A 57,671-nucleotide genomic window follows, 5' to 3' on the forward strand; every position below is an offset into this window, starting at 1 on the left:
GACTGTTCTCCCGGTTCGCTGAACCCCCCACCCCGGGTGTTCGGGTCGTTCCACTCGAAACGAAGGGGTGGGGGAGGTCCACGCTGTCAACTTATCGCATGACTACTGCTCCGATCTCCACCGGGTTGCTCACCTTCGTCCCGAAGCTACTCCTGAGGCCGGTCCTGAGATCCGATTGACGATCTTTTCGACATCGCTTCTTCCGGACAACTCATTCACCAACCACTCTCTCCGAATCTCTCATGGTTGACCGGGTACAATCCGAACCGAAATTTTTAATAGCCTTTCACCCACCCCTTGTTGTGGTTCAACTGCACTGAAATCACCCTCTCGTATCCCGTCATTTCAGCGCTACAGGCCGTTTTCGGCCGGTATTTCGGATCTGCGGGCGAATCTCCACCTGAAAGAAGGGGGATAGAGTTCACATGCAAGACACAGAAGACGAATCCGACTCACAGGCTGCGGAGGACAGTACGGCCGTCGATGACTCCGAGTCGTCTCTCGCCGGTGACTCAACGCCGGCTGTCACCGACGAGGACGAATCCGGTTCGGTTGTCGAGGACAAAGACGTCCCTATCGACGAGGACTGGACAACGCGGTCGTCGGACGGGGCTCTCGGCACGTCCGTCGAAGACACACCCTCGAACACGACCGGCTCCATCGACGAGGATCTGCTCGACGAGATCGTCTTCGATGACGACGAGGACACTGACGAAGCCTCCCGTGGGTTGTTCGACGATCTGTTGAGCGGCGAACCGATCTTCGAGAACAAGGAAGTCCTCCGGCCCTCATACACGCCCCGGAAACTCCCCCATCGCGAGGAGCAGATCAACAACATGGCGACGATCCTCGTCGCTGCGCTTCGCGGGGACACGCCGTCGAACATCCTCATCTACGGCAAGACGGGGACGGGCAAGACCGCGAGCGCGAAGTTCGTCAGCGAGGAACTCGAACGCACCTCCGAGAAGTACGAGGTCCCCTGTGACGTCGAGTACATCAACTGCGAGGTGACCGACACGCAGTACCGCGTCCTCGCTCAGCTCGCAAACACCTTCATCGAGAACAACGAGACCCACATCCAGGACCGCCTCGCCGAACTCGAGGAACTGCAAGACCGTCTCGACTCCGAGTCCGACGCGAGCGCACTCCAAGGGACGGACTTCGGGTCTATCGAGGACGTCGACGCCGAGATCGAATCTCTCGAAGCCGATCTGGAGTCCTTCGAGACGGTCCCGATGACAGGGTGGCCGACCGACCGGGTCTACAGCACCTTTTTCGACGCCGTCGACTACACCGAACGCGTCGTCGTGATCATGCTCGACGAAATCGACAAACTCGTCGAGAAGAGCGGCGACGACACGCTCTACAATCTATCGCGGATGAACAACGAACTGCAGAACTCCCGGGTCTCGATCATGGGCATCTCGAACGACCTGAAATTCACCGACTTTCTGGACCCTCGTGTCAAGTCCAGCCTCGGCGAGGAGGAGATCGTCTTTCCGCCCTATGACGCGAACCAGCTGCGGGACATCCTGCAGGCTCGCGCGGACGTCGCGTTCAAGGACGATGCCCTCTCGGATGACGTCATCCCGCTGTGTGCGGCGTTTGCCGCTCAGGAACACGGCGACGCTCGCCGGGCGCTGGATCTGCTCCGAACCGCCGGCGAACTCGCCGAACGCGACCAGATCGACCTCGTCGCCGAGGATCACGTCCGGCAGGCCCAGGAGAAGATCGAACTCGATCGGGTCGTCGAGGTCGTCCGCACGCTGCCCACCCAGTCGAAACTCGTCCTGTTCTCGATCATCTTACTGGAGAAAAACGGCGTCCACAACATCAACACCGGCGAGGTCTACAACATCTACAAGCGACTCTGCGAGGAGATCGACGCCGACGTTCTCACCCAGCGCCGGGTCACGGACCTCATCTCGGAACTCGACATGCTCGGGATCGTCAACGCCGTGGTCGTTTCGAAGGGCCGGTACGGCCGCACCAAGGAGATCAGCCTCTCGGTTCCCCTAGACGAAACCGAAGCCGTCCTCCATTCGGACTCGCGACTCGGCGACATTGAAGATGTCCAGCCGTTCATCCAGGCCCGTTTCGACCAGCAGTAACTCCCCACGAGCAGTAGCTCTTTACGGCGCAATCGCGGGCATACCGACGCTCGTCACGTTCACGGCGCTTGTCGTCTCATTCGTCGATCGCACGTCCCCCGAAAGGAGTCGCACCTGTCCGAGTCCCGGCACCCTGTATTCGGCGGTTCCGATCACCCACTCGGGTTTGACGGGGCCGCTGAACTGGTTGCCGACCTGATCGTACCGCTGGTTGTTGTCGCCCTTGGTGATGAACCCGGCATTGGGGGCCGGACAGTTGGCGAGTTCCGCACAACTGTCGGCGTTCCCGATCGCCGTCGGGTCGGCCCGGTCGTACCAGCTTTCGTTGGCTTCGACCCAGAACATCGCCCGGTGGATGATCGGCGTCTCCGCACCGTTGCCATCCGGTTCGTAGATAATAACGTCGCCGTACCCGTTGAACATTCGGTAGCCGGTTTCCTCGCCGGCACGTGCCGGCACGACCCCGGACTCTTCGATGGCTCCCGGTCCGGGGAAGCGCTGTTCGTCCATCACGAAGACGAGATCGCCCGTATCGATGTTGGGTTCCATGCTGGGGCTTTCGATCGCGACCAGCGGCGGCCACACACCGCTTGTCGCAAACAGCAACGCGCCGATCAGGACGACGATCAGCACGCTGCTTGCGATGTCGAATGTATACTGCAAGAGGCGCGTCAGCCGCCCAGTATCGCTCCTTCCGGACCGCCCCTTTCGTGGCGGCTTCCGTTTCTCCGAGTCGAGCGGCCGTGTCGTCGACTCGACGCTCCCCACCTGTGTCGGTGACTCGGCTTGCTCCCGATTGGCCGCTCGGTGCTCTCGCTCCCGCTGCGGCGGCTGGACTCCGGACTGTCTATCTTCGGGTGCAGCGTGATTCCCGGGCTCCGGCTCTTCGGACGAAGAGATCGGTGATTCCCCCTCCCGATGACCGGATTCCGGCCGCTCCTGCGCCGATTGCTCGTCAGGAGCGACCGCCTCATCGTCCTCCCTGTCGGCGTCAGCGTCCCCGGATTTGGATGGAACGTCCGGGTCTGGCTCTCGCCGATCGCGCTCCCGATCCGCCGGGTCGCGATCGTCGCTCGAATCGCTCATCTGAGCCTCCGTTTGATCTGGATCGTTACAACTCTTCGCTTCTGGGGTCCGCTCACGTCGCTCATCGCTTCAGCCCCGGGCCAGGCGAAGTTGTCCGAGCCACGGGACGCCCACTTCTGCCGTCCCGACGATCCACTTCGGCTTGACCGGGTCACTGATACCGATCACCTGATCGTATCGGCTGTTCGTGACTGTGTTGTCGCCCTTGGTGATGAACCCGGCATGGGGGGCCGGGCAGTTGACGAGTTCCGCACAACTGTCGGCGTTCCCGATCGCCGTTGAATCGGCCCGATCGTACCAGTTTTCTTCGTTCTCAACCCAGAGCATCGCCCGGTGGATGATCGGCGTCGCCGTTTCGTTTCCATCAGGCTGATAGACGATCACGTCGCCATACCCACCGAACGTCCGGTAGCCCGTTTTCCGGCCGGTGTGGGCGGTTACGACCCCCGATTCCCCCTGTGATCCCGGACCGGGGAACCGTCCGTCTTCCATGACGAACACAGTGTCGCCGACATCCATGTGTGGTTGCATACTTCCACTCTCGACAGCGACGACCGGCGACCAGACACCACTCGTCGCGAACAGGAACCCACCGATCATCACGACGATCAGGACGCTACTCAGGGTATCGAACGCGAACAGGGCCAGGGAGGACTCCAGAACCCGATCGATGGCCGATTTCCTCTCGCGGTCGTTCCCCATTCGCCCCAGCTTTCGATCACACCGCTTACAGTTCTTTCGTTTCAGATAACTCTTTCGTCCCCAAGATGGACCGTTCCCGGGGACCGCCATCCTTTTGCTGGCGCACTTGCTGTAGACGTAGTGTGCCTCGCGAGACGCCAGCCCGGATCGTCAACGAACTCGCGAGTCGTGGCTACAACACCGACCGCGAGGCGGTCACCCTACTCGCGGAGGCTGCTGACACGGAGGCCGCCATCGAGCGTGCAATCGAAGCCGTCCCCGATGACACGATCAAACTCTCCGTCGATGACGTTCGCACCGTCCTCGAAACCGAGTCAGGGCGTGGCAATGAATCCCGTAGCTCGACGTCAGTGCCGTCGTCGGCCTCGTCGTCCGATGGAGACCCCTCTGTTTCAGGTGGAGATGAACCGCCTGAACCACCGAACGATGACGGCCGTTCTCCAGTCGAAACAAAGGGGGTTCACTCCGGCGAGAGTCCTCCCGATACGTCGTCCCGAACCGGGAGAGATCCGGACGAACCGTCGATTGCGGGCGACGTGACCGGTCGGTCGACCGGCACCGGCGAGTACGAGGATTTTCTGGCGGTCTTTCGGGACCGCTACGAGAAACTGTCAGGCCAACTCCGTGGGCGAGTCAACCATCGCCCGACGAATGCCGTCGAGTCGATGCCCGGCGGCAGCGAGGCCGCGATCGTCGGCATGGTCGCGGACATCCGTTCGACCGCCAACGGCCACTGGCTGATCGATCTGGAGGACACCACCGGCACGTTCCCGGCGCTGGTGATGAAAGATCGGGACATGGCTGACGTGGTCGAGGACCTGCTGTTCGACGAGGTGATCGCCGTCGAGGGGACGCTCGCCGACGACGGCGGGATCCTCTTCGCTGATTCGATCCACTTCCCGGACGTTCCCCGGACCTTCGAGCCCGCCACGGCGGATCGGGAAGTCAGCGCGGCGCTGATCAGCGACGTCCACGTCGGCAGCCAGGAGTTCGACGCCGACGCCTGGAACCGGTTTGCTGAGTGGCTTCATACACCCGAAGCCGACCGCGTCGAGTATCTCCTGCTCGCGGGCGACATGGTCGAGGGCGTTGGCGTCTATCCGGATCAGGACGAGGAACTCGACATCGTCGACATCTATGACCAGTACGAGGCCTTCGCGGAGTACCTCAAAGGTGTTCCCGGCGATATGGAGATCGTGATGATCCCCGGGAATCACGACGCCGTCCGGTTGGCCGAACCACAGCCGGCCTTCGACGAGGAGCTCCGGGAGATCATGTCGGCCCACGACGCGACGATCACGGGCAACCCCTCGACAGTCACGATCGAAGGCGTCGACGTGCTCATGTACCACGGCGTCAGCCTCGACGAGGTGATCGCCGAGTTGCCGGAGGAACACGCCAGCTACGACCACCCCGACCGGGCGATGGCCCAGTTACTCAAGAAGCGCCACATCGCGCCGCAGTTCGGCGGCCACACCCGGATCGCCCCTGAAGAGCGGGACTATCTCGTCATGGAAGATGTTCCCGACGTCTTCCACACCGGTCACGTCCACAAGCTCGGCTACGGTTCCTATCACAACGTCCTGACGATCAACTCCGCCTGCTGGCAGGAACAGACCAGTTTTCAAGAGAGCGTCAACATCGAGCCCGACGTCGGCTACGCGCCGATCGTTCACCTCGACAAACTCGATCAACGTGACGCCAGCGACTTCCTGACAATCCGGAGCTTCGGGTAGTCTGCCGACTCATCGCTTCGGGACTCTTTCGATACCGGCGAATGTCGACGCGTGTTTTCGACGCCGGTCAATCCGGGTGCAGGTACACCACTTATACAATGACGGGTGTCGTAGTCACAATCGCTATGAGCGACGACGATCGCGGATTCCACACTGACGCATTGCACGTCGGGCAGGAGGAGCCCGACCCGGCCACGGGCGCTCGCGCCCCGCCGCTCTATCAGACGACCAGCTATGTCTTCGAAGACAGCGAGGACGCCGCCGCCCAGTTCGCCCTGGAGAAGGAGGGCCACATCTACTCGCGGCTGATGAACCCGACCAACTCCATCCTCCAGCAGCGACTCGCCAAACTCGAAGGCGGTATCGGTGCCGTCGCCACGTCCTCGGGGATGGCCGCCCTCAACCTCGCGACGTTCCTGCTGGCGGACGTCGGCGACAACGTCGTCACTGCCTCGGCGCTGTATGGCGGGACCTACACCTACTACACGCACACGGCCCCGCGTCAGGGCGTCGAGGCGCGGTTCGTCGACACGCTTGACTACGACGCCTACGAGGAGGCTATCGACGAGGACACCGCTTATGTCCACTTCGAGACCATCGGCAACCCCGCGCTCGTCACGCCGGACATCGAGCGGATCGCCGATATCGCTCACGATCACGGCGTGCCGCTGTTCGTCGACAACACGTTCGCGACGCCCTATCTCTGCAATCCGATCGAACACGGCGCGGATCTGGTCTGGAACTCCACGACGAAGTGGATCCACGGCTCCGGGACCACGGTCGGCGGCATCCTCGTCGACGGGGGGAGTTTCCCGTGGAACGAGTACGCCGAAAAGTACCCCGAGATCGCCGGCGACAACCCCGCCTATCACGGTGTGAACTTCGAGGAACGGTTCGGCGACGCCGCCTTCACCTACGCCGCGATTGCCCGTGGACTCCGCGATCTGGGTAACCAGCAGGCCCCCTTCGACGCCTGGCAGACCATCCAGGGCCTGGAGACGCTGCCGATGCGCATGGAACGCCATTCGGAAAACGCGATGGCCGTCGCGGAGTTCCTCGAGGATCACGACGACGTCGCCTGGGTCAACTACCCCGGCCTCGAGAGCCACGAGACTCACGAGGAAGCCAGCAAGTACCTCGAGGGCGGGTACGGCGGCATGATCACCTTCGGTCTCGACGCCGGCTACGAGGCCGCCCGGGACACCGTCGAGTCGACGGAACTCGCCAGCCTGCTGGCGAACGTCGGCGACGCCAAGACGCTGATCATCCACCCCGCCTCGACGACCCACCAACAGCTTTCCGACGACGAGAAGGCCGCCGCCGGCGTCACCGACGACATGGTTCGGCTGTCGGTCGGCGTCGAGGATTCCGACGACATCATCGACGATCTCGACCAGGCGATCACCTGGGCGACCCGGTAACTTCGTTTTCGCCCATCCGATCCGATCAAAACCTCGATCAGCGGCCGGTTGCTCGAAAACGCCCCGCTCGATTATTATTTCTGAGACCAGTGAGTCCGGCTGTCGTCTACCGATTCTTGGACGTGACAGCGCTCGATCGAATCCAGGATGGGAAAACATTACCTTCCGGCCGTCCCAGTACTGTGGTGTGACAGAGACAGATTCCCCACCGTATCTGGACGAGACGCTGCCGGTCGATCGACGCGTCGAGGACCTCCTCTCCCGGATGACCCTCGAGGAGAAGGTCGCCCAGCTCCAGTCCGTGCCCCCGCGCTGGATGGACGTCGAGGACGAGAGCGAGATGACGGCCAAAGCACAGCTGCTCGACGAGGACGGCAATATCAACGAGGACAACGCCGCTGACCTCCTGGAAGACGGCATCGGTCACTTCACGCGCCTCGGCGGTGGCGGTAGCCTCCCGCCCCAGCAGGCTGCCGAGGTCACCGACGCGCTCCAGGAACTCCTGATCGAGGAGACCCGGCTGGGCATCCCCGCGATCCCCCACGAGGAATGTCTCTCGGGGTACATGGGGCCGAAGGGGACCACCTATCCCCAGGGGATGGGCATCGCCAGTACCTGGGACCCGGACGCCGTCGAGGAGATGTCCACCCAGATCCGCGAGCAGTTGCGCGCGATCGGTGCCCATCACGCGCTCTCGCCACTCTTTGACGTGGCCCGCGATCCGCGGTGGGGCCGCACCGAGGAAACCTTCGGCGAAGATCCCTATCTCGTCGCAAAGATGGGATCGGCGTTCGTCGATGGCCTCCAGGGCGACGATCCCGAGGAGGGCATCTCGGCGACGCTGAAACACTTCGCCGGTCACGCCATCAGCGAGGGTGGCAAGAACCGTTCGACCGTCCAGATCGGCGAGCGTGAACTCCGCGAGGTTCACCTCTTCCCGTTCGAGGCCGCTGTACAGGAGACCGACGCCGACTCGGTGATGAACGCCTATCACGACATCGACGGCGTGCCCTGTACGAGCGACGAGTGGCTGCTGACGGACGTCCTGCGCGGCGAGTGGGGCTTCGACGGCAACGTCGTCTCCGATTACTTCAGCGTCCGCCTGCTGAAAGACGAACACCAGGTCGCCCCGACGATCTACGACGCCGCGATCCAGGCCGTCGAGGCCGGTCTCGACGTCGAACTCCCCCAGATCAAGGCCTACCAACACCTCGTCGAGGCCGTCGAGAACGGCGACGTCACCGAGGAGACGATCGACACCGCGGCGCGGCGCGTCCTCAAACAGAAGATCGAGAAGGGCCTGCTCGACGACCCGGGCGTCGACCCCGATCGTGTCCAAGAAGCCTTCGGCCCGGAGAAGAACCGCGAGTACGCCCGCAAACTCGCCCGTGAGTCCGTGACGCTGCTGAAGAACGACGACGACCTCCTGCCCCTGGAGGGCGAGGAGTCCGTCGCCGTCCTCGGGCCGAAGGCCGACGCGCCCTCGGGCCAGCTCGGTGACTACGCCTACGCCGCTCACTACCCCGAGGCGGAGGTCAACCGCGAGATCGTCACGCCGCTTGACGCCATGCAGGACCGTCTCGGCGACGACGTCGAGTACGTCGAGGGCTGTACGACGACCGGCCCCGACACCGACGAGATCGATGCTGCAGTCGACGCTGCCGCCGAGGCTGACGTCGCGGTCGCGTTCGTCGGGACGCGGTCGGCGATCGCCCTTAGCGACGACGACGAGGGGATCGAGCAAGTCCCTGACCTCCCCACGAGCGGCGAGGGTGCGGACGTTACCGACCTCGAACTCCCGGGCGTCCAGCAGGAACTCGTCGAAGCCGTCAACGATACTGACACGCCGCTGGTGGTCGTGCAGGTCAGCGGCAAGGCCCATTCCATCGAGTGGATTGACCAGCACGTCCCCGCCGTGCTCCACGCCTGGCTGCCGGGCGAGGAGGGTGGCAATGGGATCGCGGACGTGCTGCTCGGCGAGCACAACCCGAGCGGTCGGCTGCCGATCTCCGTTCCGAAGGACGTGGGCCAGCTGCCCGTCTACTACTCGCGTCGACCTAACAGCCGCAACGAGCGCCACGTCTACGTCGATTCGGACCCGCTGTACTCCTTCGGTCACGGCCTCTCCTACACCGACTTCGAGTACGGCGACGTCACCCTCGAAAGCGACGAGATCGCCACGACTGGCACCGTCGAGGCCAGCGTCACCGTCGAGAACACCGGCGATGTCGCCGGTCACGAAGTTGTCCAGGTCTACTCCCACCAGCGCTGGCCCTCCCAGGCCCGCCCGGTCCAGGAACTCCGGGCGTTCGAGCGCGTCCACCTCGAACCCGGCGAGTCCGCGACCGTGACTGTCGAGATCTCGGCGACGCAACTCGCCTTCCACGACCGCGACATGAACCTGGTCGTCGAACCCGGCGAGTACGAACTCCGCGTCGGTTCCTCGGCCGAAGACATCGAGTCGACCGCCGACTTCGAGATCGTGGGCGACCCCCGTGAACTCGCCCGGAGCGCTCGCGCGTACTTCAGCGAGACCGACGTCGAGTAACGCCGTCTGTCGACGGGACTCCGTCCCGTCTCGATCGCCCCCTCGAGACGCTCTTTCTCGCAGCAATTATACCGATGCCGGACGAACGTCCGGATATGAGCGATCAGGAACGTACCGATCTCCGTATGCCCGACGAAGACGAGGTCTTCGCCGTCGTTACCAACATGCTTGGGGCCAATCGCGTGAAGGTACGGTGTATGGATGGCGTCGAGCGGACCGCCCGGATCCCGGGCAAGATGCAAAAGCGCATCTGGATCCGCGAGGACGACGTCGTGCTGATCGAGCCCTGGGACTGGCAGGACGAGAAGGCCGACATCACCTGGCGCTACGAGAAACAACAGGCTGACCAGCTACGCGAGGAGGGACACATCCAGGAACCGTGACGGACCAAACATGACGGTGGCATCCCCACCGACTGACGGCCGCAAATCGCTGTCCAGCACTGCTCGCATTGTTCTCGCGGGGCACCCATGACCGAGTTCGGCCTGATCGACGACGAGGGAGCCGAGCTGCCGGGTGACGAGTTCGAGGAAATCGACGTTGCGGACACCGAGGCCGATCGGATCGCCCGCCGGCGGGATCGGGAGTTCAGCGAGTTCCGCAAGCGTATCAAAAACACCGAGCAGTTCAAAGTCGAGGCGTCGGTCTTCGACGACGCGACTTTCGCCGCGCTGTACAAACTCGTCCAGGACGGCTACATCGAGGCCTTCGGGGCCCCGATTTCGACTGGCAAGGAGGCTAACGTCTACACGGCGCTGTCCGGAGCCCAGTCCCGGAGCGCCCCGGACGAGTCGAGTAGCCCGGATCGGCGGTCCGCCGAAAGTAAAGCGGCGGAACCACGTGACGACGGCGACGAGCCGGAGCCGCGAGACGACGGCGGCCGGGGAACGAAGGGCGGCCACGAGGTCGCCGTCAAGGTCTACCGGATCAACGCCAGCGACTTCAAGGACATGCGCGGGTATCTCGACGGCGACCCGCGCTTCGAGGGGATCGGCTCGGACAAGAAGAAGGTCGTCACCGCCTGGGTCCGCAAGGAGTTCGCCAACCTCAAACGGGCACAGCAGGCCGGCGTCCGCGTTCCTAACCCGATCGCCGTCGAGCGAAACGTCCTCGTGATGGAGTACATCGCCACGGACGCGGAGGGCCGGGCCAAGCGTCTCAACGAGGTCCACATCGAGAACCCCGAGACCGCCTTCGAGGTGCTCCGGGAGTACATGCGCCGGCTCCACGCCGCCGGGCTGGTTCACGGCGACCTCTCGGAGTACAACGTCGTCTTCCACGAGGGCGAACTCGTCGTGATCGACCTCGGCCAGGCCGTGACGGTCCACTCGCCCAACGCCGAGAACTTCCTCCGGCGGGACTGTCAGAACGTCGCCAACTTCTTCGCCGGGCAGGGCGTCGAGGTGACTGCTGATGGGTTGTACGACTACGTTACTGACGATGAGCAGCAAGATGCCGGTTCGTCCACAGCGTCCCAGGACATCTAGCGTTGGGATCCATTCTGGACCCATCCGAGGCGGGGCTACCTACGTTTCGTTCGCTGATGGCTGACACTGTCTCGGACGCAGCTTGCTGTCAGTGAAACAGAAGGTATTTACTGTCTATGAACCGAGCGGATCGCATGAGTAGATTCATTGCCGAAACTCGACCCGGGCGACGCTTCCAGGCCATTTCTTGGGTAATCCTCGGCGTCGCTGCCATTGATTACGTTGGCATTATGGACGTGACCTCGATCAATGTGTATCTTTTTCTCTCAGGGGCGGCTACTATCGTTGCAGGAATTATCGATGCCCGTCTCACAGACGAGCACCGGATTACTGACAGCGATGGGTAGCGTGTGACACGACGGGCAATGGTGGGGGACGCTCTTCATCCGCTGATCGCCCGGGGACGACTCGCCGAATCGTAGTACAAATAAATTTGTATAACGGCAATCGTAGTTGTTTAGTGAGGGGCCGGCGAAGCGAGTGTTCGCATGGTCCAGCAGGTCCAAAAGCGCGACGGGACTGTGGAACCGTTCGATCGCTCGAAGATCGCGACCGCCATCCGGCAGGCGTTCGCGGCAGCCGAAACTGACCCGGACACCGGGATCGACGCCCTGACAGACGGCGTGGTCGATCGCCTCGACTCGTCCGATGGGACGGTGGCCGTCGAGACGATCCAGGACTGCGTCGAGCGCACGCTCGTCGAGGCTGATGAGTACGCGGCCGCCAAGCGGTACATCCTCTATCGACACCGCCACGCCGAGTTGCGTGATCTGGAAGGGCTCGTTGCAGGCAACAGTGGCGACCCAGCGGGGAACGACCAGGGACCCGTCGACGCCTACGTCGAGCGCGAGGACTGGCGCGTCCGGGAGAACTCCAACATGGATTACTCCCTGCAGGGCCTGAACATTCACCTCACCGAGCGCACCATCGAGGACTACTGGCTCGAAAAGCTCTACAGCGCCGAGGTGGCCGAGGCCCACGACGCGGGCGCGATCCACATCCACGACCTGGGCGTGCTGGGTCCCTACTGCGTCGGCTGGGATATCGAGGATGTCCTCCGGGAGGGCCTGAAGGGCGTCCGCGGGAAGGTCGAGTCCGCGCCCGCCAACCACTTCGACGTGGCGCTGATGCAACTCGTCAACTTCCTCTACACCCTGCAGGGCGAGGCTGCCGGCGCGCAGGCCCTCTCGAACTTCGACACCTACCTCGCGCCGTTCGTCCGCGAAGACGACCTCGATTACGAGGAAGTCCGCCACCAGATCCAGCAGTTCGTGTTCAACCTCAACGTCCCGACGCGGGTCGGCTTCCAGGCTCCGTTCACCAACCTCTCGATGGACCTGACGGTGCCCGACCACCTCGCCGACAAACCGGTCGTGATCGGCGGCGAGGCCCAGGAGTCGACCTACGGCGACTATCAGGCGGAAGTGGACCTGATCAACCGCGCCTTCGCCGAGGTGATGCTGGAGGGCGACGCGAAAGGCCGGCCGTTCACGTTCCCGATTCCGACCTACTCGATCACCGAGGACTTCGAGTGGGACAACGAGACGCTCGATCCCGTCTGGGAGATGACTGCCAAGTACGGGACACCCTACTTCTCGAACTTCGTCAACAGCGAGATGGACACCGAGGACGCCCGCTCGATGTGCTGTCGACTCCGGCTTGACAACCGCGAACTCGAATCCCGCGGCGGCGGCCTGTTCGGCTCGAACCCGCTCACGGGGTCGATCGGTGTCGTCACGATCAACCTGCCCCAGCTTGGGTATCGGGCCGACGACGAGGCTGAGTTCTTCGACCGCCTCGAATCGCTGATGGACGTGGCAAAGCGGAGTCTGGAGACCAAACGCGACGTGCTGGAGCGCTACACCGAGCAGGGCCTGTATCCCTACGCGAAGTTCTATCTTCGGAACGTCAAGCAGGCCCAGGACAGCTACTGGGCGAATCACTTCTCGACGATCGGCCTCATCGGTACTCACGAGGCCATTCTCAATCTCCGTGGCCCGGAGTCGGGGATCGACACGGCCGAGGGGAAGGCCTTCGCCGAGGAGGTCCTCGAATTCATGCGCGATCGGCTCCGGGAGTACCAGGCCGAGACCGGCCACATGTACAATCTGGAAGCGACGCCCGCGGAGGGGTCGTCCTATCGGCTGGCGCGGCGCGACCGCGAGCAGTTTTCGGACCTGGCCGTCCACGCCACCGACGGTCTCGGCGGCGACGAGCCGATCTACACCAACTCGACGCAGCTGCCATTCGGCGCGGAACCGGACCTCTTCGACGCGCTGGACCACCAGGACGATCTCCAGACGAAATACACGGGTGGCACGGTCTTTCATGGCTGGCTGGGCGAGGCGATGCCCGACCCCGAGTCGACCAAGCAACTCGTCAAGACGATCGCCGAGAACTACGAGTTGCCCTACTACACGCTGACGCCGACGTTCTCGGTCTGTCCGACCCACGGCCATCACAGCGGCGAGCACGAGATCTGCCCGGACTGCGGGGAAGCCTGTGAGGTGTACTCCCGCGTCGTGGGGTATCTCCGGCCGACCGAGAACTGGAATCCCGGCAAGCAGGCCGAGTTCGACGAGCGCGCGGACTTCCGCCCGAGCGTTGCCGACTGACATGCGTCTCGGCGGGCTCCAGCGGACGACGCTGTCTGACTTCCCCGGGCGAGTCGCCTGTGCGGTTTTCACCGCGGGCTGCAATCTCCGGTGTCCGTACTGTCACAACCCGGAACTGATCGACGGCGATCCGAACTCGGCCGCGGCGTCGACGCTCTCCGAGGACGAGTTCTTCGCCTTTCTCGACGACCGGAAAGCCGTCCTCGACGGCGTCGTGATCACCGGCGGCGAGCCGACGCTGCACCGGGACTTGCCCCGATTCGTCAGCCGGATCGCCGACCGTGGGTTCGACGTGAAACTCGACACGAACGGCACGCGGCCGGCTGTCCTCCGCGAGACGCTCGACACCGGCGCGGTCGAGTACGTCGCGATGGATCTCAAGACGATACCCGATCGATACGACGAACTCGGGGCCGACGCGGGGGAGGCCGTCGAACGGAGCGTCGAACTGATCCGTGCCAGCGGGATCGACCACGAGTTCCGGACGACGTTCGATCCCGGCGTCGTCGCCCCGCGTGACTTCGAGACGCTGGATGAGCTGGTCGGGGACAGCCCGCTTGTCGTCCAGTCTGTCGACACCGAGGACGTGCTATGCCCGGACCGCGTCCGGGAGACGCCGGTCGATCCGCTCGCGACCATTGGCGACGCCGTGGGTGAACCGCTCCCGGGGATCGAACACCGCGAGTGACAGCCACCTAGAGCGAGCCGTTTCTGAGACCGCCACACATAACTGTCCGGTGACAGAAGGATGCCCCGATGAACTCACTCGAACTCACCATCCGACTACTGGCAGGTGTCTTCCTCATCCTGACCAACGGCTTTTTCGTCGCGATCGAGTTCGCCCTGACCCGTGCCCGCCAGTACACCGAGGAGGAGTTCGTCGGCGATGGATCGAACGCCGGTCTCCGGCGCGCCTGGGAGATGACCCAGGACCTCGAACTGTACCTGACGACCTGCCAGGTCGGGATCACCGCCTCCAGTATCGCGGTCGGGATCGTCGCCGAACCGGCGCTGGCGGCGATCTTCGAACCGATCTTCCACAACACCGTCCTGGCCTCGATCGGCTCCGGTGGGATCATCGCCTTCCTGATCATCAACCTGGTCCACCTGACCCACGGCGAGCAGACGCCGACGTACCTCGGCGTCGAGCGCTCCCGCTGGGTCTCGAAATACGGTGCCGTCCCGCTGTACTGGTTCCACTGGCTTATTTCGCCGATCATCTCGCTGGGCGACGGCATCGCCAAACTCACGCTGAAGCTCTTCGGTGTCGAGATGACCGGCGCGTGGCTCGAAACTGAGGAGGAGGTCATCGAAACCCGGGCTGACTTGCGGAATCGCGTCGGCTCGGCGCTCGAAGAAGGTGGTCTCAACGATGAGCGACGCGAGGAGGTCATGAACGCCCTCGCCATCGGCGAACAGCCGATCCGTGAGGTGATGGTCGACGCCGACGATATCGTCGCCCTCTCGACGGCGGTCGATCCGGCGGAGAACTTCCGCCTGATGGAGGAACACCCACACACTCGCTATCCACTGATCGGCGACGACCTCGCGGACTTCGAGGGGATCGTCTACCTCCCCGCACTGTCGCGCCACCGCGGGGAACTCGCCGACGGCGAGATGGACTTCGCCGAGCTTGCCGCCCCGCCCATGACGCTCTCCCCGGATGTCGACGTTAGCGACGCTGTCGACCAGTTCCAGGCCGAAAACCAGGAACTCGCCCTCGTCATCGAGGACGGCGAAGTGGTCGGGATGGTTACGGTGACTGATCTGCTTGAGTCCGTGATGGGCGACATCGAGGATCCGATCGACACGCGACAGGACTCGCTGTCAGAGGGCCAGTAGCCCGTCGATCAGGCGGGCGGGGGTCGGCGTGACGGTGCGCGGTGAGGCGCTGGGTCATCCTGGCGTGTCGGGTGCTCTCTATTCGGGACAATAGTGTGGCATAGCCCTCATAGCAGCCTATTTCATCCCGTCTCTCCGCTATCCACACGATAGCGTCTGAAAGTGATCACCCCGGCGGTGGCCGACGGGGCGTTCCATCGCATCCACTGGATTCCCAACCCATGCCAGAGATAGTCCAGCCGAAGATCGACCGTGCATACGACTGCATCGACGAGGAGCGTGCACTCCTCGAAGCCGAACGCGACGCGTTCCAGACACTCCGTCGGAGAGTCAGTACGATTCAGGTCGATCAGTCGGGCCCAACAGCCGTCGAGACGGGGAACACTGTCGCGGTAACAACCCCAAGCTTTCGCCCCCAGTCCGGGGGACTTCGGAAGATCCGTGACGCCTACCGGGAGACCGTGATGGCTGTCCCCCATTACGATTCGGAGTACGGCGAGTCACTCAGGGAAAATCTGGAAGTGGAATGTGGGGCCTCGCTTGCGCGACATCTCCTCGACGGAGACGTACTCACGCCAGCAATGTACAACGCGTTCGTCGACGCGTGTACCCAGGCCCAGGACACGCGTGAGCGGACACTCACCCGCATTGAGCACGAACAGCAAAGCCTGGAGCGGTTCGAGACCGCCCTCACCGACATCGAATCGACAGTCATCGACGTGAGTGAACAGCTCGAATCGGCGTCCCGGTCCCGCGCTCGCATCGACGAGACGTTGGAAACGGCACAGACACGATGTATGGACCACGCCAGCGAGCGCCAGGAGCAGTTACACGAACGCGCCGAGAAGGACATCCCCGGCGTGGAGCGACTTAGCCTCGTCGAGTACCTCTATGCCGACCTGGAAACGACGACGCCAGTCCTCTCGGATATCGCAGCCTGTCTGGAAACGATTCGCCACCAGCGACGTCGCTGTTTGCGGTGAGCGGCTCGATCCGCTGGGTTACGCCCGGTCCTCGACCGCGAGTGGCATCGACGCCAGCCGCGCTGCACCGATCGAGGTGAGCCCACGGGCCGTCGTCGAGTCACGCGCTCGTCGATCGTGGGCCAGTTCGAGTCCGTCCTGATCGGCAATCGGGACCAGTCTGACGTCGGTTCCTCTGGGCGTAATGTTCACAAGGAGGTACGACTGTGGGAACGAACAGGTCGTCGGCGTCGCGATCTCGCGCACACCGCGATCGACGCCGGTCAGCGGCAGGTGGAAGTGGCCGGTAAGGACAAGCGCCGCGTCGCCGTTGGCAAGCACGTCGACGAACGCCTCCGTCTCGCGCATCGTCGGCGGGATCGCCATGTCCTCGACGACGCGATCGCGGTGACGACGGAGCTGGTCGGTCACCGCGGCGAGGTTGTGATGGACGACGATCAGCGGGTCGTCGGTCCGCTGTAGCTTTCCCGCGAGCCACTCGCGCTGGTCGGCGTCGACGTGGCCGTCGTGGGTGTCGACGAGGTGATCGCCGTTCCCGGCGGAGTTCAACCCGAGCACGTCCAGCCCACCTACCTCCTCGTGGAAGGGGTAGGAGCCGGGGCCGAACCGGTCGGCGAAGGTGTCGACCGAGATCGCGTCGTGGTCGTCGCCATCTTTCGGGACGTCGTGGTTTCCAGGGACGGCGTAGACGGGCACGTCGAGCGCGTTGAGGGCGTCAGCGACGGTGTCGGCGTTCCAGACCTCGCCGTCCTTCGTGAGATCTCCCGGCGAGAGGACGGCGTCGACCTCCCGGCTCGCGATGTCGTCGATCGCCGCCTCGAAGTGATCGAGAGAGTGTTCGAACAGCTTCGACGTCCCTTCCGCACGCGTCGAGACGTGTGGATCGGCGATCACCGCCATTCGGACCCGCTCCGGTGCGGTCGGACGCTTGAGTCGTGCCATGAGTGTCCCCGGCTTCCCGTCAGTCGAACGGCTTCCGGAACCGGGTCCGTCGCCGGTCATCCGTCCTCCGGGAAGAAATGCGTCGGGTCCTCATGGCGAAACGTCGCCAGATAGGTTCCGTCGAGCAGGCGAACGTGAGTGTGGAGGTCACCTCGCTCGCGTGCCGCGTCGGCGAGCCCGCCAACCTGATCGAGGCCGACGGCCCCGGCGAGGACGACCCCCCGCTCGGTCTCCTCGTCCCGGAGTCGCGTGACGAGGTACAGGTCGCCCCTGGCGACGGTTCTGAACACCTCGTAGCGATCGAACGACCCGCCCTCGACGAGTGTCGGGAGCACCTCTTCGACACTGTCGGGGACAGTGTACACCAGCCCCGTGCGCGCCGTTGAGTCGCCCGATTCGATCGCTGCGACGTGATCCGCTCGCACCTGAACCACGTCCCATCCGTCCGCTCGCAACAGAGCTGCCAACGCTGTGGCCTCTTTACGGACCTGCTCCCAGACCGCCACCTCACCGCCTTTCGTTGCTGACATCGCCTCACTTTTCGATCATATATGTAAATATCTGCCGGAAGATCAGCTTCTATATTCCGCTATATAGTCTTATAGGCCCGAAAATCATGCTATTACGCGACTGTATCTCTATTACCAAATTCCTTATGCTTGGGGGGTAAAAGAGCGGTCGATGCCACGTGACACGACTCGGCGTCGATTTTTGCTCGCCGCAGGCGCAGGGGGACTGACCGCCGTCGCCGGTTGCGGCGGGGACAGTGAATCCACGAACCCGGATACTGCAACCCAGGACGATCCCGAGACGGGTTCGGGCGGGGGGTCCACGGACGAACCATCCGACGAGACGGACGACTCGACCGAGGAGACCCCCGTCGACTCGGATGGGGGCACCCTCCAGATGATGGCGACCGGCTCCATTCAGACGCTTGACCCTATCAACGCAAAGGGGTCTGGTGCGGGCTACAACCAGTACAACCAGCAGCTCATGTACTTCCCGGACGGCCACTATCCGCCCGAACCCGCGCTGGCGACCGGATACGAGGTGTCCGACGACGGGCTCACGTACACGTTCGATCTCCGTGAGGACGTCACGTTCCACGACGGCAGCGAGTTCACTGCCCACGACGTCGTCTACTCCTATCGCCGCCTCGCCGAATCCCCGAACTCACGTAACAAGGACGACATCATCGGCGAGACGCTGACGATCGACCACGAGAAGGACGCGACGCTTTCCGAGCCGACCGACGAGGAGACCCTCGAGGATGTCGTCCCCGGCAGCCTCGCCGTGGAAGCGGTCGACGATTACACCGTCGAGATAACGCTTGCCTCCCCCTTCGAGTACACACTCTTCCAGATCGCCGGCGGCGCGTTCGCGATCATCCCGGAGGGTTCGGTCGGCGACATCGAGGGCTACGACGGCGAGTACGACTACAACGAGTTCTTCAGCACCGAGGGTGACGGCCCGACGTTCGCCGGGGCCGGCCCCTTCCAGGTTGACTCCTGGCGGAAAGGCAGCCAGATCGCCCTCTCGGCCTTCGAGGACTACTACGGCGGCGAACCCGAACTCGACGGGATCACGTACACTGTCGTCGGCAGCGGGAACACACGCCTCCAGCGATTCACGAACGGAAACGCTGACATTCTGGAGGACATGCCGACGGCCTCGTTCAACCCCAACAACGTGTCGATCGAGCGTGAAGCGGGCAACCGTTCGCTCGGCACCTACGCGCTCGACGACGGAACCGACGTCAACTACGGCGAGATCCCGGCGCTCACGACGGAGTACATCGTCTTCAACACCCTGGAGGTCCCGCTTGCGGTCAGGCGTGCGTTCGCGTACGCGATGAACCAACACGACATCGCCGAGAACGTCTACAAGGGGACGGGTAAACCGGCCTATCACATCGTCCCACCCGCGGCCTACCCTACTTTCGAGGATAGCCAGTCCGGCGAGGCTTCCTATGACCGCCACGCCGAGACCGGCTACGAATCGAACACCGACTTCGCCGCCGACGGCTATCCCTACGGCTACGGCGAGACGCGACTTGCGGACGCTACCACGGTGATGGAGCAAGCGGGCTACGGCGAGGACAACCGGTATGAACTCACCGCGACGACCATCACCGGCGACAGCGGGTATCAGCAGGTGTTCACCCGTCTCCAGTCGAAACTCCGGTCGGTCTACATCGACATGGACATCGAGGAAGCGGAGTTCGGGACGATCATCAGTCGCGCCATCTCCGGCGACATGGAGGTGTTCGGACTCGGCGACGGCATGGAGTACCCCGGCCCGCAGAACTTCCTCCGGTTTCTCCACGGCCAGAACCCGTCGACGCAGTTCACGCGATGGGGGGCCGAGGGCAGCTACGCGACCGAGGAGTACCGCCAGACCGCACGGGAGGCCTGGGACGAACACTACGCCGCCGACGGGACGACCCGCGAGGACCACAACGAAGCCTTCCAGACCGTCGAGGAGATGAACTGGGCATCCGTTCAGGAACTCCCCTTCCTCCACCCCATCAGTCAACGGTTCTGGCACGATGCGGTCGACGTCGAGATGTACGGCGTCATGGAGAACCAGGCCTTCGACGACACCACGCTTCAGCGCTGATGGCGACAACTGCGAGGGATGCACCGCTAGAATTTATGGCTTGGAACTCCGTGTCGGCCGCGGACGATCGATCTCCGAGACACCAGCGGGGTGAGTGTCAATGAGCAGACTGGGCTATCTCGCCAAACGCCTCGCGATGGCGATCCCGGTCGTCTGGCTCGGGACGACGATCACGTGGTTCGCTATCTTCATGGGACCGATCGACCCGGCCAGCCGGCTACTCAGCGAGGGCCAGACCCGAAATCCGGCCGCCTACGAGGCCGCCCGGACGCAACTCGGCCTGAACCAGCCCCCGCTCCAGCACTACGTCGACTGGATGACGAACCTCATCACGTTCGACCTGGGCCAGACCTGGGTGCTGTACGAGGGCTCGAACGTCAACGCGCTCATCCTCGATTTCCTGCCCCGGACACTCTGGCTCGGGCTCTGGTCGGTCCTGATCGCCGTGGTGATCGGTGTCCCGCTCGGGTTCTACGCCGGATTGCACTCGAACTCGCTGTCGGATTATCTGGCCTCTTTCGGCGGGATCGTCTGGCGGGCGATGCCGAACTTCTGGCTTGCGATCATGCTGCTCGCCGTGTTGAGCCTCTCGCCGACGCTTCCCTGGATCCACCTGAGCTGGGACCCCCTCGCCGTCTCCCTCGACTCGTTCACCTTCGAGTGGGAGTCCGTTTTCGTCCCGATCGACGCGATATCGGGGAGTCCGGACATGTCCCGCATCGGGACGGTCGATGGCTTCCTGGCGGCGACCAAGAAGGTCCTGCCGGCGGCGCTGGTGCTGGGCTCGGCATCGATGGGCAACGAGATGCGGATCGGCCGGACGGCGATGCTCGAAGTCCGCAACGAGGACTACGTCGACTTCGCGAAGGCAAAGGGCGTCTCCGATCGCGTCCTCGTCTGGAAGCATATCTTCCGGAACGCGCTGGTCCCGCTGATCCCGATCATCACCAGCGAGGCGTTCCTGCTCATCGGCGGGTCGGTACTCGTCGAGACCGTCTTCGGCATCAACGGCATCGGCCAGCTGTTCTACGAGGCGGCCACTTCCGGCGAACTTCCGCTCGTCGGGACGCTAATGTACGTCTTCATACTCATGACTGTTGGTATCAACCTCATTCAGGATGTCCTGTACACGATCGTCGATCCCCGCGTCGGCGTGGAGGGTCCCTGACGTGTCCGACGCAACTCCCGTCGAGGATCGGCGATTGTTCGAAACAACCGGGTCCGATGCCGTGCTGTCCGCGTGGCTGCTTGTCGGCGTCGTCCTCTTCGCGCTGGAGGCGGGCGCAGTCGCGAACTTCCTGACCGGCCTGCTCGCCGATTTCGTCGGGGCACTCCCGACGGCCGGCAGCGACGGATCGCTGCTATCGAGCGTCACCGCAGTCTTCGACGCCGCTCAACAGCAGACGAACGCGATCCCGACCGTGCTCTCGCGGGACGTCGTTCCCAATGCCGGCCACTGGAACGGACAGCAGTGGGTCGGCACCTTCTTCGGGCTGTCGCCCGGCGTCTCCTGGGCGATCCGGACGGTACTCGTCTACGCCTATGCGTTCGCGTGGGTCGCCTGGGCCGCCGTCGGGTATCGCTACTACCGCCGGGAGATCAGAGCCGCCGACTGGACGCCCCGCGACGACGTTATCGATCGCTTTCGATCACACCGGTGGGGGCTGTTCGGCGCGCTGATCGTGTTCATGTTCGTCGTGATGGCGATCTTCGCGCCGACGCTCGGCCCCACCACCGTCGAACAGAACATGCGCAACTCCTACTCCTACGAGATCGACTACTGGAACGAGGAAACCGGCTCCGTCGAGTCGATCCTGGTCGGCGAGGCCAACCTCGATTCCCAGTCGACCGGCGACAGTTCGCGGGTGATGCCACTGACCTACGACGACTACGGCCGATTCCATCCCTTCGGGACGATGCCCAACGGCCGTGATCTGTTTACGTTCATCGCCGTCGGGTCACGGATATCGCTGGTCATCGGCGTCCTCTCGGTCGGGTTGAGTGCCCTGCTTGCGGTCTCGCTGGCCCTGATCGCCGCCTACTACAAGGGTCGGGTTGACCTCGGCACGGTCCTGGTTTCGGACGGCGTGATGGCGATGCCACAACTCCTGCTCATCATCATGCTCACGACTGTTCTGGGCGACACGTGGATCGGTGACGTTTACAGCGGCGGGTTCGTGCTCGCGCTCATCTTCGCCTTTACCGGATGGACGTACATGTGGCGGTCGATCCGTGGCCCCGCCCTGCAGATCGCCGAACGCGCCTGGATCGACGCCGCCCGGAGCTTCGGCCAGCGGCCACGGACGATCATGCGCAAACACATGCTGCCGTACGTGACCGGGTACGTCCTGATCTACGCCTCGATGACCCTTGGCGGGGCGATCATCTCGATCGCCGGCCTCTCGTATCTCGGCCTCGGCGTCGCGCCGCCGACCCCCGAGTGGGGCCGGGCGATCAAGCTCGGCCAGGACTACGTCACCACCGGCTCCTGGCACATCTCGCTCATCCCGGGCGTGCTCATTACGCTCGTCGTCACCGGGTTCAACGCGCTCGGCGACGGCGTCCGGGACGCGATCGATCCCCAGTCCGACAGCGCGATCGGCTCGGCGGCCGGCCGGGGTGGTGGCGCATGAGCCGCGCCGACGCCCCCGACCGGACCGAGATCGGGGCGCACCCCGGAGATCGCGACGGGGAGCCGCTGCTGTCCGTTTCGGACCTTCGGACAGTCTTTCACACCGAACGCGAGACCATCCACGCCGTCGACGGGATCTCCTTTGACGTCCATGCCGGCGAGACGGTCGGTCTCGTCGGCGAATCCGGGTCGGGGAAATCCGTCACGGCACGGTCGATCCTCGGTCTCGTCGACGAGCCGGGCGTCATCGAGGAGGGGGCAATCCGTTTCAAGGGCGAGAATCTGGTCGAAGCTGGCTTCGAGGCCCACCGCGGCGATATCGCGATCGTCTTCCAGGATCCCGCCAATGCGCTCAATCCGGTTTATACCGTCGGCAACCAGCTTCGGGAGGCTCTCTCGATCCACCAGGGGCTGAGCGGGAAGGCTGCAACCGAGCACGCGATCGAACTCCTCGAAGCTGTCGGGATTCCCGACGCCCCGCGCCGACTCGGGGAGTACCCCCACCAGTTCTCCGGCGGGATGGCCCAGCGGGCGGTCATCGCGATCGCGCTGGCGTGTGATCCTGACCTGCTGGTCTGTGACGAACCGACGACCGCTCTGGACGTGACGATCCAGGCTCAGATCCTCGACCTGCTGGCCGACCTCCAGCGTGAGGAAGACCTCGCGATCCTCTTTATCACCCACGACATGGGCGTCATCGAGGAGACCGCCGACCGGGTGAACGTGATCTACGCCGGCGAAATCGTCGAACGCGCGCCCACGCAGCGCCTCTTTGCCGAGCCGGAACACCCCTACACCGAAGCCTTGCTGGAGAGCATTCCCGGACGGACGCCGCCAGATCAGCGCCTGCCGGCGATCGAGGGCGAGGTCCCCACGCCGAACGGTCCCGCTGACGCCTGCCGGTTCGCGCCCCGCTGTCCGATGGCCGTCGAGGCGTGCCGGACGGCTGCCCCCGACCCCGTCGAGGTATCGGCTGCCGTCGACCACGCCGCCGCGTGCATATTTGCCGGCGACGACGGCGACCAGACTGGGGGTGACGACGAATGACCGCCTCAGTCCCCGACGGCAGCTCGATGTCCGCCTCGACGGACGACGATCGCGACACGTTTCTCGACATCCGCGATCTACAGACCCACTACACGGACGGGTCGCTGTTCGGTGCCGACCCGCCGGTCCGGGCGGTCGACGGCGTCTCGCTGTCGATCCAGTGCGGCGAGACCCTCGGCCTGGTCGGCGAGAGCGGGTGTGGGAAGACCACGCTCGGCCGGACGCTCGTCGGCCTGGAGGCCGCGACTGCCGGCTCCGTCGTCGTCGACGGGACCGACGTGACCGCGCTCTCGGGGAGCGACCTCCGGGCGTGGCAGCGTCGTGTCGGCATGGTGTTCCAGGATCCCCAGGAGAGCCTCAACGATCGCCTGACGGTCGGCGAGATTGTCGCCGAGCCACTGGAGGCTCACGACTGGGGAACCCCCGCCGAACGCGAGGACCGCGTCTTCACGCTGCTCGATCAGGTCGGGCTTCGTGAGGAGCACTTCTATCGCTACCCCCACCAGTTCTCGGGCGGCCAGCGCCAGCGCGTGGCGATCGCCCGCGCACTCGCCCTCGAACCCGAGTTTCTGATCCTCGACGAACCCGTCTCGGCGCTCGACGTCTCTGTCCAGGCGCGGGTCATCAACCTCCTCGAGGAACTCCAGGCCGAACTCGGACTGACCTCCCTCTTCATCGCCCACGACCTCTCGCTCGTCCGGCACATCGCCGACCGGGTCGCCGTGATGTACCTCGGGAACGTCCTCGAAGTCGGGCCGACGGAGCGCGTCTTCGCGGACCCGGCCAATCCCTATACTCGGTCGCTCCTGTCGGCGATTCCGGGCTCTTCGAGTCCGGCCCCCGAGGACCTCGATCGGATCACGCTCCGTGGGACGCCGCCGAACCCGCGGTACCCGCCCGAGGGGTGTCCGTTCGCGACCCGATGCCCGGCGAAGATCCCGCCCCCCGATCACGCCGCCCTCTCGGCCGACGCGCTCGGCGCGATCGAGACGTTCCGGGACGTGTTACGGGAGCGCGCCCGGGCCGAGACTGGCCTGTCCGCCCGCCTCAAGCGACGGCTCGGACTCGACACCGGTGGCCGTTCGGTCGAGGCGATCGTCGAGGAACTGTTCGCGGACGTCACGCTGTCGTCGGCTGCTCGCGACGTGATCGATCAGGCGACAGCGACCGCGAGCACGGCCCCGGGCGAGGCGCTCGCGGTACTCGACGACGCCTTCGGTTCGGTCTGTGATCGCGAGTCGCCGGCCGCACATGTCGTTGATGACACCGAGCGAACGAGTCGGTGTCTCCGGCACCGTCCCGAGCACGACGATCCCGGGGGTGAACGGCCGTGACCGACAAGGCGGGCGGTCCGGACGACGCGACTTCCGATCGACACGGAACGCGATACGGGAGTTCGATCCCGCGCTCGGATCGAGTCGCCGTCGCCCGCGAGGCGGCCAGGGCCGGCGGGGCCGTCGCCATGGCCGGGTTCAGGCGGGATCTCGACGTCGAAACCAAGGCGGGCAAGACCGACCTGGTGACGCGGGCCGATCGCGAGGCCCAGGCCCGGATCGCGGCCGTCATCGGCGAGCGCTTCCCCCAGGAACCGTTCGTCGGCGAGGAGGCCGACGCGATCGAGACCGTCCCCGAACGGGGGCCGGCCTGGATCGCCGATCCGATCGACGGCACCAACAACTACGTCCGGGGGATCCGCCAGTGGGCAACCAGCGTCGCGTCGGTCCGGGACGGCGATCCCGTCGCGGCGGCGACCGCCCTCCCGGCGTTGGGTGATATCTACGTCGGTGGGCCGGGTGGCGTGACGCGCAACGGCCGGCCCATCGGGGTGAACGACACCGCCGACACGGATCGGTTCACCGTCGTCCCGACGATCTGGTGGCCCCGGGACCGCCGCGAGGAGTACGCCCGGGCGGCCGAAGCCATCGTCACCCGGTTTGGCGACTTGCTCCGGTTGAAGTCCGTCCAGGTTGCCCTCGCCCTGCTGGCTGCCGGGTCGATCGAGGGTGTGATCACGAACGTCGAGACCAACCCCTGGGATACCGTCGCCGGCACGTATCTCGTCGAGCAGGCCGGCGGGACGGTCACCGACCTCGACGGCGAGCCCTGGCGACACGACTGCCGCGGACTCGTCGCCTCGAACGGCCAGGCCCACGAGCCGGTGCTTGGGGCCGCGAACGCGATCGATCCGCCGACTGACGGATCCGGATCGCTCTAGTGTTGTGGGGTAACTCGGTCGACCCTGGCCGCGCTTCTTTAAGTGTCTCTGGTCACAAGGTGGAGATATAGACGGGGTTTCTCGGAGATGTCTTCGACCGGCGAGCGGTAAGTCTCTCGGGTCGCACTTCGCTTAGTCTGCCAGTCCTCGCTCCCCGGAAGCCGATCGGGGGGTGGCGCGTGTCCGGACCAGTGAGTCACCCGATAGCTGGGGGATCTCCTGTCGGCCGTTGACGTTCATCGCGTACTCACGGACGTCCCGGCGGCGGATCGCGTTCTTCCTGACGTAGTCGGGTCCTTTCGCCGTCTCCAGTTGCTCGCTGAAGAGCTGGATCTCGGTTTCGGCGGGCGGCATGCCATCGAGGTACCGACTGATGAGGGCCGCGCCGACGTGATCCTCGATCGCGATCTCGCCCTGATAGCCCGCGCACACGAGATGGACGGGGTGGTCCGTTCGGCGGAGGAACCGGCCGATCGCTCGCGCGTTCAGCGGCGCGCCCATGAACACGTCGACGTCCTCGCCCCCACGCTCGCGCAGCGTCGCCACGGTCCGGCCGCCGTTGGTCGAGGTCATGCTCACCGGCCGACCCTCGACGTCGATGTCCTCGACGTAACTCGGCGAGTTGAAGAAGTCATAGCCGTCTTCGGGGTCGTACTCGGCCGTGCGCCCGCCGCCGATGAGCGCGTCGGGGTGGGCGGCCCGGTAGTCGAACTCCTCGCCGCGCTCCTCGGGGACGTGGACGTGTGCTGCCCCCCGTGCCAGCAGTTCGATCACGGTGTTCGAGAAGTGCATCGTGTCGATGACGACGTACGCGCCCGGTTCCGGGTCCTGGGGGATGTCCTCGCAGCGTTCGATGAGTCGCTCGTCGAGTCGGCTATGAGCTGTGCCATCACGTACCATGTGTTCTCTCTACCCATCTATTCGGGCCCACCCTCAAAGGCGTATATAAGAGTGCTACATAGCCCTCAGTAGCGATCCCGACGGCTATTCCCGCCGGCCCGCTACCCCACCGGCCACGACCGAGCGGCTGTCATTGCTGGTGGCGAGGATGGATCGTGGACTGGAGTCCGATCCGTTCGATCGCCCGGATGGCCGCATCGATTTGCTCCAGCTGATCGACCAGCCGGGCCAGGGAGGGATCGACGCCGTCGTCATGGCCTGAGTTGGATGCAATCTCCGTCCCGGTTTCGATCGGCGACAACTCGACAGCCTGTCCCGCTGTGGCGTCACCTTCGACAACGCGTTTCGTCGCCGCTTCGAGCGCGTCTCTGCGGGCTATCAATAGCTCGGCCACCGTCCGGGCCTGTTCGGCTTCGGGTTCAACCGCCTCGATCGCACGATCTAGCCGGATGATCCCCGTCGCGATCCGTTCGAGTCGGTCCGCAGTCCGGTGATACTGGGACAGCGCCACCCGATCGATCCCGAGTGCGTCGAGTTCGCCGAACGCGACGAGTGACCGATTGTAGTGGCGACGGATCAACGCGACCAGCCGCGTCACGTCCGCCATTCGATCACCGACCCGTCCGGACGTCTCCGTCTCGCCGGTCAGTGACTCGCGGACTGTTTCCTGCATCGTCGTGACGACCGACACTGTCTGCTCTATCGATTGGCGAACCGACACCGCGGAGGCATCGAGCATCGCCCGGACCACGATCTCGTCCGCATCGGCCGCAAGGACCTCAGTGCCAACGAGGCGTCGTGCGATGGTGCGAGCGGCCCGGCGTTGCTCGTCGGTGAAACCGTCATCGGCATGCAACGAGATCCGCTCGAACCCGGTCTCGTAGGCTCCCTGGATCGGTCGCTCGACGGCGTCGACGCTTGACTCCGTGATCGGTAGCGAGACCGACTCCAGCCCGTCTCCGTCCGTCTGTCGCCCGCGAACGATCAGCGAGCCGTCGCGGTGGGTGTACAGCCGGACAGCCTCGCCCGTCTCGAGACCCTCCCGCTTGGCCCACTCTTTGGGGACCGAGACCGTGAACGTCGAGCCGCCGACCTTCTGGATCTTGCGTGTCTCCATCAGTCGCTCACCTCCAGAGCGGGTTTCATCAGTAGATCAACTCCGGCTCGCCCTCGAGGGCGTACAGCGTCCTGGCGGCGATGTTGACGGCGTGATCGCCGACCCGTTCGATGTCGCGGATCGTCAACAGCACGCTCGCGACGTCGTCGATCAATCGTTCGAGCGCCCAGGCGTCGATCTCCGGATCGCGTTCCAGCAAGTCCCGGGCTACCCGTTCGCTCGCACGTTGACACATCGCATCCAGGTCGTCGTCTCGCCCGGCGACCGTTCGGCAGGCCGCCGCGTCCTCGGTCTCGTAGGCCGCCAGGGCGTCTTCGAGCATGTCGGCCGCCGCCCGACCGATCCCGGAGATGTCGAGTTCCGGGAACGGGTCCGGGCGACTCGACAGCGCGTACCGGGCGAGGTTGGTCGCCAGATCGCCGACGCGTTCGAGGTCGGTCGAGATCTTGAAGCTAGCCGCGACCAGCCGGAGGTCGCCAGCGACCGGCTGTTCCAGCGCGAAGAGGTCGATACAGTCGGCCTCGATGTCGAGGTATCGCCGGTTGACCGTCTCGTCACCCTCGATGACCGCCTCGGCACGGTCGTCGTCGCCCTCAGCCAGTGCCGAGAGGGCGGCTTTCAGGCGTTCGAGGACGAGTTCGCCCATCTCGACGACGGCCGTCCGGAGGTCGGCCAGTGCGTGACGGAACTCCTCTCGTGCCATCGGATCACCCGAACTTGCCGGTGACGTAGTCCTCGACGCGCTGACTCTCGGGGTTCTCGAAGATCTTCTCGGTGTCGTCGTACTCGACGAGTTCGCCACCGGTGAGGAAGACGGCCGTCTGGTCGGATATCCGGGCGGCCTGTTGCATGTTGTGGGTGACGACGACGACCGTGTAGTCCTCGGCCAGTTCCTCGATGAGGTCCTCGATCTTGGCGGTCGCGATCGGGTCCAAGGCGCTCGCGGGCTCGTCCATCAGGATGACCTCCGGATCGACCGCGAGACACCGTGCGATACAGAGGCGCTGTTGTTGGCCACCGGACAGCCCGAGGGCGTTGTCCGCCAGCCGGTCTTTCACCTCGTCCCACAGGGCTGCCTGCCGCAGTGTTCGCTCGACGAGTTCGTCCTCGGCGTCCTTCTCGTCGCGCCCGAGCAGCCGGGCCGCAAGCCCGCGGTTGATGTCCCCGTGCTTTCGGGGGCCGTACGCGACGTTCTCCCGGATCGACTTGGGGAACGGGTTCGGGGACTGAAACACCATCCCGATCCGCTTGCGGAGCTCGACCAGATCGACGCCCTCCTGATAGATGTCACTGCCGTCGAACTCGACGGTCCCTTCGACCCGGGCGCTCTTTATCCGGTCGTTCATCCGGTTGAGCGAGCGCAGGAACGTCGACTTCCCACACCCTGAGGGGCCGATCAGCGCCGTGACGCTCTCTTCGGGGATGTCCATCGAGACGTCCTTGATCGCCCGCTCGTCGCCGTAGTAGACGTTCAGGTCCTCGACTGACAGGACCGCCTCGCTCCCGAACTCGTAGTCGGTCCACGCCTCGCGCGTCCGCTCCGTGCTCTCGCCGGACGTTGTCTCGATTTCCGTGCCTGTGCTGCCTTCTGACGCCATCGTCGTCTCAGTCATGGTGTAGTTTCCTCCGGAAGTACCGCCGCGAGGCGACGGCCACGGCGAAAAACGACAGGACGACGCCGAGTAACACGAACGCCGTCGCCCAGCCGAACGCCATGTTCCCCGACACGCCGGCGGTGATGATCGCGTACAGCTGGTATGGAAGCGCACTCGCCGATTCGAGCAACGCGGAATTGGTCACCGACACGAACGGCGGCTGGGCCGTCAGGCCGACCTCGAAACTCGAGAGGACCGCCGGGGCCTTCCCCGGCTCGACCGGGCCGTTCAACACGAGCAACAGTGGGGCAGTCTCGCCGGCGATGCGGCCGACCCCGAGGATGACGCCAGTGATGATGCCCGGCATCGAGGCGGGGACGACGACCTCCCTTACCGTGGCCCACTTGCTGACGCCCAGCGCCGCGCTGGCGTCGCGATACTCGTCGGGGACGCTCTGCATCGCCTCCCGGCTCGTGACCAGCACGAGCGGGAGCAACATGAACCCGAGCACGAGCTGGGAGGCGAAGATCGACCCGCTGTTGCCGAATCGCGGGACGATGAATGCCAGCCCGAACAGCCCGAAGACGATGCTCGGCGTGCTCCAGAGGCCGTTCGTGGCCACGTCGACGCCCTTGGTGAAGAGGCTGTCCTCGGCGTATTCCGTGAGGAAGACGGCCGCGCCGACGGCGATCGGCACGGCGAAGGCGACTGCGCCGACGACGATCCAGACGGTCCCGATCAGCGCCGGCATGACCCCGCGCTGGATCCCGAGCCCCTGGGTCGGGTTCATCACGAACGGCCAGTCGACGGTCCCGCTCGCGACCAGTCCAGCAGTCTCCGTCCCGATCGAGTTGCCGGTGAGGAGCACGTGCAGCGACGCAGCCAGCACTCCCAGGAGCAACAGCTGCGTACTCGAAGCGAGCGGCGGGATCGAAGCGCGAGCGGGGCCGTCCCGGAACCGTCCCGGCAGACCCGCGGCGATGGACGCGCTACTCAGCGCGCAGACCACGACCGCGCCCGTGCCGACCAGCGAGACGCCGGCCACGGCCAGCGGCCCGACGAGGAGTTCGATGGTGACGCCCGCTGCGAGCGCGATTGCGAGGACAACCCCGGCGCGCTTGAGTCTTCGTGCCCGCCGATCGGATGGCCGCCACGGCGTCGCTTGCCTGGCGGCCAGCACCGCGAGGCCGCTGACGAAGGCGGCCGGCAGCGCGCCGACGGCCGCCGTCGGCTGGATCGTCGTGGTGGCCGTCGTGAGCCCGTTGCCGCTCACGATCGCGTACCCGAGCGCCGAACCGGCGAGCGCCAGCGCCCCCGCGAGCGCGAGCCATAGGTACACCGCGATGAGGGTGACCCCGGAGGCGGAGCCGAGACCGCGGCGTCCGCGCCGGACTGCGACGAAAAGTGGGAGCGCAAGCGCGACCACCAGGGTCCCGGCGCTGACGGTGAGGTTCTCGACCGTCGTCCCGACCCCGCGCTCGGCGACGTAGACGAGCAGGAACGCAAGCACGCCAACAACGAGGAAGACGACCAGCGAGACGAGCAGGAACGCGCCGTGTTGTCGCCCGCGTGCGCCGAAACCGCCGTAGGCTTTCCCGGCGGTCCAGCCCGCGAGGAGGCTACTCGACAGCGCCACCAGCGGCACGACGACGTCGGCGGGGAACGTCGCCCCGAACGCCGACGAGTCCCAGGCCCACCCGGGGCCGAGCACGCCGGCGGTGACGAGCGCGCCCGAAAGCAGGAGGAAGGCCCCGACGGGCAGCGTCGAGCCGATGTCCTCGGGCGCGGCGAGGGTGGCGTATCCGACCGCGCCGCCGACGACCACCCCGAGCGGCCAGCCGAGCGGCCCGAGCGCCCAGGTGGCCACCGAGCCCGCCGTCGCCAGCCAGAGCACGCCGAGGACGGTGCTGGCGATCAATCCGGGCGACTCGCTCGGCGTCGTCGCGACGTCGAAACGTCGGGAGGCGACTCCCAGCCCGACGACGAGGCCGCCGAGGCCGAGCAGGGCGACGCCGAAGTACGTCAGTCCCGGAACGGGGCCTCCCGTCTCGCCGGTCGGCACCCAGCCGAAGAACGTGCCGACGGCGGCGGCAAAGAGGAGAAAAGCGATCCCGACGGTTCCGGCGGCGATACGGTCGTATCCCGTCGAGCCTGTATCGACGAGTCGTCTCGAATATGCGTCACTCATTGGTTGCCCTGCAGTTTCCGTTCCATTCGCATCTCGACCAGTTGCGAGGCGATCCCGAGTCCGGTGACGATGACCAGGAGGACGACGCCGGCGGCGAACAGCGCGCTCCAGAACGTCTCGCCCGGCGTGACGTGGCCGTAGCTGCTGGCGATGAACGTCGTCAGCGTCTCCGTGCTGTCGAAGACGTTGTAGCCCGTCGGTTCGGGGAGCCGACGGCTGTGTGAGATCATCACCGTCGCGGCCATCGTCTCGCCCATCGCGCGGCCGATCCCCAGCAGGACGGCCGCGGATATCCCGGAGAACGCCGCCGGGACGGTCACGCTCTGCATCGTCTGCCAGTCGGTGGCACCGACAGCGAGCGACCCGTCTTTCATCGGCGACGGCACGGCCGCCAGGGCGTCCTCCGCGACCGAGATGACCGTCGGCAGCGCCATGAACCCGATGACGACGCCGATCGCGAACAGCGCGCCGGGGTTGACCGAGAGGCGACCCGTGACGTAGGGGTTGATGATCGTGAACCCGATGAACCCGTAGACGATCGACGGGATCCCCGCGAGGATCTCGACGGCGGGTTTGACGATATCCCGGAGCCATCCGGGCGCGATCTCGCTGATGAACAGCGCGCCCGCGATCCCGAGCGGTCCGGCGACCGCGACCGCGACGATCGTCGTGAGGACGGTCCCCCAGATCATCGGGACGAGCGAATACTTGCCCTGACCTGCGGCCCACTCGTTCCCACTGAAGGGGTTAATCAGGTCCAATCCGGCCGTCTGGAACGCGGGGATCGCCTCGAGGACGAGGAAGACGGCGATCAATCCCAGCGTGACCAGCGCGGACACCGTCATCAGGAACGTCGTGATCTTGGCCGTCAGTGCCTGTCGGAGGGTCCATCCCAGCCCGAACACGAGCAGAAACGAGACCACGAAAAGCGGTGTCCAGACCGACTGGACGAGAAACCCGACGAAGGCGGCCACGACCAGCGACAGCTGGCCGACGGCCAGCAGGCGACCGACCCACCCCAGTCGCTGGACTGACCGGCGGAGCGAGCGGCCACGCTCGCGCGCCCAACGGACGACGGCGGAAGCCCTCGCCGGTGACTGAAATTCGGCTGTCATGGGTGTGCCCTCGACGTGCGTCGTTCAGACTTCGAATCCTGCATGATCCCGGAGAACGGTCGTCTTAGACCTGGTCGGGGAGCTTCGCGCGTTCTTCTTCGCGGCGAGCTTCCGGGAGTTTGAAGTAGTTCTGTGGCTCGACGAAGTTGGTCTGGCCGAAGTCCGAGAGGATCATGTTGAGGAACGCGGCCTCCTTCTCGGAGGTCCCCCCGTAGGTGTACATGTGGAGGTCGCGGTTGAGCGGGTACTCCTTCGCACCGAGGTTCTTGCCGTACTCGTAGACGGTCCCCTCGAGTTCGAGGGCGATCGGCGGCGTCACGCCGTCGGGCTCGACGAACGCCAGCGCGATGTAGGCAATCGCGTTGTCGTTTTGCTCGATGAGGGTCTTGACCTGCTGGTTTTGGCCCTTCCGGGTGTCGGGCTCGATCGGCGCGTCGGGATCGCCATAGAGGTTCGCTCTGAACGCGGTGTCGGTCCCGGAGTCCTCCGCGCGGCCGACCGCGTAGATCTCCTTGTCCGGGCCGCCGAGTTCGCTCCAGTTGGTGATCTCCTTCATGTAGATGTCCCGGAGCTGATCACCGGTGATCTGGGTCACGCCCGCGTCGTAGATCTCCCGGCTGACGACGATCGGCTGGCCGTCGACGCCGACGACGTGATCGACGATGTTATCGAGTTCGTCGTTGTCCTCACCGAGGATCGACTCGGCGGTCGAACTGGCGTCGCCGATGTCGACGCGTTCGTTGATGACCGCTTCGACGCCGGTCCCGGAGTGACTGAGCGCGATCTGGGTGCCGAACGGCGGAACGGCCCGTGTCTCGGTCGGCTCGTACCCGTACTTGCTCGCCCAGTAATCGGCGAGGTGCATGTCCGTGTCGATGTCGTACTGGCCGGGGCCCCAGTACTCCTGGTCGTCGGCCGGCGGGTTGCCGTTCCACAGCCGGCTCGCGTCGTTCGCGATCGGGTACACCGTCGAGGACCCGTCGGCTGTCAGTGCACTCGTGTCCTGGGAACTCGATTCCTCCGTCGGCGTCGACGTGTCCTGATCGACAGTTTCCTGCTCGTCGTCGTCCACGTTCGCTTCCTGTTGCGGTTCCGTCGTTTCATTCCCACCGCCACTACACCCCGCCAGTGCGCCGACGCCGAGTGCGCCGGCCGAGAGGATGAATTTCCGCCGTGATGCCCTGTCCGGACGCGTCGAATCTCGCGTCATCAACTGAACGGGCGGGAGAGTTGACTAAAGGGGTTTATAATAGGGGTACAGCCTGCTATGGCGGGATCCTGATCGATATGAGCCTCCTTTATTCGTATGGGGGACTATCATGGTATACATAGACATAATATTCCTTGTAGCGCGTGGGCGCTTCCCGACTGGGGTACCGTTGTGCGTCGCCGATGCTGGTCGGGGCTCGTGATCTACCGTCACAATCGCCGTCTCAGTCGGCCTGGGCCGCGTCATCGACGATGTCTACCTCGTCGAAGACGATCCTGGCACCGCCGTCGCGGCCGTCCGCGATCTCGACACCCCAGCCGTGGGCGTTCGCGATCGCGTCGACGATCGCGAGTCCGAGACCCGTACCGGTCGCGTCGGTCGTGTAGCCGTATTCGAGGACGTCTTCACGATCGTCCTCCGGGATGCCGGGGCCGTCGTCCTCGACGTAGAAGCCGTGCTCGGTTCGGCCGAGCCTGACTGTCAGCGACGCGTCGCCGGCGTTCGAGTCACGTTCGGCCAGGCGTTCGCTCGTCGGCTCGGATTGGGGTTCGTCCGTGTTGCTATCACCGCCCCGCAACAACGGATCACCCGATTTCGATCCCGGGTCGACATCGCTCTCGGACTCCCGCTGGGTACTTCGGGGTTGTGTGTCCGCCCCCGTTCCGTCCGTGAACGCGGCCCGACGCGGTTGCGAGTCAGGGTTCGTGGAGCCATGTTCGACTGCATTCCGGAAGAGGTTCTCGAAGACCGTCCGCAGCCGTGAGTGGTCGGCGTAGACGGTGATGTCGCCAGCGGGCTCGACTTCGAGGGTAGCGCCGTCAGTGTCGACCGTCTCCCAGGCGGTGCGGGCAAGCGCCGCAAGTTCGATCGGCTCGCGGTCCTCGATGGCCTGGCCCTTCCGGGCGAGCGCTAGCGTGTCTTCGACGAGCTGGTCGATCCGTTCGAGTGCGGCCGCGGCGGTCTCCAGATGTGCCTCGTCGCCTGTCTCCTGTGCGAGATCGATCCGGCCCCGGGCGACGCTCAGCGGGTTGCGAAGGTCGTGGGAGAGCGTCCCGGCGAAGCGTTCGAGCTGGGCCGTTTGCTGTCTGAGGTGGCGGATCCGCTGGCGGCGGTCGGTGACGTCCCTGACGACGACGGCGAATCCACCGGGCGCGTCACCGACGGCGATAGGCGTCACGCTCACCGCGTACTCCCGTGGTTCGCCGTCGACGTGGCGCGTGAACGATTCGACGAACGGATTTTCAACGTCGTCATCATCGGTCCCGTCGCTCGTCCCGGTGGTCTTTCGGTCCCCGGTGTGGGACGGTGTCACCTTGGAACCACCATCGACGAGTGCCGGTAGGACGGTATCGATGGCGGTCCCCTCCGCAGTTGCGAGTTCGGGGAACGTCTCGCTTGCAGCGCCGTTGAAGTCCAGGATCCGCCGCTGGCTGTCGACGACGATGACGACTTCCTCGAGCCCTTCAAAAATGGTCTCTCTGGCCATCGGGACGATGTCCAACAGCTGGTGACGAAAGACAGCCCACGCGACGACCGCGAGCGTCCACGTTCCACCGATCACGGACGCACCGGCCAGTGGTCCGGGAATGATACCCGCCGACCAGACGGAGATGATAGCGAACGGCGGGAGAAACCCGACGAACAGCGCGGCGGTCTGTGTCCGCCGCGTTCCCGACCCAAAGAGGATGTTCGCGCCGAGCAATCCCATGCCCACGTAATAAAACGCCATCTGTGGGAGCATGAGGACGAGCGACAGGTTGGTCGGCTCGCCGACCACGTAGGCAAACGGCGAGTGTTCGATCGTGTATTCACTCCAGATGAGGGAGTGGGCGGGATTCGTGAGTTCTAAGACGCCCGTCACGACAAAGATGCCGAACACGACGATCACGACCGGTCGGGTCAGGTGGCGCCGGTATCCCAGCGACGCCAGGACGAACAGGAAAAAGGCAGGCGTCACCAAGGCCAGCAGCATGTTTTGCCCCCCATAGAGGAGCACTGAGAGCGATCGACTGTCAGCGAACAACTCGGCGGCGACGAGCGCCCCACCGACTGCCTGGAAGACGGCGATGCCGAGAAATAGGTTCGTCGAAAAATCCCGCTCGCGTTCCCACAGCCAGGCTGCGACAGCGGCTGCGAACCCACTCGCAGCGAGCACCAGCGCGATGTACAGCGTCTGGCTGACCACGCTATTCGCAGTTCAGCCCCTTATTGTAAATCATTTTCCAAAACCGTCTCCGGGAAAACACATACGTTCGGTCGTTTCACTCGACACTACCGCTGTCTCGGTGACTCGCCCGCGTTCGAGACGCTGGCCTCAGTATCGAGCGGTATCGCGCCGAGGCGGCGACGGGTTCAGGTGAGGGAGTCGAGCATCGAGTGTGCCGACCCGAGCACTGACTCCTCGAACTCCGTGTTCCCACAGACCTCACACTCCTCGGGCGGCCCCTCCCGAAGGTGATTCACGATCGACAGCGTCTGGATGTTTCCACACTGTGTGCACTTCCATTCTTTCGTCATATATAACCTTTTATCATGCAGTACTATTAGTCTTTCTTCACACATCCGTCATTATTCCGGCGGTTGATGACTGATCGGGCAAGTACTACCCGCACGCGGCGACTGATCGACGGGTTCGAGCGCTATTCGCCGCTGTTGGCGTACGCCGCTCCCCAGCGCTTTTCGTTGTACGAGTGCTGGCGCTCGCTGTCGAACTCCCGGCCGATCCGCTCGCGGAGTTGATCCTTGGCCGTGGCGTCGATGCGTGCGAGCTCGTCGGCCTTTGCGACGGCGACCGGTGGCCCGCGTTCGGCAGCAACGTCGGCGACGATCTGCATCGTCAGCCGCTCGCGGCGGTCGGCGTCCCGTGTCACGGCGTAGGGAGCTTCGATCCGATAGACCAACTCGTCACGGGGATCGTACAGTGCGAAAAAGGTGACCTCGTAGGCCTCGGGATCGAGTTGGCGGTCGACGCCGAGTGCGTTCCCGGCCGACGAGAGGACGCGGTCGGTCCCGATCCGCGACCTGAACCAGTTCGTGAACGTGAGCGCGTCAGTGCGAAGCTCACCGCCGTCGTACCGCGAGAGGACGTGTTCGAAGAAGGCGTTGTCGTCCGCCCACGGCGCGGCCGTCTTCGTCCGGAGTGCCCGTGTCAGGCCGTTTGCGGCGCTGTTCTTGACGAAGCCGACGATCGGAATCTCTGCTTCGAGGCAGGTCTCGACCAGCCTGACGTAGTTCTCGACGACGTCACGGGGCTGTTCGTCGGATTCCAACAGGTCCGCGAGTTCGGGATGGCGATCGGCCCAATTGAGCAGCCCGGTCGGGTAGATCGGCCCGTCCAGTATGAGGAGATCCGAGACGTCCTCGATGTTGGCCCGAGCGTGATGGCTTTCGGCGAGGTACAACGCGAGCGCGTGGACGACAGTCTGGGCGTAGCGGTCGACTCGCGGGACCTGAAGCAACCGCTCGTGGGTGTAGCCCTCGTCGTTTCGCCGCCACTCGTCGTCGCCGAGGTCGACCGTCATGTCGTTGGTGTGGGCGCTGACGACGACCGTCCGCGAACGGTGGAGGTCCAGCTCCGAGGGCACGCCGGCCATCGCCGCCTGGGCGACGTCGAGCACCAGCCCGTTCTTGAACGTCGTCGGGTTGATCGTCCCCGAGTCAAGCCCGTGCTGGGTGTCGAAGGGGCGCTCCTCCAGGGCGATGTCGGGCAGCGGGGCCGCTCGTCGCCGTTGCTCGCCGAGCGGTTCGAGGATCACCCGATCCTCGTAATACAGGGGATCGAGAAACTCGTCCCAGGCTGTCGCGGCGAGGTCGTCGTGGTCGGTGTCCTCAACTCGCCCGCCGAGGCGACCGGCCAGCCGGGCGATGCCGTCGACGTGCACCGGATCGAGTGTCATGCCCCGCCTTTCGCGGGACGTGCTAAAAACGGTCGGGGTCACGCCTGACGGACGATCACGGCCCGCCTCCGCTCACGTCCGGCGTCCGATCGCACTCCGGAGCCGGGTGACGTGAAACCGGAGGCTGACGACCGTCGCGATCGCGGCCGCGGCCGCCAGAAACAGGTACAGCGACTGGACGCCGACCGTGTCCACCAGCCATCCTGATCCGAGTTGGCTCGATGCCCGTCCGACGCCCATCCCGATCGAGGACAGGAGGGTCTGGGCGGTCGCCGCGAGGGCGACCGGCGCATACTTGTGGGCCATGTTGACCGCGGCGTAGATGAAGAAGGCCACGCCCGATCCGGAGACGATCATGACCCCGACGGCGATCGGTGCCGCCTGGGTGAGCCCCAACACGAGATACGCGGCCATTGTCACCACGCCGCCGACTGTCAACAACGTCCGGTTGTCGAAGCTGTGCCGGGATAACCACACGAAGACGACGGCCTCGGTGAACGTCTTGACCAGCCACGCGACGCCCGTAATGCTATCTCCACCGGTGAGTTCCCGGAGGTACACCGACAGGAAGGCGTCGGCCCCGGCGAAGGCACCGGGGATCACCACCGCGATGAACAGCAGCAGGATGAACCGCTGGTTGCCCAAAAGCGTGATGGCGTCGCGCTTCAGATCCGGTGAGATGTCCGCGCGAGGCTTCTCAAGACCCTTGACGAGCACGGCGAGAAACGCCATGCCGGCCGCATAGAGGTAGAAGATCACCGAAAGCCCGAAGAACGTCGCGACCCACCCGATGAAGAGACTGCCGAGGCCGAACGCGAGGCTCCCGGCCGCCCGGATCTGGCCGTAGCTCAGCCCCTTCGAGAGCACCATCGAGTTCGCGATCGGCAGGATCGGCGCGCGGAAACTCGAGACGAACAACGTCGCGACGATCATGAGACTGAACTCCCAGGGGGTGTGGGCCGCAAGCGGAAACAGCAGAATGCTGATCCCCGAGACGATCGCCCCAGTCAGCATGATCCCCCGCGTCGCGCCCGTTTTGTCGGCGAGGACACCCCACGCCGGCTGGGCGACCAGCCCGCCGGCGACCAGCAGCGCCCCGATCAGCCCCATCTGTGACCCCGTGAGGCCGATCTCGTCGAAGTAGGCGTTTCTGAACGTCACCATCCCGTTCAACGCGAAGTAATACGAGAAGTAAATGACGTGATATCGGTACTCGGTGCCCACACTGTCGAGCAACTCCTGGCCTACCGATAGTAGTCGTCTATCTGTCACGCTGATGAAGCCCTCTCGGCTGTCTCGGTACGACTACCACGCGTTTATCCGTTCTTGTTTGCCGCCATTTGTGACACTGAAGCGATTGTTCCCGATCGGGTGTCCACGGCCCACCGGCCCCGGGAGGTCCGTGGGTATCACCCGGTCGGGGCCCTGGGGCCCCGCTCCGAGATGTGGTCTCCGCCAGGGCAGACCGCCGTCCAAATGTATTTCTCCAATTATAATCGGGAATCGGTAGACGGGCGTATGAAGGCGGGCGGATTTACCGGCAAATATCAAAAGGTATTACCCTCGGACTGAAAGGTCCGGGTATGCAGGCAGGACTCATCATCCTCGACGGCTGGGGACTCAACGACGACGAGGACGCCCGTGACGCGGTCAAAGCCGCGGACACGCCGAACTTCGACGCGTACTGGGACGCGGGCGCACACAACCGACTGGACGCCTCGGGCCGACGCGTCGGCCTGCCGGAGGGTCAGATGGGCAACAGCGAGGTCGGCCACCTCAACATCGGGGCCGGCCGCGTCGTCAAACAGGACACCACCCGCATCACCGACGATATCGAGGACGGTTCGTTCTTCGAGAACGAGAACCTCCTCGCCGCGATGGACTACGCCAAAGACAACGACGGGCAGGTCCACTTCATGGGCCTGGTCAGCGACGGCGGGGTCCACTCCCGGCAGACCCACCTCCACGCGCTGATCGAGATGGCCGCCGACAACGACGTCGAGGCGGTCACCCACGCCTTCATGGACGGCCGTGACACCTCGCCGACGGGCGGCGCGGACTACCTCCGGGAACTCCAGGGCGTCATTGACGAGGAAGGCACCGGCGACGTCGCGACCGTGACGGGCCGGTATCACGCGATGGACCGCGACCAGAACTGGGAGCGCACGAAGAAGGCCTACGACGCGATCGTCCACCGCGAGGCCGAGTTCGAAGCGCCAGACCCGGTGACGGCCACCGAGGAGTCCTACGAGCGGGACACCACCGACGAGTTCATCGAGCCGACGCTGATCGAGGGCGGCGCGGCACTCGAAGACGGCGACGCGGTTATCTTCTTCAATTTCCGGTCGGATCGGGCCCGCCAGCTCACCCGGCTGCTCAATTCCATCGACCCGGACTGGGACTTCGACATCTCGCCGCCGGAGACCCACTACGTGACGATGACGCAGTACGACGAGACGTTCGACCTCCCCGTGGCCTACCCGCCCAACCAGCCCGCGAACACGCTGGGCGAGGTCGTTTCCGAGGCCGGCGGCACCCAGTTGCGCCTCGCGGAATCGGAGAAGTACCCCCACGTCACGTACTTCCTCAACGGCGGCCGCGAGGTCAAGTTCGACGGCGAACTCCGCGAGATCGTCGAGAGCCCGGACGTGCCGACCTACGACGAACAGCCCGAGATGAGTGCTGCAGGCGTTACTGACACTGCCATCCAGTTCATCGAGAGCGGGTCGCAGAGCGACCCGGAACAGTCGAGCGGCGACCAGCCGCGAGACAGCGACGATCCCGACCTGCTGGTGCTCAACTTCGCCAACCCCGACATGGTCGGCCACACCGGGGACTTCGACGCTGCGGTCGCGGCCGTCGAGGCCGTCGACGAACAGCTGGGGCGGTTGATCGACGCGGTCCAGGCAGCCGGTGCGGACGTCCTCATCACCGCCGACCACGGTAACGCCGACGACCTCGGGACGGTCGAGGATCCCCATACGGCCCACACGCTCAACGATGTCCCGATCGTCTATCTGACGAGCGAGGGCGACGACGGCGGCCGGTCCGTGCGTTCGGGCGGGTCGCTGTGTGACATCGCGCCGACGCTGCTGGAACTCCTCGACGTCGAAAAGCCCGCCGAGATGACTGGCGAGTCGCTGCTTGAGTAAACTCCCCGAAAAATTCGACCGTCTCTCTCCCTCTTGCTCAAAAGACGGCCACAGACCGCACTTACTTCGGTGCGCCGCGTTCACTCGTTTCGACGTCCGGCTCGGGAATCTCGACGCCGGCGATCCGGGTCGCGAGATACACTGTGTACAGTGCTGCGAGACCGACGAGCACGTAGATACCGAACTCGGCTGCCGGGACCGAGTCGAGCAGAATGTTGACGAGGTTCCAGTTGGCCGCGCTGTCGACGAAGTGGGCGATACCGACGAGGCCCCAGTTGAGAGCCCCGACGACGACGAGTACGAGCGCTGTCCAGTCCAGGACGTTCATACGGAAGTTCTTGGGCATGTATAACACCACCCACACAATTGTCGGCAGAGAATATATACTAGCAGTGATGTATGCTATCACGAGCGTGATCGGTAGTGTTTAGTTTAGCAGGAATCGCTTGCAACAGCCAGAAAGCCCCGAGTGGCTCCGGTTGAGGCCCTCGCTGCGCTCCTCACTGCGTTGCGGTGTCCGCTCACGGGCGCGAAGCGCCCGTTCGCGCGTGCCGAGGCGCATAGCGCCTCGTGCCTAGCGTCGACCGTCTTCCCGGAGCCACTCGCCCCTTTCAGTCCCGCCCATACCGGCTGACCAACCGGCTTCGGGTGGGACTGAAAGGGGCGAGGCGTGCGCGGCGGTGCAACCGCCGCGACCATTCGAGGCCGGCGAGCCGGCCTCGCGCTCGGCGACGGCGCGCACGGGCAAGCACTGTAGCGAGGGAGCGCGCGACCGAGCGAAGCGCGCAGCCGGCGCACCGAGCCGACCGCCTCGGGGCTTTCTGGCTGTTCCCAACCATGACTCGATTAACTAAACACCGCCGCGTGATCGGGCCGAACACTATTGAGGTCAGTTCAACAAGTTGCTGGAGCATCCTGCCGAAGGCGGTTTGATTGTCCATACTTGACGACATTCGGCGGGATGCCGTGATTTCACGCTGTTTCACTGTGTTCGGTAATAGGAAAAGGACATTCGAAAATTATATATACACGATACTTCACATCTAAGTTGCCTTCCATGGTTAAAGATAAAGAATTTGATCGAAGAAGTGTTCTCAAGTCAACTGGCTGCTTTATTGCATCTACCGGCATTATAGCTGGCCAGACAACAGGGAGAAAGACAAACAATATATCGTTTAAGCTTCGCGGAAGTAAGAAAAATCCAGTCAAAACAAAAAATATAAATAAAAGGAGACATGAAGCCTTCCAGGAGTTTAACCAAAGCACCGACGAGAACACACGTGGTGGGCTCGTCGGAATCGAGGACAAAGACGATATTATCGCGTACAATTTCATCGCTACTGAGAACGGTGGTGTCCAGGAACACTTCTACACTGCTGACCTCAACGAGAAGGAACTCACAGTTCCAGTCGAGTCCAACCCCAGCCCCGGGGTTGAGACACAAGCCATAGAGTCGACTACGACGGTCTCCTCTCCACAAGGGAAAGACCTGGAGGAGCGCGCCCACAGCGCCGCAGACAGTTGGTATAAAGCTGGATCCGCACCCGAGATTAGCAGTGGTTCTGGTACTGTCAGTGGTTCTGGGAAAGACCGGGACAAGCGCGCCCACAGCGCCGCAGACAGTAGGAATAAAGCTGGATCCGCACCCGAGATTAGCAGTGGTTCTGGTACTGTCCGCACTATGGATACCAGCCAGCCGAATTTCTCCACGTGGCACGACCGGGCAGACCTCTACCACATCAACGAAAAGCCCCCTTACGGAATCATTATCGAACAGTACACGCTAAAAGAAAGCCCCAACCGAGACGATGTCTTCGGTGTCCAGACCGGTGTCGACATCGAAGCCGGTGAAAACCAAGCCGAACACGGCGACGACGATTACAAAGTGCCCGATAGCACATTCGGTCACTATCACCTCCGAAACGCTGAAGTTAGACACAACTGGAATACTGTCATCAGCCACGACGACTCAATGCGTGATCGAGCCCCCCGTGGCAAGTTGAGCAACGCAACTCAGTCCTTCGGGGTTGATCTGGGTATCGACAGCGAGGGTGTCGGGAGTGCCGGATTCTCGTACAGCTATTCCAGTCGGGCAGACAAGATCATCGACGACAGCAGCATGTCCGATAACATCGGCCGCTGGGAACTCAATGTCGGCTCTAAATCCTACGCTTCGGACAATAACGCCTACTACAACCCTGCTAGCCTCGCCATCCTCCACCCGGAGGACAACGAGACTTGCGAGCACTATCCGTGGCGTGACATGAAAATCGTCGACCTGCCGCTTGATGCCACATTCGCGTTGACTTCGGTGGGCGAATATATGTACACAATCGGTTCGAACGAATCTGTCTCACTCTCTGAAGACTTTTTCCTCCCCTGTCCCTGATTCTGACGTGACTGGCACAACAGAGTCAGTCTGAGGTAGGGGCCCGCTTAATTGCGGGCGAACCACTTGTTCAGATCGAGTGCACCGCCAAAATGATCACGACACGTGGTTTGCTTTCCACCGAGACGGATTGTGGGACTCTTTTACCAGAATGAGGCGAGAATGCCCCTTCCTCAAGGAGCGAGTATTGCGAGTGAGTCGGGAGGGGATGAATCGCCGCACAAGATACAAACCATTAAGTAAACATATCAACAATCAATAGACAGCGATGGAGTACAGTCACCGCTACCCTGCATACCCGACACAAGAAGTAGCGGCTGAACTGGAACATCATATCGACATTCATCGCCAAGCGTACAACTACACTCTGTACGAATACGAGAACGTGGATGCCGACGACATCGGCTCCGCGTACAAACACCACTACCGACTTCCCGATTGGAAAGACGAGTTCTCCGTCTTCTCAGAGGTCAACTCGAAGGCTTTGCAACGAACCGTCACACGGTTCTACCAGAACCTCGACGGACTCTCCGAACAGAAAGAGAACGGTCGAACGGTCGGGAAACTCAATTGGAAGTCACCGAGAGAGTTCCAGAGTATGACGTTTTCGCAGTCCGGCTTCGAACTCAAAAACACGAGTGGCCGACACGCGACACTCTGGCTCTCCAAAATCGGAGACATCCCTATTCGCTATCACCGGGAGATCCCTGACGAAGCGGATATCAAAGAAGTCACGGTCAAAAAAGAGACAACCGGTGACTGGTTCGTCTCGTTCGGACTGGAAACCGACGAAGCCGACCTACCCGAGAAGCCCGACGTGGATTCACTGAACGTGAACAATAGCGTCGGGATTGACCTCGGCATCCTGAACTACATCCACACCTCGAACGATAAAACCGTGGACTGGCTTGACCTCGAAGACGAATACGAGCGTCTGCGCCGTGAACAACGCAAGTTGTCGCACAAGGAGCAAGGGTCGAATAACTACGAGAAACAACGCCGGGAAGTGGCGAAGGTCAAGCGTCACATCCGGCGGAAGGTGCTGGACTACCAGCACAAGATTACGACATGGCTTGTCCGCGAATACGACGCCGTATTCGTCGAGGACTTGAACGTGAAGGGGATGCTGAAACAGTCGCATAATGCTCAGAACAAGCAGGATGCGGCGTGGCGACAGTTCATCACCCTTCTCGAATACAAGGCTGACCTGTATGGCTGTCACGTCAAGCAGGTTGAAGCACGAGGGACGACGACGGAATGTGCGTCGTGCGGTGTGGAGACTGCGAAGCCGATTTGGGTTCGGGAGCACTCTTGCCCGAGTTGTGGGTTCGAGTGTGACCGGGATGCGAATGCGGCGATGAACGTACTGCAACGCGGTTTTTCTGAACTAGGGCTGGAATGGCCCGAATCCACGCCTGTGGAGACTGCGCTCCCTACGGACACCACTTCGGTGTCTGCAAAGCGCGTCATCGAAACAGGAAGCCCCACCCTCAACGAAGCCACAACAGTGGCTGAGTAGGGTGGGGTAGTTCACAGCGGTCGAAAACACACCGCTTCAACCGGTGGTCGCTGACTGTGTGGACTACGGCTTGAGTTTGACAATTCCGTCGTTGGCAACCGCGTAAACGGCATCCTCGGTTACAGCGAGATTCGAGCTAAACGAATACGTGCCATTCTGCCATCGTCGCTCACCAGTGTCCCGTCTCAAGACAGCAAGACCACCAGGAGACGCGCCAACGAGAACGAACTCAGGCGTGCAAACTGGAGAGGTGAGCGTACCCGTCGGCCGGCCGTCAGTGTCTCCTCTCGGAATCTCCGTTTGCCAGTGTCTCTCGCCGGTTTCGGCGTCGAGTGCTGTGACCGTTCCGCTTGCGTCGTCTGCCACGTAGACAGTGCCGTCGCGGTACGCTGGGGTTGTTTCGGGAGATGTCATTTCAGTTGTCAGCTCCCACATCTGCTCACCGTTGTCCGTATCCAGAGCATGGACGGTTCCGTCGTTGTCGAAAGTGTAGACATCAGCACCGACGACTGGATTCGTGTATGATTCACCGACGACATCGGTCTGCCACTGAACCTCACCGGTCTGTGTATCCACAGACAGTACTTCGCCGCCGTCAGCGCTCGCGTCGACGACGTATGCGGTGTGCTGCGCGCTGCTGAGACCAGTGACAAAGTGGTCGATCGACAGATGCCATTCTGGTTCGCCAGTATCGGCCCCGTAGGCCTGAAGACTATCGTTGAAGCCAGAGACATACACGAGTCGATCATCCGCGAGGGAACTCACATGGGGAGACGCAGTCGGAGTCGTCCCGACCACCTCCAGAGTCTCAGCATCGACCCACGAGACCCCAGCATACGTGTGGACCGCGAGGCGGCCACACGCCAGGGTTGGACTGACCCGGCTAGCGTGGTCAAGGGAGAGTGTATCGGTATTCCCTGTCTCCGTGTGGGTTCGACGAATAGTCGTCTCCTTGTCCTGCAACCAGAACACGTGATCGTTGCTTGCAACGACCCACGTTTGCCCGAAAACCCGGTCGTCTGTACCGCCGAGTTCGTTACTTCTCGGTTCGGCTCGAAAGGCAATATCAGTCTGGCCAGTACGCTTTGCAGGCCCAGTAGCTGTCGGCCAACTTGGTGGCGTGTCACAGCCCGCAACCGGAATACCGTCAGGAGGTTCTCGACCGGAATTCGATGAAAGAGGTGATCCGATGCCAAGACAACCGGCTATGCTAGTCGCACCGAAAAGAGCCACAACGGTGCGTCGGGAGAGCTTGTTCATTACGTTACTAGTCGCTTGGAATACACTTAAAGTGTTTGGATGTTGAATAACTCAGTGAAACACATTGACGACGAAGTAATCAAGATGTCCGTGAAGCGCTGCTCCGACGAGGTTGAGAGACCGTACGAAGCCGCACGTTTGGACAGCTTGCTCCAATCCCGGCTTTGAGAGGCCACGAAACTTCCGTGATCAGGGTGTGACCAGTGACCACAGGCATTCAACCTGATTGACGTGGACACCGTCGTCTGTGACAAACGTTTCCGAGTGTGGAACGACCTTCTCGTTTTCGTGAAGGTATTATCCAGTCCAAGGACATGCAAATGACGAAGGCTAGGTAGAATATAGTAGGCCGATAATATATTCCACACCTCACCACTATATTGTGGTTTATTATTGGATTATATGAATAAAAATATTTAATTAGATGCCGTTTTTACAAAAGGATCTTCGGCCTACAACTTATACAGATGATAATAATATATAATAAATATTATTGATATGGATGTGCTACTGGCGACCCCACCAAAACGTTGATTTGCAAGTAACGTCGAGCATAGGGCAATGAGACATCCAGGCCTCAAGTTCAGGATGGCCGTCGTCGGGTCGATCCTGTTCGGATTTTACGCCGTGGTGGCGCTCGCCCTGTATGCCGCCTTCGGCGGTGGGACCACCATCCTCGCAGTAATCCTGCTGGGCAGCGTCGGCTTCGTCGGCGTCCAGTACAAGATCGGCAAGTGGGCCGCCCTCCGGAGCGTCGGGGCCGAGGACATGCCCGAGGACGACCCCCGATTCCGGGAGATCCACCGTTCGATCGAGCGGATGAGCGACGAAATGGGAATCGACAAGCCCCGCGTGATGGTCGCCGAGATGGGCGTCCCCAACGCCTTCGCCGTCGGGCGGAAGAAGGCCGGCGTCGTGGTCGTCTCCGCCGAGCTCATCCACATGCTCGACCACGAGGAACTCGAAGGCGTCCTCGCCCACGAACTCGCCCACATCCGGAATCGCGACGTGATCATGATGGTCATCGGCCAGGGGATCGCCTCGATCGTTGCGCTGGTCGCACAGTTCGCCGTCCTCTTCGCCGGTGACAACGACTTCGGTGACTTCATCATGGCGATGGTCGTCGGGAACATCGTCCAGTTCATCGTGATGATCTTCGTGATGGCGATCTCCCGCTACCGGGAGTACGTCGCCGACAGTGACGCCTCTGACATCACTGGCGGCGAACCCCTTGCACGCGCACTCGAAAAGATCAACTCGGCCGACCACAGCCGGAGCAAGATCGACGAACAGGCCAGCGCGCTCTGTATCAAGGGCGAGGAACGTAGCCTGCTGTCGAAGATCTTCTCGACGCACCCGCCGACCGAGGAGCGCATTCGGCGGCTTCGGGCCTGATTTTCGAGGCCGCCGAGTTCCGTCGTCGGTCACGCCAGCCTGACCGGGCCGCTATTTGCTGGCTCGCCGTCTTCGAGGAGCCACGCGAACACGGGCACGTACGCGAGCCAGGCCAGGAGATAGCCCGCTCCGACGAGGGCGTTTCCCGCGCCCATGCCGCCGTAGATGCCGTCGACCGTCCCGATCAGGACCACGACGATGGCGAGAAACGCGACCCCCGGCCGGTCGAGCCAGTCGTAGCCGACGCCGATCAGCGACCCGAGCACGTAACAGAACGCATAACGACCGGCCGCAACGAGGGCGACGTTCGCCCAGAACAGCAACTCGACCGGCACGTCGAAGTCACTCTCCAGGCCGGCCAGCAGGAGTCGCACCGACCGGTAGAACGCCTCGCCGTGGGTCAGCATGACAACGGCGGTGAGGACAACTGTCAGCGCGCCGACGACGCGGCCGGCAACGACGCCAACGCTGCCCGGATCAGTTCGATTGACCATCGCTCTGGGTCGGGCTTGACGCCCCCGCTACTCGAACGTGACCGCCGTCCCGTAGGCGATGACCTCCGAACCGCCGTTGGCGATCTCGGAACTCTCCAGGCGGACGTTCACGACGGCGTCGGCCCCCATCGAACGGGCGTCCTCTGCCATTCGTTCTAAAGCCTCGTCGCGGGCGTCGGTCAGCAGTTCGGAATACGCTTTCAACTCGCCACCGGTGATGTTGCGGATGCTCTGGGTGATATCCCGCCCGACGTTGCGGGCCTTGACTGTGTTGCCGCGGGCGATGCCGAGCGAGTCGTCGATCTCTTCGCCTGGGACTGTCTCGGTTGTAACGAACTCCATACCTGGGCGTCTCGCGAGTTCCTACTAAAACCAGGGTCTGGGCTTCGCGCGCTGAAGTATGATCTCTCTCGGTTCACTGTCGGTCGCTTCATGATCCGTTCGTTGCTCCGTGACGGGCACTATGGGCCTTCAGTAACTGGACGAGCACAGCAAGCGGTATTATGCGGGACGGCCGCATATTTAATCCTCGGTAATGTATATCAAAAAATATTTATAGGATGTTAATTTAACTCGACAGTTATGAAGCGGACTTGCCATTGGATCCTCGTCGTCCTCGTCACTCTTTCACTCGTCACAACGCCGGTGATCGGCGCGCTCAATGCTAACGGACCGAACGCGGCCGATGTATCGTCTCCTGCCGACTATCGGGCCCCCGGCGGCCCCACTGGCACACAGTCGGATGCGAGTGAGTCACCGGAAACACAGGTAGCCACGAACGGGTTTTTCGAGCGAGCAGCGGCGGCCTTGTACAACGGGTTGTTCGACCAAAATACGACACAGGTGGTTCACGGTGACGCTGGCGTTCGCGTGTCGTTTCCGGCGTCCGATTTTGACAGCGCGAACGTCACAATTACGTCCTACCCGGCCGACGGCGATCACTCTCTCCCCAGTGTCAGTCCGACCGTCCGGATCTCGACCCCGTACCGACTGGCCGGTAATCCGACGGTTTCGCTGCCGGTGTCCGATTCAGTGAACAGATCCGACTTCGATCACCTGGCGATCTATCGCTGGGATGCGAACGGGATGGCCCGCGGCTGGCACCCCGTCGAAACAGCGATCGACGGTCAGAACCGCCGTGCGAACGCGACCGTCTCCTCGCTCGGCCATTTCACCGTTCTGAACCAGACGGTCTGGAACGAATCAACCCGGGTTCGGCGACCTGACACGATCGCTCCCGAGGACCCATCGGGAATCTACGTCGGCACCGAAAACGGCACAGTCCGGAAAGTAACGACCGATAGCGGAGAGACGGTCTGGGCCCGATCGGTCGCCGGCGATGGCGAGACGACGATTGCGACCGATCCGGACGGGGCAATCTACGCTGCAACCAACGATACTGCGCTGGTCTCACAGTTCGACTGGGTGGATGGCTCCCGGAGCGGGCAGGTCGACTTCCAGCGGAAGGTTCACGCCCTCACGACCGAACTCCCCGGCAGCGTCATCGCAGCGGCAACCGGGGACCGCGGGGGCAACATCACCCTGGCCGATCTCGAAGACGGCTATCGGCCCTGGACGCTGATCCACTTCAGCAAGCACGCGTCCGATTATAACCTCGATGCCGTCACGGAGGGTGCTGGTGGTGGGCTCTATGCGGGACTCTATTTCGAAAGCCGACGCGAACCGACGCGACTGGTGCGGCTGAACAGGACGGTACTCGACGAGCCAACCCAGGAGGAGAAAAACGACAGCCGATTCACCCGCTGGGAGACGACGCTTACACCACGCTACATCAACGACCTCCAGCAGCGAGGCGACCGACTTTTCGTCGCCACTTCGACCGGCGTTCGCAGCGTCGACACCGGGACCGGTTCGACGCAGTGGTCGACGCCGATCGACGGGGGCGTCTCCAGCATCGCCGTCGGCCCGAACGGCACGGTGTATGCGACCAACACGACCGGTGCGGACACACCACCGATCTTACTCCAACTCGATCCTACGACGGGATCGATCGACGCTCGACGGACACTTCCGCTGCACGCGCAAGCGACGATTAGCGATCTGACGGTCGGGGCCAACGGAACGGTCTACGTAGGATCGGAAACCGGTGCCGTGTACGATCCAAACGGGGCACAGAACAGTACCGCCGGTGGGGCCGACACCGTGGAGTCGATCTCGCCGGCGCAGGTCCGCGCTGGGGGCAGTGAGAATTCACATCCTCGCAGCGAGTTCCCCCAGTCAGAAGCGAACGATAGTATCGGGACAGCATCCACTCTCAACGATGCAGACAGTCAGGGTTCGCTCTCGATCCAGGCGACACAGACCCGCATTACGCCGGAGGAGGACCTGACACTGCAGTTCTCCGCAGACGCCGAAACGCCCGCGACGATCGAAATCACAACGACGAGTGGACAGGTCCTGCTTCAGCAATCGGTGACGGCCACCACGCAGACCCAGCAACTCTCGGTTTCGGGGTTCTCGACCGGGGAATACGTCGCGACGATCGAAGCCGACGGGAGCGCGTTGAACGACTCGACGGAGACGATCACGGTCGCTGATTCCGCAGCGACCGGTCCGACCGACATCTCGGTACAAGCGGCCGATCACAACATAACGACCGACGAGCAACTCGTCCTGCAATTCGCTGCCGACCAGCAGACGGCCGCGACGCTTCGTCTCAACACCACTGACGGCAGGACACTTCTCAAGCGGTCCGTGACAGCGACGACACAGACAAGCCAGCTGTCCGTGCCGAATCTGAGTGCCGGGACGTACGTCGCGACGATCGAAGCGACATCGGCCAGTCTGAGCGATTCGACGGCACAAATTTCGGTTTCCAGTGCCGAGGACGGGGGCTCCACTGACCTCTCGGTGCAGGCCATCAACCGCTCCATTACGACTGAGGAGGCGCTCGTGGTAGAATACGCCGCCAGTCAGCAGACTGAGGCGCGTCTCACCCTTCGAACGGCCGACGGCCAGACGGTGCTTCAGCAGGCGGTGACTGCCAGCGACCAGCCGACGCGCCTCTCGATCCAGGACGTGACCGCTGGCGAGTACGTGACTGTCCTCGAGGCAATCGACGGCGACGGCCGTGCCACGACCGAGCCGATCACCGTCAGTCAGCCGGACGGTCCTGTGCCGACGGCGCTATCGCTTCGTGCGCTCCAGACGGACTTCACCACCGAGGAGAACCTGACAGTGGCGTTCAGCGCCGACGCGCCGACTGCAGGTCAGCTGCAGGTCGAAACCGGTCGCGGTCAGACGCTCGTGAACACGTCCGTGAGCGTGAGCGAACAGACCACCAGGCTCACGATTCCAGGCCTGGGTGCCGGTGAGTACGTTGCGACGCTCACCACCCAGCAGGGCAACCTGACTGCCAGGACGGACCGGATCACCATCGAGTCGGCCGGCGATCCCACGCTGAACGTCAGCGCTCAGCCCAACGAGTTCACCCGGAGCGAACCACTCGTCTTGGAAATCGAAACCAACGCCCAGCGCAACGTGACGGTCGACGTTCGGACCACGGATGGCGAGTCCGTCCACAACGCGACGGTGTCACATCCGGGCGGTGCGTTGACGTTCCGGCTGGCGAGTATCCCGGCGGGGACCTACGACGTAGTCGCCCATGCCAGGGACGCCAATCTGACGGCGCGGACTGATCCGGTTACGATCCAGGTGGTCAATCCGCAGGTCTCGGTACAGCCCTCGACCGCCCGGATCGGCGAGGCGATTTCGCTCACCGCGATGACCAACGAGTCCGGACGGACAGGATCGATCGCGGAGACACAGTGGGAATTCGGTGACGGCACTACCGAGACCGCGGCTGGGGCGGACGTGTCTCACGCCTACGCCGAACCGGGCGAATACGAGGTCAGCGTGACGATCGTCGATTCCTTCGGCGATGGCGAGGAGTATACGGTCACTGAGCGTGTGTTGGTTGGGAACGATTCCGACTTCACTGAGTCGAAAGGGACGGTTACGGCGATTTCGCCTAATGGGACACTCAGGTGGCAACACGAGACCGATGCCGGTGTCACTGGGCTCGCGGAGACGACCGGCGTCGCGCCGGCGACCAACCCCGAGGGGGAGACGACGCCGATCTGGTCGATCGACGTGCCGGCGGACAACCGGACGGAGATCGCCGCCGCAGTTCGCGTATCCGGAGCCGAAAACGCGTCCGGGACGCTTCATGCATACAACGACGACCGAACCCGTCGGGTGCCGTTCAATCAAAGCACCTGGACGACCGTGCGGCTCCCCGTGACGGAATTCGCCGGCGAGGAACTCACGCTGAGCGTCCGTGGTTCGGGGGACGCCCAAGCGGAACTGACGGCCGTTCGCCTGCTCAGACACGACGACGGGGATAGGCTACCCAACTACATCGAGCGAGCATCGTTCGCACTGCCGATCGGTCAGGGGACGGAATTCTCGCTGGACCCAACAAGGAACGATACTGACGGCGACGGCGTCCCCGATCACCGGGAGGTCTATTTCCTGCCGGCGAACGGCTCGGCCCTCGGCCAGTCGATGGAGATCGTCCGGGCGGTCAGCGACCCGACGAGCGTCGACACGGACGACGACGGGCTCACCGACATCGAGGAGCGGCGCTATCCGTGGACCAATCCCCATTCTGTCCGACACCGATTGGGATGGCGTCTCAGATCCGAACGAGGACATCGATGACGACGGGCTCTCGATCGCTGCGGAAATCGAGAACGGAACCTCCCCGATGATGGCCGATACCGACCAGGACGGGCTCTCTGATCGCGAAGAAATTGTCACCCACGGGAGCGATCCCACTGACGCTGATACCGATAGTGACGGCCTCTCGGACGCGGACGAACTCGACCTGCCGACGGAGTTTGACAACCCCGACACGGACGACGACGGAACCCTGGACGGCAACGAGACGTTCTCGACGACGGCCGCAAACGAGCGCCTGGATGTCGCGGTCGAGCTAACTGGTCAGGGAAACCTCGCGAAGGGGGTAACCATCGAGAATCAGACGGCCAACTTCGCACAGGGCGATCGGATCGGGAACATGAGCGTCTCCGATATCGTCGAAATTGAGTCCGACCGCGAGTTCGAGTCGGCGAACGTCACATTCTCGTACAACGACTCGCTCGGGCCGGCTGAAAACGAGTCGGACCTCATGGTGGTCACGTACGATCCCGAAAAGCAACTGTACGTTCCGTTGAACTCGACGCTCGATCCCGAGAACAACACCATCAGCGCCGAAACTGAACACTTCTCGACGTTCGCCGTCTTCTCCATTTCCAACTGGGTCGCGGACGTCACCGCACACGAAGTACCGGAACGCGGTGACGCCGGCGCTGCCCAGCCGGTGGACGTCGTGTTCATCATCGACTCCTCGGGATCGATGGGTAGAAACGACCCCAACAACTTCCGCAAGCAGGCCGCAACCGAGTTCGTCGGCGGACTTATCGAGGGGGACCGTGCTAGCGTCGTAGACTTCGACGGCTCCGCACACGTCGCCCAGGGACTCACGACGAACTTCAGCACGGTCAACTCGAGCATTCGGAGCCTCGACGCCTTTGGTGGCACGAACATCGGGAACGGCATTTCCCAGGCGAACCAGCACTTCGCCTCAGCGGGCAATGACTCACGGGCGCAAGTCGCGATCCTTCTGACGGACGGTCGGGGATCAGGCGGTCGTTCGCAGGCACAGACGGCCGCCGACCGGAACATCACCCTTCACACGATCGGATTTGGCGGCGCTAACGGAAACAAACTCTCCGATATCGCAGACATAACCAATGGAACGTACCACTACGTGGATAGCGCCGCGGATCTGCCGAACGTCTTCTCGCGTGTTGCCGGTGAACTCCCGACGGACACTGACGGCGATGGCCTGCCGGACGTGGCCGAGACGGAGGGGATTCCGATCGGCCACGCCCACGGCGAGTATCAAACGGTCGAGACCAATCCGACCAAACCGGATACGGACGATGATGGGGTCGGAGACGGGACGGAAGTCGGCTCTCTCATCTCGGAGAACGTGACGGTCTCTACCGTCCCTGCGGGCGGAGGACACGTCAGTTATGGAACGACGAAAGAGGTTCACGTCGAATATCGGAAACTTAACAGTGATCCGACAAAGGCCGATACAGACGGCGACGGGTTGACGGACTTCGAAGAGCGCGAGGGATGGAAAATCCACGTTACCGATTCCAGAGAGCAAACGATTCAACTCTTTGAAACCCTCTCAGATGTCGATAGTGGTTCGGAACTCACGAACCTCGAGGATTATTACAGGATTGAGAACGTTTCGTCGGATCCGCTCGTCAAAGACACGAGCAATAATGGGCTGACAGATCTGGAAGAACGACGGCTAGGCACTGATCCGCGATCGACGGACACAACCGGTGACGGAATCGAAGATCACCGGGCAGTCGGAGTCAGTGCAGATCCGACACTATACGACGCGAGACCACCGGAAATCGAAGTTCCGTATTCGTGGTGGAACAAACCGGCCTTTAGTTTCGACACCCATTACGATCTTCAGTTCAGGGCCGAAGACCCGGCAGGCCTGGGGACTGGCAGAGTGTTGCTTGCTGGGGAAGAACAGAAACGTCACTCCCTCGAGGGACAGAGCGATTATGCTAACAGCGAGTTCACGACTGGCTTCTTCGATACGGTCACTGACACCTACTCAGGAACGTCGGTTACGGTTGCCGTTTCGGACGTGAACGGAAACACCGGCCGCTCGCTTGCCATTCAACGACACGATATCTTCGGCGAAGTCGCCTCAAAACTCGCCGAGGAGGGCGTTATCGGTCGAGAGCAGATTAAATCTCTCGGCACGCTATCCGGCTTCTCGACAGGCGCTGTCGAGACTGCCGAGATGATAAGAGGGTTCCTCAGTGATCCGGTCGGCTACGTCAGTGCGATCGGCGATGTCATCGCCCAACTCGACAATCTGGACGAGATCATCCGACAACTTCCAGCGTCGATCGACGCCCAGCAGGATCGGAACAATCCCTACAAAGACGGTACTGGTGCCTACGCAGCGTATCGAATGGGCTGGTACGAGGGCTACATCGGGTACATGGTGCTGGAATCGGCCCTCCCTGCCGGCGAACTTGGAAGAGCCGCCAAGAGCTCTAATACGCTCCAGAAAACGGTCAAGACGCTCGATAAGACGGGGAATCTTCGGACGGCCGCCAAGTACACGGCGAAAGCTGCCGACACGGCGTATGCTCCGGTTCGGTATACGAGCAACCAGTTGTCACGAGGGCTGGCAGCGTCGAAAGGACTGGCGTCAGATGGTGCCCATCGATTGCTTGCCGGAGCCAAGACGGCCGGCCAGAAAATCAGGCAAGCCCAGCTCGTCGAGATGCTTGATCGGAAACAGCTACAGCGACTCTCACCGGACGAACAGCGAGCGGTCGGATCGATTCTCGCCGAAGGCGGTGAGAGTGCTGGCCGAGCGATGGCTGAGGGTGGTCCGGGTCCGTTCGCGCGGTTACACAGAATCGGTGACGACATCGACGGGGTCAACTCGGAGGACCTAGCGGATGCTTTTGGACACGCCTCTAATCAGGGCGTTGATATGAGCCGAATCGAACGGCTGGTTGATGACCTCGATACGTTGCAGCGCGCCGACGTGGATGGGCTGGACGGCCTTGCGACACGACTCTCGACTGAGGGAACGATTGATAATTTCAAGAACCTCGCCTACGAAGCGGATGTCGCTGCGACACTCCAGCGGCAAGGTGACGACGTGTTGGAAGTGGGTAAAGACGTGAAGACGGCTGACGGTTCAACGGAGATAGATGTCCAGATGAAAAGTGGATCGACCATCGAAGTCAAGAACGGAGATTTGACAACGGATTACAAGACCCAACTCGAAAGACAGCTCAAATATCGTGGGGAGAATAGCCTCTCCGGGAACCACTACGTCAAAGTCAGCGGCGAAATCACTGATGAGATGGAATCATTCATAAATAGCAATAACATCAGAGTATTTGAAGGTAATGCACTTGGCGGAACAATCAGGACCGATTTGATAACCAGTCACGCGGTTCAATTGACGGAATCAATCAGAAATACTCCTGCCTGAGGACATCTACATAGAGAACTTACAAAACCACGACCAATTATAATAATGCCAGTTATTGACCCAGATCTATATAAATTCATCATTCCTTATTCAGATAGAGTTCCAGCAGAAGCTATTCGTGAAGCGCTTGAGTGTGGATTTGATGGCATCTGGTCAACTTCTTTCGATGGAGGAATAGACGAGTGTTCGTATCACGACAAAATATCTGATCCACAGCGGTATCCAACTGAACGTGCTCTCGATAAATTCATTTCAAGCTCCGATGGATACTTGAATATCTATACCGAACACACTGATTTCCTTCTCAGAAATAGATCATTTTACGATTGGGGTCTGCCAGAGATTGAAGGTATCGGGCTTTTTTGGTATCGAGTCCATTTTCGAGATGTCCTGTCTCCGGACGAAGATGGGACAGCCGTCCTGAATGAGGTCATTGAGTCGGTCACGCACGTCTACAAACACTTTCCATCACCGTTCGCGTTCTCGCAACTCCCGTATCAACACGAACACGAGAAGACAGTGACAAAACAGCACCTCGAGAAACCAGAACTCCCGGATGTTTATTGGCTGATGATACTCTCACCGCCGATTTGCGAGGATATCGGGCGAGAGCGCTTGCAATCCGCACCCGTTTGGCGTGTTGATACGCTCTCTGATGGAAGTATGCGCCTCGTCGCATCCGGTGACGGACTCAAATACCGTCCTGAAGACAAGCAAGAGCTCCGTGACCATCTCGGTATTCCGCGTGACTGACCACTCGACGATCCTATAACGTGGCTGTGAAGCAGAAGTCGCTGTGACACTCCAGCGGCAAGGTGACGACGTGGTGCGAGTTGGTAAGAACGTGAAGACGGCCGACGGACCCACGGAGATTGATATCCAGATGAAAAGTGGCTCTACCATCGAAGTCAAGAACGGGAAATTGGATAGTATTAAAGACATTGATGAACAAATCGAGACACAACTAATGTACCGACGAGAAAACAGTCTATCAGGCAACCACTACATCAAAGCCGGAGGTGAAATAACTGAAGAAGTGCGAACATGGTTGGAAAAGAAAAACGTTCGCATCCTTAATGACAACTCAAATAAATATAGTATAAGCACGCTGGAATCCGCTGATAGAGTCAGTCCTGCTCTGCAAGTTGCCATTGGCGTCTGAACTGTTCAGAAGTGTTCTCCGTACTAACACAAGAGTCAACTATGATGGATTATTCACATGATTTTGACTTTTTCAGATTAATCGTGCCGTGCAATCTCGATAGACAGTCTGAGGCTGTAAGAGAAGCCATCAAGAGTGGTCTGCAACAGGACTGGGGTACGTCCTGGGAAGGTGGTAGCGATGACTGTATCTACTTAGGATCTCTGAATG

General features: G+C 62.8%; 44 protein-coding genes and 2 pseudogenes (1 of these 46 running past the window's edge). 26 read left to right on the forward strand and 20 right to left on the reverse strand.

Annotation, left to right across the window (positions count from 1 at the left end; all coding sequences use genetic code 11):
• The first annotated feature begins 425 nt into the window (after positions 1-425).
• On the forward strand, positions 426-2,111 hold the full coding sequence (locus tag SVXhr_RS00005) for an AAA family ATPase (RefSeq protein ID WP_275738311.1): 1,686 nt from the start codon (positions 426-428) through the stop codon (positions 2,109-2,111).
• 21 nt (positions 2,112-2,132) lie between these two features.
• Here the strand turns inward: SVXhr_RS00005 and SVXhr_RS00010 are convergent, their stop codons facing one another.
• The gene (locus tag SVXhr_RS00010) at positions 2,133-2,774 is read right to left on the reverse strand and encodes a S26 family signal peptidase (protein WP_275740964.1); all 642 of its coding nucleotides are present in this window, start codon (positions 2,772-2,774) and stop codon (positions 2,133-2,135) included.
• Between the two features lie 492 nt (positions 2,775-3,266).
• The gene (locus tag SVXhr_RS00015; protein WP_275738313.1) at positions 3,267-3,899 is read right to left on the reverse strand and encodes a S26 family signal peptidase; all 633 of its coding nucleotides are present in this window, start codon (positions 3,897-3,899) and stop codon (positions 3,267-3,269) included.
• 122 nt (positions 3,900-4,021) lie between these two features.
• Between SVXhr_RS00015 and SVXhr_RS00020 the strand changes: the two genes are divergently transcribed.
• From SVXhr_RS00020 to SVXhr_RS00065, 10 genes are all read left to right on the forward strand, one after another.
• Positions 4,022-5,635, forward strand: coding sequence for a DNA-directed DNA polymerase II small subunit (locus SVXhr_RS00020; protein WP_275738315.1), 1,614 nt, complete (start codon positions 4,022-4,024; stop codon positions 5,633-5,635).
• Between the two features lie 125 nt (positions 5,636-5,760).
• A complete protein-coding gene (locus SVXhr_RS00025) occupies positions 5,761-7,056 on the forward strand; it encodes an O-acetylhomoserine aminocarboxypropyltransferase/cysteine synthase family protein (RefSeq protein WP_275738317.1) in 1,296 nt (431 codons plus the stop codon).
• Between the two features lie 265 nt (positions 7,057-7,321).
• Positions 7,322-9,604 (forward strand): glycoside hydrolase family 3 N-terminal domain-containing protein, encoded by a 2,283-nt coding sequence (locus SVXhr_RS00030; protein ID WP_275740966.1) that lies wholly within the window; start codon positions 7,322-7,324, stop codon positions 9,602-9,604.
• A 95-nt stretch (positions 9,605-9,699) separates the two neighbouring features.
• A complete protein-coding gene (eif1A, locus tag SVXhr_RS00035; RefSeq protein ID WP_275738319.1) occupies positions 9,700-9,987 on the forward strand; it encodes a translation initiation factor eIF-1A in 288 nt (95 codons plus the stop codon).
• A gap of 87 nt (positions 9,988-10,074) precedes the next feature.
• The gene (locus SVXhr_RS00040) at positions 10,075-11,091 is read left to right on the forward strand and encodes a serine protein kinase RIO (protein WP_275738321.1); all 1,017 of its coding nucleotides are present in this window, start codon (positions 10,075-10,077) and stop codon (positions 11,089-11,091) included.
• Positions 11,092-11,225: 134 nt separating this feature from the next.
• On the forward strand, positions 11,226-11,438 hold the full coding sequence (locus SVXhr_RS00045; RefSeq protein WP_008525833.1) for a hypothetical protein: 213 nt from the start codon (positions 11,226-11,228) through the stop codon (positions 11,436-11,438).
• Positions 11,439-11,579: 141 nt separating this feature from the next.
• Positions 11,580-13,706 (forward strand): ribonucleoside triphosphate reductase, encoded by a 2,127-nt coding sequence (locus SVXhr_RS00050; protein ID WP_275738325.1) that lies wholly within the window; start codon positions 11,580-11,582, stop codon positions 13,704-13,706.
• A gap of 1 nt (position 13,707) precedes the next feature.
• Positions 13,708-14,394 carry an anaerobic ribonucleoside-triphosphate reductase activating protein gene (locus tag SVXhr_RS00055; protein WP_275738327.1) on the forward strand — a complete coding sequence of 229 codons (687 nt, stop codon included), beginning with the start codon at positions 13,708-13,710 and terminating at the stop codon, positions 14,392-14,394.
• Positions 14,395-14,462: 68 nt separating this feature from the next.
• A complete protein-coding gene (locus SVXhr_RS00060; RefSeq protein WP_275738329.1) occupies positions 14,463-15,548 on the forward strand; it encodes a hemolysin family protein in 1,086 nt (361 codons plus the stop codon).
• A 221-nt stretch (positions 15,549-15,769) separates the two neighbouring features.
• Positions 15,770-16,531, forward strand: coding sequence for a hypothetical protein (locus tag SVXhr_RS00065; RefSeq protein WP_275738331.1), 762 nt, complete (start codon positions 15,770-15,772; stop codon positions 16,529-16,531).
• An 18-nt stretch (positions 16,532-16,549) separates the two neighbouring features.
• On the opposite strand, the gene SVXhr_RS00070 is transcribed toward SVXhr_RS00065, so the two are convergent.
• Both SVXhr_RS00070 and SVXhr_RS00075 read right to left on the reverse strand, forming a co-directional pair.
• Positions 16,550-17,473, reverse strand: coding sequence for a metallophosphoesterase (locus tag SVXhr_RS00070; RefSeq protein ID WP_275738333.1), 924 nt, complete (start codon positions 17,471-17,473; stop codon positions 16,550-16,552).
• A 56-nt stretch (positions 17,474-17,529) separates the two neighbouring features.
• A complete protein-coding gene (locus SVXhr_RS00075) occupies positions 17,530-18,003 on the reverse strand; it encodes a hypothetical protein (protein ID WP_275738335.1) in 474 nt (157 codons plus the stop codon).
• Positions 18,004-18,154: 151 nt separating this feature from the next.
• Here SVXhr_RS00075 and SVXhr_RS00080 point away from each other — a divergent pair, with 151 nt between their 5' ends.
• The 6 genes from SVXhr_RS00080 to SVXhr_RS00105 all read left to right on the forward strand — a co-directional run bounded on the left by SVXhr_RS00080 (position 18,155) and on the right by SVXhr_RS00105 (position 25,986).
• A complete protein-coding gene (locus tag SVXhr_RS00080) occupies positions 18,155-20,092 on the forward strand; it encodes an ABC transporter substrate-binding protein (RefSeq protein WP_275738337.1) in 1,938 nt (645 codons plus the stop codon).
• A gap of 100 nt (positions 20,093-20,192) precedes the next feature.
• Entirely contained in the window at positions 20,193-21,260 is a 1,068-nt protein-coding gene (locus SVXhr_RS00085) for an ABC transporter permease (protein WP_275738339.1), read from the forward strand.
• 1 nt (position 21,261) lies between these two features.
• Positions 21,262-22,725: an ABC transporter permease gene (locus SVXhr_RS00090; RefSeq protein ID WP_275738341.1), complete on the forward strand. Its 1,464-nt coding sequence runs from the start codon at positions 21,262-21,264 to the stop codon at positions 22,723-22,725.
• Positions 22,722-23,771 (forward strand): ABC transporter ATP-binding protein, encoded by a 1,050-nt coding sequence (locus SVXhr_RS00095; RefSeq protein ID WP_275738343.1) that lies wholly within the window; start codon positions 22,722-22,724, stop codon positions 23,769-23,771. The genes SVXhr_RS00090 and SVXhr_RS00095 overlap by 4 nt, the downstream gene beginning before the upstream one ends.
• A complete protein-coding gene (locus SVXhr_RS00100) occupies positions 23,768-25,105 on the forward strand; it encodes an ABC transporter ATP-binding protein (RefSeq protein ID WP_275738345.1) in 1,338 nt (445 codons plus the stop codon). Before SVXhr_RS00095 ends, SVXhr_RS00100 begins: the two co-directional genes overlap by 4 nt.
• 65 nt (positions 25,106-25,170) lie before the next feature.
• The gene (locus tag SVXhr_RS00105) at positions 25,171-25,986 is read left to right on the forward strand and encodes an inositol monophosphatase (protein WP_345799518.1); all 816 of its coding nucleotides are present in this window, start codon (positions 25,171-25,173) and stop codon (positions 25,984-25,986) included.
• Positions 25,987-26,118: 132 nt separating this feature from the next.
• Here SVXhr_RS00105 and SVXhr_RS00110 read toward each other — a convergent pair whose 3' ends face one another.
• The 11 genes and pseudogenes from SVXhr_RS00110 to SVXhr_RS00160 form a co-directional block, all read right to left on the reverse strand.
• Positions 26,119-26,886 (reverse strand): 2-phosphosulfolactate phosphatase, encoded by a 768-nt coding sequence (locus tag SVXhr_RS00110; RefSeq protein ID WP_275738348.1) that lies wholly within the window; start codon positions 26,884-26,886, stop codon positions 26,119-26,121.
• 130 nt (positions 26,887-27,016) lie between these two features.
• Positions 27,017-28,003 (reverse strand): AbrB/MazE/SpoVT family DNA-binding domain-containing protein, encoded by a 987-nt coding sequence (locus SVXhr_RS00115; protein ID WP_275738350.1) that lies wholly within the window; start codon positions 28,001-28,003, stop codon positions 27,017-27,019.
• A 28-nt stretch (positions 28,004-28,031) separates the two neighbouring features.
• Entirely contained in the window at positions 28,032-28,706 is a 675-nt protein-coding gene (gene phoU / locus SVXhr_RS00120) for a phosphate signaling complex protein PhoU (protein WP_275738352.1), read from the reverse strand.
• 4 nt (positions 28,707-28,710) lie between these two features.
• On the reverse strand, positions 28,711-29,616 hold the full coding sequence (gene pstB, locus SVXhr_RS00125) for a phosphate ABC transporter ATP-binding protein PstB (RefSeq protein WP_275738354.1): 906 nt from the start codon (positions 29,614-29,616) through the stop codon (positions 28,711-28,713).
• A pseudogene (gene pstA / locus SVXhr_RS14615) lies at positions 29,609-30,397 on the reverse strand (phosphate ABC transporter permease PstA); the annotation flags it as partial. The pseudogene pstA and the gene pstB, both read right to left, overlap by 8 nt.
• Positions 30,398-31,782: 1,385 nt before the next feature.
• Positions 31,783-32,901, reverse strand: coding sequence for a phosphate ABC transporter permease subunit PstC (gene pstC, locus SVXhr_RS00135; protein ID WP_275738359.1), 1,119 nt, complete (start codon positions 32,899-32,901; stop codon positions 31,783-31,785).
• A gap of 64 nt (positions 32,902-32,965) precedes the next feature.
• Positions 32,966-34,111 carry a substrate-binding domain-containing protein gene (locus SVXhr_RS00140; RefSeq protein ID WP_275738361.1) on the reverse strand — a complete coding sequence of 382 codons (1,146 nt, stop codon included), beginning with the start codon at positions 34,109-34,111 and terminating at the stop codon, positions 32,966-32,968.
• A 223-nt stretch (positions 34,112-34,334) separates the two neighbouring features.
• A complete protein-coding gene (locus SVXhr_RS00145; protein WP_275738362.1) occupies positions 34,335-36,296 on the reverse strand; it encodes a histidine kinase N-terminal 7TM domain-containing protein in 1,962 nt (653 codons plus the stop codon).
• A 167-nt stretch (positions 36,297-36,463) separates the two neighbouring features.
• On the reverse strand, positions 36,464-36,628 hold the full coding sequence (locus SVXhr_RS00150) for a hypothetical protein (RefSeq protein WP_275738364.1): 165 nt from the start codon (positions 36,626-36,628) through the stop codon (positions 36,464-36,466).
• Between the two features lie 122 nt (positions 36,629-36,750).
• A complete protein-coding gene (locus SVXhr_RS00155) occupies positions 36,751-38,007 on the reverse strand; it encodes a DNA double-strand break repair nuclease NurA (protein ID WP_275738366.1) in 1,257 nt (418 codons plus the stop codon).
• A 72-nt stretch (positions 38,008-38,079) separates the two neighbouring features.
• Positions 38,080-39,279 (reverse strand): MFS transporter, encoded by a 1,200-nt coding sequence (locus tag SVXhr_RS00160; protein ID WP_275738368.1) that lies wholly within the window; start codon positions 39,277-39,279, stop codon positions 38,080-38,082.
• Positions 39,280-39,590: 311 nt separating this feature from the next.
• Between SVXhr_RS00160 and gpmI the strand changes: the two genes are divergently transcribed.
• Entirely contained in the window at positions 39,591-41,159 is a 1,569-nt protein-coding gene (gene gpmI / locus SVXhr_RS00165) for a 2,3-bisphosphoglycerate-independent phosphoglycerate mutase (RefSeq protein ID WP_275738370.1), read from the forward strand.
• A gap of 61 nt (positions 41,160-41,220) precedes the next feature.
• On the opposite strand, the gene SVXhr_RS00170 is transcribed toward gpmI, so the two are convergent.
• Positions 41,221-41,505, reverse strand: coding sequence for a DUF378 domain-containing protein (locus SVXhr_RS00170; RefSeq protein ID WP_275738372.1), 285 nt, complete (start codon positions 41,503-41,505; stop codon positions 41,221-41,223).
• Positions 41,506-42,216: 711 nt separating this feature from the next.
• On the opposite strand from SVXhr_RS00170, the gene SVXhr_RS00175 reads away from it, so the two are divergent.
• Positions 42,217-43,548 (forward strand): hypothetical protein, encoded by a 1,332-nt coding sequence (locus tag SVXhr_RS00175; protein WP_275738374.1) that lies wholly within the window; start codon positions 42,217-42,219, stop codon positions 43,546-43,548.
• A gap of 268 nt (positions 43,549-43,816) precedes the next feature.
• Positions 43,817-45,067 carry a transposase gene (locus SVXhr_RS00180; protein WP_275738376.1) on the forward strand — a complete coding sequence of 417 codons (1,251 nt, stop codon included), beginning with the start codon at positions 43,817-43,819 and terminating at the stop codon, positions 45,065-45,067.
• Positions 45,068-45,130: 63 nt separating this feature from the next.
• On the opposite strand, the gene SVXhr_RS00185 is transcribed toward SVXhr_RS00180, so the two are convergent.
• Both SVXhr_RS00185 and SVXhr_RS00190 read right to left on the reverse strand, forming a co-directional pair.
• On the reverse strand, positions 45,131-46,327 hold the full coding sequence (locus tag SVXhr_RS00185) for a PQQ-like beta-propeller repeat protein (protein ID WP_275738378.1): 1,197 nt from the start codon (positions 46,325-46,327) through the stop codon (positions 45,131-45,133).
• 51 nt (positions 46,328-46,378) lie between these two features.
• Positions 46,379-46,606, reverse strand: a pseudogene (locus tag SVXhr_RS00190) (IS1595 family transposase); the annotation flags it as partial.
• Between the two features lie 309 nt (positions 46,607-46,915).
• On the opposite strand from SVXhr_RS00190, the gene SVXhr_RS00195 reads away from it, so the two are divergent.
• On the forward strand, positions 46,916-47,722 hold the full coding sequence (locus SVXhr_RS00195; RefSeq protein WP_345799519.1) for a M48 family metalloprotease: 807 nt from the start codon (positions 46,916-46,918) through the stop codon (positions 47,720-47,722).
• 29 nt (positions 47,723-47,751) lie between these two features.
• On the opposite strand, the gene SVXhr_RS00200 is transcribed toward SVXhr_RS00195, so the two are convergent.
• A complete protein-coding gene (locus SVXhr_RS00200) occupies positions 47,752-48,216 on the reverse strand; it encodes a hypothetical protein (protein WP_275738382.1) in 465 nt (154 codons plus the stop codon).
• A 27-nt stretch (positions 48,217-48,243) separates the two neighbouring features.
• Positions 48,244-48,558: a YbjQ family protein gene (locus tag SVXhr_RS00205; RefSeq protein WP_275738384.1), complete on the reverse strand. Its 315-nt coding sequence runs from the start codon at positions 48,556-48,558 to the stop codon at positions 48,244-48,246.
• A gap of 240 nt (positions 48,559-48,798) precedes the next feature.
• On the opposite strand from SVXhr_RS00205, the gene SVXhr_RS00210 reads away from it, so the two are divergent.
• The 5 genes in view from SVXhr_RS00210 to SVXhr_RS00230 are tightly spaced (at most 49 nt apart) and all read left to right on the forward strand, a layout consistent with a single transcriptional unit that may run on beyond the window.
• Entirely contained in the window at positions 48,799-52,899 is a 4,101-nt protein-coding gene (locus SVXhr_RS00210; RefSeq protein WP_275738386.1) for a PKD domain-containing protein, read from the forward strand.
• Positions 52,900-52,948: 49 nt separating this feature from the next.
• Complete coding sequence (locus SVXhr_RS00215) at positions 52,949-56,299, forward strand: VWA domain-containing protein (RefSeq protein WP_275738388.1); 3,351 nt, start codon at positions 52,949-52,951, stop codon at positions 56,297-56,299.
• Positions 56,300-56,344: 45 nt separating this feature from the next.
• The gene (locus tag SVXhr_RS00220; protein WP_275738390.1) at positions 56,345-57,052 is read left to right on the forward strand and encodes a hypothetical protein; all 708 of its coding nucleotides are present in this window, start codon (positions 56,345-56,347) and stop codon (positions 57,050-57,052) included.
• 43 nt (positions 57,053-57,095) lie between these two features.
• Positions 57,096-57,461: a hypothetical protein gene (locus tag SVXhr_RS00225; protein WP_275738392.1), complete on the forward strand. Its 366-nt coding sequence runs from the start codon at positions 57,096-57,098 to the stop codon at positions 57,459-57,461.
• Between the two features lie 41 nt (positions 57,462-57,502).
• Positions 57,503-57,671, forward strand: partial view of a hypothetical protein gene (locus SVXhr_RS00230; protein ID WP_275738394.1) — the beginning only. Its footprint extends 548 nt past the window's final position; 169 of the gene's 717 nt are visible here — the first part of the coding sequence; it begins with the start codon at positions 57,503-57,505; the stop codon falls past the right edge of the window.

Source organism: Halorhabdus sp. SVX81 (assembly GCF_029207715.1).
GTDB lineage: Archaea > Halobacteriota > Halobacteria > Halobacteriales > Haloarculaceae > Halorhabdus.

Excerpts from the sequence above, each read along its gene's own strand:
- SVXhr_RS00005 (WP_275738311.1), top strand. The coding sequence starts at position 426 with ATGCAAGACACAGAAGACGAATCCGACTCACAGGCTGCGGAGGACAGT.
- SVXhr_RS00015 (WP_275738313.1), bottom strand. The coding sequence starts at position 3,899 with ATGGGGAACGACCGCGAGAGGAAATCGGCCATCGATCGGGTTCTGGAG.
- SVXhr_RS00025 (WP_275738317.1), top strand. The coding sequence starts at position 5,761 with ATGAGCGACGACGATCGCGGATTCCACACTGACGCATTGCACGTCGGG.
- SVXhr_RS00030 (WP_275740966.1), top strand. The coding sequence starts at position 7,322 with ATGACCCTCGAGGAGAAGGTCGCCCAGCTCCAGTCCGTGCCCCCGCGC.
- eif1A (WP_275738319.1), top strand. The coding sequence starts at position 9,700 with ATGAGCGATCAGGAACGTACCGATCTCCGTATGCCCGACGAAGACGAG.
- SVXhr_RS00040 (WP_275738321.1), top strand. The coding sequence starts at position 10,075 with ATGACCGAGTTCGGCCTGATCGACGACGAGGGAGCCGAGCTGCCGGGT.
- SVXhr_RS00045 (WP_008525833.1), top strand. The coding sequence starts at position 11,226 with ATGAGTAGATTCATTGCCGAAACTCGACCCGGGCGACGCTTCCAGGCC.
- SVXhr_RS00050 (WP_275738325.1), top strand. The coding sequence starts at position 11,580 with ATGGTCCAGCAGGTCCAAAAGCGCGACGGGACTGTGGAACCGTTCGAT.
- SVXhr_RS00055 (WP_275738327.1), top strand. The coding sequence starts at position 13,708 with ATGCGTCTCGGCGGGCTCCAGCGGACGACGCTGTCTGACTTCCCCGGG.
- SVXhr_RS00060 (WP_275738329.1), top strand. The coding sequence starts at position 14,463 with ATGAACTCACTCGAACTCACCATCCGACTACTGGCAGGTGTCTTCCTC.
- SVXhr_RS00065 (WP_275738331.1), top strand. The coding sequence starts at position 15,770 with ATGCCAGAGATAGTCCAGCCGAAGATCGACCGTGCATACGACTGCATC.
- SVXhr_RS00070 (WP_275738333.1), bottom strand. The coding sequence starts at position 17,473 with ATGGCACGACTCAAGCGTCCGACCGCACCGGAGCGGGTCCGAATGGCG.
- SVXhr_RS00075 (WP_275738335.1), bottom strand. The coding sequence starts at position 18,003 with ATGTCAGCAACGAAAGGCGGTGAGGTGGCGGTCTGGGAGCAGGTCCGT.
- SVXhr_RS00080 (WP_275738337.1), top strand. The coding sequence starts at position 18,155 with ATGCCACGTGACACGACTCGGCGTCGATTTTTGCTCGCCGCAGGCGCA.
- SVXhr_RS00085 (WP_275738339.1), top strand. The coding sequence starts at position 20,193 with ATGAGCAGACTGGGCTATCTCGCCAAACGCCTCGCGATGGCGATCCCG.
- SVXhr_RS00095 (WP_275738343.1), top strand. The coding sequence starts at position 22,722 with ATGAGCCGCGCCGACGCCCCCGACCGGACCGAGATCGGGGCGCACCCC.
- SVXhr_RS00100 (WP_275738345.1), top strand. The coding sequence starts at position 23,768 with ATGACCGCCTCAGTCCCCGACGGCAGCTCGATGTCCGCCTCGACGGAC.
- SVXhr_RS00110 (WP_275738348.1), bottom strand. The coding sequence starts at position 26,886 with ATGGTACGTGATGGCACAGCTCATAGCCGACTCGACGAGCGACTCATC.
- SVXhr_RS00115 (WP_275738350.1), bottom strand. The coding sequence starts at position 28,003 with ATGGAGACACGCAAGATCCAGAAGGTCGGCGGCTCGACGTTCACGGTC.
- phoU (WP_275738352.1), bottom strand. The coding sequence starts at position 28,706 with ATGGCACGAGAGGAGTTCCGTCACGCACTGGCCGACCTCCGGACGGCC.
- pstB (WP_275738354.1), bottom strand. The coding sequence starts at position 29,616 with ATGACTGAGACGACGATGGCGTCAGAAGGCAGCACAGGCACGGAAATC.
- pstC (WP_275738359.1), bottom strand. The coding sequence starts at position 32,901 with ATGACAGCCGAATTTCAGTCACCGGCGAGGGCTTCCGCCGTCGTCCGT.
- SVXhr_RS00140 (WP_275738361.1), bottom strand. The coding sequence starts at position 34,111 with ATGACGCGAGATTCGACGCGTCCGGACAGGGCATCACGGCGGAAATTC.
- SVXhr_RS00150 (WP_275738364.1), bottom strand. The coding sequence starts at position 36,628 with ATGACGAAAGAATGGAAGTGCACACAGTGTGGAAACATCCAGACGCTG.
- SVXhr_RS00155 (WP_275738366.1), bottom strand. The coding sequence starts at position 38,007 with ATGACACTCGATCCGGTGCACGTCGACGGCATCGCCCGGCTGGCCGGT.
- gpmI (WP_275738370.1), top strand. The coding sequence starts at position 39,591 with ATGCAGGCAGGACTCATCATCCTCGACGGCTGGGGACTCAACGACGAC.
- SVXhr_RS00170 (WP_275738372.1), bottom strand. The coding sequence starts at position 41,505 with ATGCCCAAGAACTTCCGTATGAACGTCCTGGACTGGACAGCGCTCGTA.
- SVXhr_RS00175 (WP_275738374.1), top strand. The coding sequence starts at position 42,217 with ATGGTTAAAGATAAAGAATTTGATCGAAGAAGTGTTCTCAAGTCAACT.
- SVXhr_RS00180 (WP_275738376.1), top strand. The coding sequence starts at position 43,817 with ATGGAGTACAGTCACCGCTACCCTGCATACCCGACACAAGAAGTAGCG.
- SVXhr_RS00185 (WP_275738378.1), bottom strand. The coding sequence starts at position 46,327 with ATGAACAAGCTCTCCCGACGCACCGTTGTGGCTCTTTTCGGTGCGACT.
- SVXhr_RS00195 (WP_345799519.1), top strand. The coding sequence starts at position 46,916 with ATGGCCGTCGTCGGGTCGATCCTGTTCGGATTTTACGCCGTGGTGGCG.
- SVXhr_RS00200 (WP_275738382.1), bottom strand. The coding sequence starts at position 48,216 with ATGGTCAATCGAACTGATCCGGGCAGCGTTGGCGTCGTTGCCGGCCGC.
- SVXhr_RS00205 (WP_275738384.1), bottom strand. The coding sequence starts at position 48,558 with ATGGAGTTCGTTACAACCGAGACAGTCCCAGGCGAAGAGATCGACGAC.
- SVXhr_RS00210 (WP_275738386.1), top strand. The coding sequence starts at position 48,799 with ATGAAGCGGACTTGCCATTGGATCCTCGTCGTCCTCGTCACTCTTTCA.
- SVXhr_RS00215 (WP_275738388.1), top strand. The coding sequence starts at position 52,949 with ATGGCCGATACCGACCAGGACGGGCTCTCTGATCGCGAAGAAATTGTC.
- SVXhr_RS00220 (WP_275738390.1), top strand. The coding sequence starts at position 56,345 with ATGCCAGTTATTGACCCAGATCTATATAAATTCATCATTCCTTATTCA.